Consider the following 57,671-nt stretch of genomic DNA (forward strand, 5'->3'; position numbering starts at 1 on the left):
ATCGCGAGATGTTCGCGACGCGCGGTGGAGCGCTGGGCCGCACGTCGCTGACCTTCGTGTCGCAACTCGCCGCCGATGCGAATGTGGCCGAACGCTATGGTTTGCACAAGCGCATCGTCGCCGTGAAGAACTGCCGCAACGTGACGAAGGCCGACATGATTCATAACGCGTGGCGCCCGAACATCAGCGTCGATCCGGAAACCTACCAGGTGATCGCCGACGGCCAGTTGCTGACCTGCGATCCGGCCACCGTGCTGCCGATGGCGCAACGCTATTTCCTGTTCTGATCATGCGTACACTGAACAAACTTCTCGCGCCGCATCTGAAGATCGCGCCGGTACTCGTCAAGCGCGCGCCGACCTTGACGCTCGCGTTCGATGAACGTCGCAAGAGCCGTCTTGCCGCGACGCTCGATGACGGCGAGGAAATCGCATTGCTGTTGCCGCGCGGCACCGTGCTGCGCGATGGCGACGTGCTCGTCGCCGATGATGGCGGGCTCGTGCGTGTCGTTGCGGCTGATGAAGCCGTGCTTGTCGTACGCGCATCGGACGCGTTGACGTTGACGCGCGCCGCCTATCACCTCGGTAATCGTCATACGCCGGTCGAAGTGGGCGCCGATTATCTGAAGCTCGAATACGATCCGGTGCTCGCCGACATGCTCAAGCGCATCGGCGCGACGGTCGAGCAGGTGTCGCTGCCGTTTCAGCCTGAGGCCGGGGCGTATGGCGGTGGACATAAGCATGGGCACGACGAGACGTTCGCCGAGGACTATGCGATCGCGCAACAGGTGTTTGGTGAGCATCATGGGCATGAGCATGCTCCTGCCCACGAGGGCTCTTCGCACTCGCACGATCACGACCATGACCACGTGCGCGACGAATCGTGCGGACATGGACACCACCCGCATCGTCATGCGCATCGCTGAATTCACCGCGCTGCTGCATCTCGCGTCGCCAGCACTGCCGATTGGCGCGTTCAGCTATTCGCAGGGTCTCGAAGCGGCGATTGAAGCGCAGCTCATCACCGATGCCGACTCCGCGCGCATATGGATCGAACGCGGCCTGACCGACGTGCTCGCGCGCGGCGAGTTGCCGTTCCTCGCGCAGCAGATTGAACGCTGGCGCACGCACGACGCCGTGGAACTCGCCGACGCCAACGCCGAATTCCTCGCGAGCCGCGAGTCCGCCGAACTGCGCCGCGAAACGGAGCAGATGGGCTGGTCGCTGCGACAGCTGTGTATGTCGCTCGAATGGGGCGACGTGGCGAGGCGCGAAACGCTCGCGTCGCTGACGCCACTCGCGCAGCCGAGCGCGTTCGCATTCGCCGCTCACGCGCACAATGCTCCGGTCGATGCCGCGCTCGCCGCCTATGCGTTCAGCTGGGTCGAGAACCAGACCGCCGCCGCGTTGAAGGCGGTGCCGCTCGGCCAACTCGCGGGGCAACGCATCATCGTCGCGCTGCGTGAGCCGATCGACGCGGCCGTCGCGCGCGCGCTGGCGACCTCGCGTGACGACCTCAACACGTTCGCGCCGCAGCTCGGCATTCTGTCGGCGTGCCACGAGTCGCAGTATTCGCGGCTCTTCCGCTCGTAACACGATCACACGATCCATCATGAACGCATCTCATCATTCCGCTTCCGCTACCCAGATCCGCACGAAGAAGCTGCCGCCGCTGCGCGTGGGCGTCGGCGGCCCGGTCGGCTCGGGCAAGACCACGCTGCTCGAAATGCTGTGCAAGGCGATGCGCGACCAGTACGACCTCGTCGCGATCACGAACGACATCTATACGAAAGAGGATCAGCGTCTGCTGACCGTCGCGGGCGCGCTGCCGGCCGAGCGCATCATGGGCGTCGAGACGGGCGGCTGCCCGCACACCGCGATCCGCGAGGACGCATCGATCAACCTCGAAGCGGTCGACCGCATGCTCACGCGTTTTCCGGATGCGGACATCGTGTTCATCGAATCGGGCGGCGACAACCTCGCGGCGACCTTCAGCCCGGAGCTGTCGGACCTGACGATCTACGTCATCGACGTCGCGGGCGGCGAGAAGATTCCGCGCAAGGGCGGACCGGGGATCACGAAGTCGGATCTGCTCGTGATCAACAAGACCGATCTCGCGCCGCTGGTGGGCGCGAACCTCGATGTGATGGCATCCGATGCGAAGAAGATGCGCGGCGAGCGGCCGTTTGTGATGTGCAATCTGAAGGCGCTCGAGGGTCTTGATGACGTGGTGAAGTTTATTGAAAAGAAGGGGTTGTTGAAGGTGTGAGGGTGGGTTTGGGAATGTCTGTTGTCGCGAAAATTGTGTGCGGCGGATCGTGGTCCTAGTCTTGACATTCGAAATTGATCCATATCCCCTTTAATCAAGTACGATTTTTCAATGCCTAGTGATTTTGGGGAGTTAAAAAAGAATGCCCTATTACTAACTACCGCCCTCTCATTTGGCGCCTGAATACTGCCATAGGCTTGAGCATCACAACCAATCACTCTCTTCATTGCCTGCAACAAGACCGGATCATCGGATATTTCTTTGTTCCCGCAAAGAGCCGAAGACCTCAATTCGTCCTCTGGCGTCAGAAATTTTCCCTGGCCAAGCAGCAGCATCGCCGCAGAATATGCATTTGATGGCTCTGACAACGCTGATGAATTAAACGCAGCAATCTGCCTCACAAAAAAATTAACCTCATCTCCTGAATTATTTTGGTTTGATCGTGCATCGATGCTTTCGATTTTTCCAAGATGGAGATTCGTTTGAACGGTGCCAATTGATGTCAGCACTCCATGATGCGACGAAAAACAAAGCGATGAGCAGCAAAGATTTTATTGCGAAATCAAATTGTCGATTTTTTAGCATCAACTGCCTCCACTGCTTCCGCAATCCGTTGCGAATGGGTACCCCGCAGGAAATTCATCGACAGCCCATTCGGATTGACGTGAACACATCGCATTCGGGGAATGCCTAGGACTTTAACCAACTGAGCTTTTTGCTTTTTGCTTTCTACTGCCATGTCGGTGCTCTGTAGGCGAATTCGATCAAACACCGCTCGCATCTGGCTCTCGCTTGCAGCACGCCACCCCACTTCGGTAGCGGACCATGGGCGGCACGCATCGCAACCCACCTCGAAACGCCTTTGCCAATCGTAACGCGTGCCGTGCACGCGCGCGGCGCGTGTTGTCCCACTGAAGCGCGAGGCAGCGCATGTGTATGGAGGAGTGATTTACCATCGGCCCTAATCGCAACAAAGCCAATGAAACTCAAGAGCAGCCAAGCGCGCTACTCTCATCGCACCTCAAATGCTTAAGGATTCTTGACATGTTATCAATCACTTGCGATTGGCATTTAATCTGCCGTTCATCGCCCCCATTCTTAGATACCGCCACACCATAGTTGGAAACTTGAGATTCGGTAGCGTCATAATTCCGGAATACCGAGTATTCGTACCCCGCCCTTATGAAATGAATCCGCGTGTAATCAACATTCTGTCGAAAATAGTGATTATAATAAAATTCCCCTTCATCTCCTTGTTTTGCAGAATAGGACATCTCTATTTCTCCAGGCTTCCCAAATCGATAAGTTATCGTTTGAGTGCGCTTATCCATGCACAACGCGATAGTTTTTGAAGCCATAGTCAAGCAGGAAAAACCCACAGATTCCGTTGACTTGCATAGCGAGGGCGCAGCTATAGCCAACTCGCAAAAAGCGCCGCCAAACAGCGTCATCGCGCAGATTACATACTTTATTGATTTCATCGCCCACCTAGCTCCCTATAATTTCTTGCGATAGTTTCATCGTAGCCCTCTTGCGCTGGACCGTTGTATCTCACTGCGAACCCATGCCAGTCTTTACTGGACAGAGCCTTTTTCAAGACCGGATCTGCCTTGATAAAAGAAACAAACGCCCGAAGTTGATTAAGCTCAGACTCACTCACCGACGCAACATAGTCTTGCACATTATGGAAGCCCGTCGCCTTGAAATTGCTTCCTAATATCTGAAATCGTCCCCAAGATGAAGAAAGCAGTGCCGCATTTGAGTCGAGCGCATATGCTTCCATTAATTTTTCGTATTGAACCGTTTTTCTCCCGTAACCGCCTTGCAGGGGATTGGAAATGTGGGGATGGCTTTGATCGCAATTACCGTGGGTTGCGCGATGAAACAGATGTCGTTCGAAGAGAATAGTTGGCACCAAATCATCCCCCGAAGCCAATTCTTGGTCGGGTTTAAAGTACGGGCCTAACGAACCTGTTTCCGTTTTTGCAACCGCCTTAATTGCTTACCTCACACCCCAACTCCGTAGCGGCATCGGCATAGGCTTTTTCGTTAAGCGGCTGGCCATTGGATTTCAGTAAAAACTGAAGTTCGATTCGTTGTCCATGGATGGTAATAAACGGATGCGCGGAACCTTGACCAAAATTCCCCACCAGCCCAATCGGATTGATGTGATACACATCGGAGCCGGGAAAGCCAGGGACTCTAGCCGCAACCTCGTCCCACCAAACGAGCTTCGCGATACACTTTTTTTCCTCTTCATGCTCAGGCTTTGGCCCGGTGCGCTGCTCGATTGCACTGATCAGCGCCTGCCACTTTGCCGGGTTGGCCCATTCGCTTTCGTGCTTCGGGATGAGACGTGATGCCCGAAACGCGACCCACGGAAATCCGGAATTCTGAGGGCTTCGTCCTACGCTGCAAAGATCGTCCGCCGCGTGTACGCCGTCTCCGGTTGGATAGAGCACACGGTAGAGTGAACTCATGAGCGGACTCAGCTTGCCAAGAGAACCCGCACCGGGCACATCACTTCCGAGCGCATAGTCCACATAGTCGCCAGTGGTCGCGAAAATGGTGCGTCGGATCGTGCTCCCCGTCATGACACCCGAAATCGATCCAGCTTTGCGAAAACTCACGGGTAACGCGACCGCCGGCAAAGCTCTGCTCACGCACCCACCCTGAGATCGGATTGCGTTGCACATCGGCGGCGTCCACTTTCCACCAGCGCCACTTGTCCCTGTCGGCGCCGGGATCTTTTTCGATGAACAGGTGATCCGCATCCTGCGGCAGCGTGGCAAACGCGCAAACCTGGATCACATCGGTCTGTTTCGGATCCCGACCGGGTTGCCCATGGTCACGGTACAGAGTCGTTCCACGCTCAACGCGCAGGATCGTCGGATCTGCGGGCAGACCGAGTTGACTCCACTGCTTCGGATTTGCACAGTTGGTCTTGATCCACGCGCGTCCGGCCTCGATGAACTGCCTGATCCCCTCGCCGCAGAACACCTCGATGTGCGCCATCCGGGTTCCGGACGTGCACTCGTTCAGCGAGTCATAGCGGCCGAGGTGGCCAATCAGGTCGCCCGCCTTGATCGGGACGCCGCCTCGTGTTCCCTGAGGATCGTCCCGGCTGCACGCCTGATCAGTGATTACAATCACACAGTCGAAATTCGAATCAGAGATGTTCTCTTCGGCAACCGGGCCGCCGTTCTGCGCACCTAGGTAAATCCAGCCGTTGATAGCCACGGCGGGCGCGACATAGTCACCCGCTACGGGCGCGTGCAGCGTCGCACCGTTCAGGCCGGTTACCTGGCCCCACGCTGCGCCGTGCACCGTTTGCGTTTTGCCTATGCTGACGCTCGCACCCTGCGCAAGGATGCCGAGAACGGAGCCGTTAGGCGTCTTGCGCACGTGCAAACCTACCTGCGACGGGTCGGCAATCTGGCCGCTGCGACCCGGCAGGGGCTTGTCCTGTGCGTACTGCGTTAGCTGCCACTGCCGCGATCAGTACGCCGGTTTCTGCCGCTTAGGGAAGTTGCTGTCATAGTCGGCGTTGGACATCAGGTGCATGTACAGGCTGTAGAACGTCAGCTTCGTGCCGCGCGGAAACTCCATCTCATGGCGCACGAGAGCAAAGCCCGTACTGTAGGGCGCCTGAAACGGCATGTTGCTGCCGCCCAGTGCCAGTTGGCTGACCGGATAGTCGCTGTCGGCGCGGTAGGCGACCAGCACGCCATCTGCGATGCAGCGTAGTCCCGCGTCAAGGTCCAGCGCCTGACCTGCGCCGCCCTCAGTGACATGTATCCCACCATGCCACAGACCCTTGCGGCTAACGAGATACGAGCCGGACGGCTCGCTTGCCGCGAGCAGCCGGAAAACGTCATGCTCATCAGTGAACTGTGCTGATGCCGTGATATTGCCTTGCGGCTTGCGGAGGAAGGGAAAGGCGAATGCCGGTTGCTTGAGACGCGCTACATGTGGCTGTGGTGTCGGTGGTGCATTCGGTGCGAGATTGCTCGTCATGGATTCGGTGCGCTCCTGGATGAATAGGGCCGCACCACGATGACACACAGACAAGCAGCGTCAATTAGCCGACATCTGAATTTAAGCGAACAACTGTCAAACGCTTTTGCCGCAAGCTGCGGCGCGTTCGGTCGCGCGCTACGGGAATTCAGTCGCGCGGATGTTCGCTCTCGAAATGTAGATGCGCAAGCAAGACCCGCAATTCGGGTATCACGCAGCCGTATCCTTGCGGCCACAGGAACAGCGGTTCGCCAAGGCCCCACCGGCTCACCTCGACCTGTTCCCGGCAGAAGCGCAACATGTCGAACGGCAGCCGGTCGAAGGCCTGCCCACCGTCAGCACGCTTTCGCCGCGCGTCAGACTCTACATCGGCGGCATCACAGCGCTGCTCGCACGTTTTTCCATGCGATGTATCTGATTGTTCGGACCATGGCGCGGCATCGATGTACCGAGCTTCGCATCGATCGTTACAGCGATCGTGTATCTCTGGAGATGCAACATGTCAGCATTGGCCGCAACGCTGTGGCTAAACAACACCGTGAGAAAAAGGACATAAAGATGCCGCAGCATCCTCAGGACTTTCCGGAGGTGGCCTAGCGCACCGGAGAGCCATTTCCTGCCGAGCTTTTCGACTGAACAGTCATGGCAAGGCGTTTGAGAGATTCGTGGCGTCGTTTGATCGCATCGCCAGAGAGAGCGTCCAGCGGAATCGTTGCGCATCGAGCAAAACGCAACACGCCGCATTGCACGACACCCGCCCACCCTTACTCCGGCAACAACGCCGCCAACACATCCACCGTCCTCGCCGTCGCCCCGCGATGCCTCGCCGCAAACGCGGCAGCCGCACCGCCCATCGCGAGCCGCCGCGACTTGTCGCCGAACAGCTCGCGCAGCGCGCGCGCCAGACCGGACGGGTCCTGCACCTGCACGGCGGCACCGGCCGCGACCGCATCGGCGGTGGCTTGCGTGAAGTTGAAAACGTGCGGCCCGATCAGCACCGGCACGCCGACCGCGCACGCTTCGATCAGGTTCTGCCCGCCAAGCGGCAACAGACTGCCGCCGATAAACGCGAGATCCGACGCCGCGTAGTAAGCGCCCAACTCGCCCATCGAATCGCCGAGCAGCACGTTCACGTCGCGAGGCAGCGGCGCCACGCCATCGTCGGCGGTGCGCGCCGCCGACGCGACCTTCGCATCGGGCGCCCAACTCGATCGGCGTTCGAGCCGCAACCCCGCTTTCTCGACGAGCGCCGCGACTTCATTGAAGCGCTGCGGATGACGCGGCACCAGAATCAGCAGCGCATCGTCGACGCCGAGCGCCGCGAACGCCTCGAGCACGAGCGCTTCTTCGCCCTCGCGCGTGCTCGAGGCGACCCACACGGGCCGCGTGCCGATCGCCGCGCGCCACGCGTGGCCGCGTGCCGCGAGTTCGGGCGGCGTGCTCATGTCGAACTTCAGATTGCCGAGCACCGCGACATTGCGCGCGCCGAGCGAGGTCAACCGCTCGGCATCGGACGGACTCTGCGCGAGCACGCGCGCGAAGCCGCCAAACACGTCCTTCGTCGCACCGCCGAATTTCGCCGCGCGCTTGAACGAACGCGCCGACATCCGCGCGTTGGTCAGCACGAGCGGCACGTCGGCGCGACGGCACTCGTCGATCAGGGTCGGCCACACCTCGGTTTCCATCACGAGACCGAGCGACGGCCGCCACACGCGCAAGAAGCGCCGTACCGCATGCGGCATGTCGTACGGTAGATAACTGCGCAACACGCGGTCGCCGAAAATCTCGATGCCGGTCGCGCGGCCGCTCGGCGTCATGTGCGTAAGCAGAATGCGCGCGTCGGGGCGCGCCTTGATCAGCGCATCGATCAGCGGCTGCGCGGCGCGCGTCTCGCCGACCGACACCGCATGCACCCAGATCAACGGCGCGCTGTCCTCCAACAAGCGCCCGCGCGAATAACCGAAGCGCTCGCCGATATGCTCGCGATAACCGCGCTCCTTACGCGAACGGATCAACAGACGCAGCACCGCAAGCGGCGCGATGAGCCACCACAGCGCGCGATAGATCGCCCTTAGCATCGGCGCCCCGCGTGATTCGGAAAGCGCAGCGCGCTCACGCGCGCGATGCGGGCCGGCATCTGCCCGGTCCTCGAATCGACCGCCGCGCTCAAACCAGCGCCCTGCCCTTCAGGCGCTCGAGAATGCCGAGCGGCGCGCATTCCGGCTGCGCCATCGCCTTCACTGGCAGGAAGAAAGTCTGCTCCAGCATGAACTGGCCGGACATCACCGCATGCGAGGTCTGGTCGGAGAAGCACACCCACACGCTGCCCGGTGGAAACGGCATGGTCTGTTGCGGGCTCGTCTTCTGATAGTCGAGGTCGGCCTTCATGCCGTCGTGCAGACTGAGCATCAGATGATCGTATTCGCTGCGCAGCGATTTGGTCACGTGCAGCAGGTTCAGCAGCCACGCGGAGCCGGGCATCTGCGGCTTGATACGCGGCAGGAAGCGCTGCGCCATATCCTCGAACGGCTCGCCGACGCGCCATACGCGCGGCACGCCATGGGGATTGACGTTGGTGAACACGCGCAGGATGCGCTCGCCGTAATTCGGCCGCGACGGAAACGCGTCGACGTGCAGACGGCTATCGTCCTTGCGCCACGAGGTTTCGCGTGTCTCGACCTGATGCAGCCGCAGGCTCGTCGGCGCGACACGCAGCTTGCCGCTGTACTCGGGAAAGAGCCCGTCGACGAGCGTGCGCGCATTCGCCTGATAACGCGCGATCAACGCGCGCACCGCCGATTGCGTGACCGCATCGCCGGCCACGCCATGCAGCGCGCCGCCGTTCGGTTCGAGACTGATGTTCTTGCGGTTCGGATCGGCGAGCGCCGGGTCGAGCAGCGCCTGTTCGCCACCGTCGATCGCGAAGCGCAGGTTCGGGAAGTACAGCACCTTGCCGCGCTCGACGCCGGCGAGCAGCGTCTCGCGCGGCACGGACAGATTGCAGCCGTGCCAGTCGGCGTTCGCTACTTCGATGATCTGGGATTCGTTCATGGTCGCCCTTTGGAACGGAGGGTGCGCAAGGCGAAGCGCACCGACAGGATGCAGCAGGTGCTGATGCCGGCCGGCCCGGGTTACAACAGCCCGAAGCCGGCGAGCACCGACTTCACCTGCTGCAGCGTAGGCGGCTGCCCCGCCGCGCCTAGATTGACGACGTTCGGCGACCAGTAGCCGCCGGTGCGCCACGCGGTCGAGAAATTGTACAACTCGACCGTGGGCCGCTTCAGCGCCGCCGCGATATGGACCAGACCTGTGTCAACCCCGACCGTCGCGGCCGCGCCATCGATCAGCCCCACCACCGCCGGCAGCGACAGCTTCGGCGGCACGATCGCGGCCGCGCCGAACTCCTTCGCGAGGCGCTCGCTGGTCGCGCGCTCGGCGTCGCTGCCCCACGGCAGCACGATCGATGCGCCGCGCCGCACCAGCGCTTGCCCGAGTTCGATCCACGCGGCATCGGGCCACTGCTTGTCGGCGCGCGAAGTCGCGTGCACGAACACCACGTACGGCACCGGCAGATTCAGATTCGCCTGCGACAGCGCGAGCGCGGCACGGCCCGTGTCGAGACCGAAGTCGATGTCGTCGGTAGGTTGCGGCGGCGGATCGTTCAGCGCCGCGGCCACCAGTTGACGCGTGCGTTCGACCACGTGCGTGCGCGGGGCGATCGGCACGCGCCGCCCGTAGAAAAAGCGCACCGGCCATTCGTAGCCGGCGCCTTCGGTACGGTTGCCGAGGCCGACGAGCGGTCCGCGCGCCATGTTCGCGAGCCACGCGGTCTTGATGAGGCCCTGGCAGTCGATTACCAGATCGTAGTGCTCGGCGGCGAGCGCGCGGCGAAACGCGCCGATCTCGCGCCAGTTGTCGACGGACAGGATGCGCTTGCGCCAGCGCCGCAGCGACACCGGAATCGCGCGCCGCACGCCGCTCACGAGTTCCACGAGCCCGACGAAGCTTTCCTCGACGAGCCAGTCGATCTGCGCGTCGGGATGACGGCGCCGGATGTCGGCGATCACGGGCATGTTGTGAACGACGTCGCCCAGCGACGACACCCTCACGATCAGTATCTTTTGCGCGCTCAAGAGTGAGAAAACCGGCTATCCGGCTCGAAGATGCGTTGAAAGGACCGCAATTCTAGCGCGCCGTCCATGAAAGACATGAAAAACGCGGCGCGGTAAGGCAACCCGCGCCGCGTTCGGTAGGGGCGACGCTTCGAGCCGTCTTAACGAACTTCGAAGCGCCGCGCCGCATCAGCCGTCAGAACGGCAGTTTCGCATCGGCCTTCTCCGCGAGAATCACGCGGCGGAAGTCGTCCTGGATGCGTTTGAGCGCCGCGTCGTTGTCGGCCTCGAAACGCATCACCACGACCGGCGTCGTGTTCGACGAACGCGCGAGGCCGAAGCCGTCCGGATACTCGACGCGCAGACCGTCGATCTTCACGACGTTGTCCGCGCCGGTGAACTTCGCGTTCTGCTGCATACGCGCGATCAGCTCGAAGTTCTCGCCTTCTTCGAGTTTCAGCTGCAGCTCAGGCGTGGAGTGCGAGTTCGGCAGCGAGTTCAGCAGCTTGCTCGGGTCGGCGACACGCGTGAGGATCTCGAGCAGACGCGCTCCCGTGTACAGGCCGTCGTCGAACCCATACCAGCGGTCCTTGAAGAACACGTGGCCGCTCATTTCGCCAGCCAGCGGCGCGCCGGTTTCGCGCAGCTTCGCCTTCACGAGCGAGTGGCCGGTCTTCCACATCAGCGGCTCGCCGCCCTTGTCCTTGACCCACTTCGCGAGATTGCGCGTGCACTTCACGTCGTAAATGATCTGCGCTCCCTTGTTGCGCGACAGCACTTCTTCGGCGAACAGCATCAGCTGACGGTCCGGGTAGATGATCTGGCCGTCTTTGGTGACGACGCCGAGGCGGTCGCCGTCGCCGTCGAACGCGAAGCCGATTTCCGCATCCGTTTCCTTCAGCGCGCGAATCACGTCTTCGAGGTTCTCCGGGTGCGCCGGGTCCGGGTGGTGATTCGGGAAGTTGCCGTCGACTTCGGTGAACAGTTCGACGAGTTCGCAGCCGAGCTTCCTGAACAGCTTCGGCGCGAGCCCACCGGCCACGCCGTTGCCGGTATCGACGACGATCTTGATCGGACGCGCGAGCTTCACGTCGCTCACGATGCGCTCCAGATACGCGTCGGCGATGTCGTACTCGGCGTAGCTGCCGCTGCCGTCGGCGAAGTTCTCGTCGACGATGCGCTGATGCAGCGCGAGAATCTGCTCGCCGTAAATGGCCGCGCCGCGCAGCACCATCTTGAAGCCGTTGTAGTCCGGCGGATTATGGCTACCCGTCACGACGATGCACGAGTCGACGCGGCGCTCGCCGCCCGCCAGCTTCAACGGTACGCTCGCCGCGAAGTAGCCGACCGGTGTGGGCACCATGCCCACGTTCACGACATCGACGCCGGCCGCACGCAGGCCGTCGGACAGCGCCCCAATCAGCTCGGGGCCCGACAGGCGTCCGTCGCGCGCGACCACGACCGCGTCGCCGCCCTGCGCGCGCACTTCGCTGCCGAATGCGCGACCGATGGAACGCGCGGCGTCGGCGTCGAGCGTCTTGCCAATGACGCCACGAATGTCATACGCCTTGAAAATGGATTTGGAGATCATATTGGCTCACTTGCGTGCAATGGAAAATTTTGACCTGCGCACCGATCTCGACCGGTAACAATCGCCGGTAAAAACGCGGTAAAAATTCGCGTTAAAAACCACGGTAATACTCACGTTAAAAACACGTGTTACCGCGCCTCGATGTCCCCTTGCCGGAAGCGGTCCGGTTCCAACTTATAATTGCGTTCTTCTGACCAGCCTGAATACCGCCATTCTAATGCTTAGACGCCCTCCTTTTGTAAAGTTGCCGTGGCTGCCGGCCGGGAGGGCGAATGCGCATAGCGCCGCATGCATGGCCGTGCGAGGCGGCTTGACCGACGCGCAGCGGCGAGCGGCCAACGGATGCTGACACTCAAGCGTTTCGCCAATCCCGACGTCACCCGAGCGTTTACGAACATCGTCTGGCTGGGTCTCGAGCGGCTTACGCAGATCGGCGTCGCAATCGTGATCAGCGGCATGCTCGCGCGTTACTTCGGGCCCGAAGCGTTCGGCAAATGGCAGTACGCGAATACGCTGCTGCTGGTGCTGTCGCCGATCACCTGGGTCTGCGGCGCGGAAATCCTCGTACCGACCATCGTCAACCGGCCGCCCGAACGACTCGGCACCGTCCTCGGCAGCGCGTTCGCGTTGCGCTTCTCCGTCTCGGCCGTTGCGCTGCTGCTCACGTGGCTCGGCATTGCGCTGCACTTCTTCGAACCGCTCGTCGGTGCGATGCTCGCCGGCCTCTCGGTGACGATGCTGTTTCGCGAGCCGTTCGTCGGCGTGATCAACGCGTGGCTGCAAAGCATGACCTACAGCAAGCCGCAATTGCTGACCAGCATGAGCACCGCGGTGATCAAGGCGGCTCTCGTCTATCTGCTGGTGCGCGCGACGGCCGCGCCCGCGCGTTTCGGCTGGCTGTGGGCGCTCGAAGCGGCGGCGATCGGCGCGGTGCTGTTGCTCTACTTCATGCGCCGGCATGGCGGCAAGCTGGGCTGGCATGTCGAACGTTCGCTCTTCAGGCACTTCGCGAGCGCGGGCACCGTGTTCTGGCTCGGGCTCATCTGTATGTATCTATTTCTGAAACTGGACCGGCTGATGCTCGAGCGCGCGATTTCGTTCGCCGACCTCGGTCGCTACTCGGCCGCCCAGCAGTTGAATGAAAACTGGATCACGCTCGCGCTGATGCTCGCGCAAACCATTGCGCCCGCATTCGTCTACCGCGTGCAAGGCATCGCGCAACTGCGCCGCAACATGTGGCGGCTCGCCGCGCTGACCGCCGTGCTGATGGTGTGCGGCGCGTTCGTGCTCGATCTGCTCGCGGGCTTCATCATCCGCCGTGTGTTCGGGCCGGACTTCGAAGGCGCGATCGAAATCTTCCGCTGGGCCGTATGGCTGTCGGTGCCCGCCGGCGTCGAGGCGATCGGCAATCTGGTCGTGCTCAAATATCAGGCCAGGTTCGTGTTGCTCGCCAAGTGGCTGCTCGCGCTCGCCGTCGCGTTCGCGGTCAATCTGCTGGCGATCCCGCGGCTCGGCGCGTATGGCGCGCTCGTCGGCCTCGCGGCCGGCTATCTGGCGGCCGTCTCGGTCAATCTTTATTACATCCGTTTCAAATTGCGCCCATGACGAACTCATCCGCCACCGCGCAAACCACGCTCGACGACGTCGCGGTGCTGATACCCGCCTATAACGGCCAGGCGGACGTCGATTCTACGCTCGCGTCGTTCGAAGAAAGTGCGCTGGTGCACGTACTGATCGTCGATGACGGCAGCACGCCGCCGATCGTCGCGCCCACGCTGCCGAACCTGAAGATCGAAGTGCTGCGCATGGCGCAGAACGGCGGCATCGAGCGTGCGCTGCGAACCGGCATCGACGCGCTCGCGCAGCGCGGCTTTCGCTATGCGGCGCGCATCGACGCGGGCGATCGCGCGGTGCCACAGCGGCTCGCGAAGCAGCGCGCGTTCATGGAAGCGCATCCGAACGTGGCGGGCCTCGGCATGTGGACCCAGGTCGTCACGCGCGCGGGCGAGCCGCTTTTCATGCTGACGCCGCCGGCCGAGCCGAACGTGATCCGGCGCCAGCGCTTTTTCCGCTCGTGCCTCGCGCATCCGTCGATGATGCTGCGTATCGATGCCGTCCGCACAGTCGGCAACTACCGCGCCGCGTATCGTTCGGCGGAGGACCTCGATCTGTTCGTGCGTCTGATGGAACGCTATGACTGCGCGAATCTGCCGGAACTCGGCCTTTTCTATGAGCTGAACGAAGGCGGCATCAGCGCGACGAAACGGCGCCGGCAGATCGGTTCGACGCTGCGTTTGCAGTTGCGCTACTTCAACGTGGCCAATCCGTACGACTGGTTGGGCCTCGCGAAGAATCTGTTGCATCTGATGCTGCCTTATCGCACGTTGCAGCGGGTCAAGCGCGCGCTGCTCACGCCGCGCGCGAACCGTTGAGTCGCGCCGCGTGTGAGCGCTGTCGTTGTCGTTGTCGTTGTCGTTGTCGTTGCCGCAGTCGCTTCATTCGCTGAGGTTCGCGCCGCATCGTAGGGCGCTGTCTTCGTATCAATGGTCCACACTTCATTCAACGCCCGGCATTTCTTCGCATGAAGCCCTCTTTCAAGTCGACGCCCGCGCTACGCATTACACTCGTTTGCAACACGGCCTGGGCAATCTATACGTATCGGCAAGGGCTGATCCGCACGCTGATCGGGCGCGGCGTCGACGTGACGGTGCTCGCGCCGCGCGACCGCACGTTCGAGTTGCTCGTCGCGATGGGCTGCCGTTGCATCGAGCTGCCGATGGCGTCGAAAGGCACGAGTCCGGGCGAAGATCTGCGCACGCTCGTCGCGCTGTATCGGCAGTACAGGACCATCCGTCCGCATGTCGTGTTTCATTACACGATCAAGCCGAACATCTACGGCTCGATCGCGGCGAAGCTGGCTGGCGTGCAGTCGGTGGCGGTCACCACCGGGCTCGGCTACGTGTTCATCCAGCACAGCCGCGCCGCACAGATCGCCAAAAGGCTGTATCGTTTTGCTTTCCGCTTTCCGCGTGAAGTGTGGTTCCTGAATCGCGACGATCAGGCCGCGTTCATCGACGGCAAGCTGCTCGTACATCCGGAGCGCGCGCGGCTGTTGCACGGCGAGGGCGTCGATCTCGAGCAGTTCGCGTTCACGCCGCTGCGCGAGCGCGCGGAGTTTCGCTTCGTGCTGATCGGGCGGCTGCTGTGGGACAAAGGCGTCGGCGAATACGTCGAGGCCGCGCGGCAATTGCGCGCGCGCTACCGCCACGCGCGCTTTCAGCTGCTCGGGCCGGTCGGCGTCGACAATCCGAGCGCGATCACGCGCGACGAAGTCGCCGAGTGGGAACAGGAAGGTGTGATCGAATATCTGGGCGAGGCGCACGACGTGCGGCCGTTCATCACCGATGCCGATTGCGTGGTGCTGCCGTCGTATCGCGAAGGCGTGCCGCGCACGCTGATGGAAGCGTCGGCGATGGGCCGGCCGATCGTCGCGACCGACGTGCCCGGCTGCCGCGAGGTGGTGGCCGACGGCGTCAACGGCTTGTTGTGCGAAGCGCGCAATGCGCAGAGCCTTGCCGCGAGTCTCGCACGCATGCTCGACATGAGCGGCGCGGAGCGGCGCGCGATGGCGGAACGCGGCCGGCAGAAAGTCGCGACCGAATTCGACGAACGCATGGTCGTCGAAACCTATAAAGACCTGGTGCAAAAAATCACGGGTGTTTTACTTTAATGGGAGCAACAGCATGACCACGAAGGGCACGATTCTGGTAACGGGCGGCGCGGGTTTCATCGGCTCGCACACTTGCGTCGAACTGCTGAACGGCGGCTACGACGTCGTGGTGATCGACAATCTCGTGAACAGCAAGCGCGAAGCGGTGCGGCGCGTCGAGAAAATCACCGGCCGTGCGGTGAGCTTCTACGACGACGACGCGCGCGACGCAGCCGCGCTGCAGCGGATTTTCGATGCGCATCCGATCACCGGCGCGATTCATTTCGCGGCGCTGAAAGCGGTCGGCGAGTCGGTCGCGAAGCCGATCGAGTACTACGCGAACAACGTCGGCAGCCTGCTGACGCTACTCGGCGTGATGCGCGATCGCAACGTCAAGCAGTTCGTGTTCAGTTCGTCGGCAACGGTGTACGGCGTGCCGAAGAGCTCGCCTATCGACGAATCGTTCCCGCTGTCGGCGACCAATCCGTATGGTCAATCGAAGCTGATCGCCGAGCAGATCCTGCGCGATCTCGAAGTGTCGGACCCATCGTGGCGCATCGCGACGCTGCGCTACTTCAATCCGGTCGGCGCGCATGAAAGTGGCCTGATCGGCGAAGATCCGGCCGGCATTCCGAACAACCTGATGCCGTACGTCGCACAGGTCGCGGTCGGCAAGCTCGACAAGCTGCGCGTGTTCGGCGGCGACTACGAGACGCCCGACGGCACCGGCGTGCGTGACTACATCCACGTGGTCGATCTCGCGCGCGGGCATCTCGCCGCGCTCGATGCGCTCGTCGAGCGCGATGCGAGCTTCGTCGTCAATCTCGGCACGGGCCAGGGCTATAGCGTGCTCGACGTGGTGCGCTCGTTCGAGAAGGCGTCGGGGCGACCGGTGCCGCACGAGATCGTCGCGCGCCGCCCGGGCGACGTCGCGCAGTGTTTCGCGGACCCGAGCGCGGCCGAGAAAATCATCGGCTGGCGCGCGCAGTTCGGCATCGAGCGCATGTGCGCGGACCACTGGCGCTGGCAGTCGATGAATCCGCAGGGGTTTGCGTAAAGAGATCGATGTGAGGCAGTTCGGGTCGCCGTCCCTGGGATGGCGACCGCTCATCGGATCTGTTTCCAGGATCTGTTTCCAGGATCTGTTTCCAGGATCTGTTTCCAGGATCTGTTTCCAGGATCTGTTCCTAGGGTCTGTTTGCATATGGAACGCACGTGCGTTCCATATGCAAACAGACCCTAGCCAGCGAAGTGCGGATTCATCGTGTCGTGAAACGGCGCAAGCCATGTCGGCTGCCCGAGCGTGACGCGCGAATTCCAGTGCGTTTGCTGTCCAGCATCGCGGGTCGACGCATCGGCACAGCCCCTGACGAACGCAACCTGCCCCACCAGCGGACGTCGTATCGCGATGAAGCGAACGCCCTCCGGCATCGGCAATGCCCGCACGCCATAGACGCTCTCCAGTTGCCCGTGGGTATCGGCAACCGTGAATCGGCCCATGTAGGTGTTGGCCCATCCGCCGCAGTCGAACTGCGTGTCGACCATCAACGCGGGACTATCGGCCGAAACTTCGCGAGGCTCCAGCCTGATGGACAACATGACGAGCGACGCAATCAGCGCTGCCAGAGGAATGGCGCGTCGACGCTGAAACAGGCGCTGGATAAATAAAAAGCCAAGCAGCGCATACGCAGGCATCACCCAGGTGAAGTAATGGATATTGCCGTATCGCCAGATGCCATTGGGCAACAGGTCGACGTAGGCGATATACAGGCAGGTGTAGGCCACCGTGGCCGCCGCCAGCATCCAGATCACGGCTTCACGCCGGGACGCGCGATGAATCTGGCGCGCAAACAGCAGCAGCAATGCGGGAACGGCTAACGCAATCCACGGCGCACGCTGCAGGATGCCGCGTCCTTCCGCAAACCATGGATACGGATCGAAAAAAACTACATACGTCTTCCACAGAAAATTCCAGAACACAAAACCGATTTTTGCCGATTGCTCGAAATAGTCCGTGGTATGAAAGTGATAAATCCGCAGATGAACGAGCATGAAGGGAATCACAACGCATAACCCTCCGTATATCGCCCAAACCATATGGCGGAACACGGCGCGCTTCTCGATCCAGTCGCATACCAGCATCGCTAGCAGGAAAATCCCCGGCACTAGCACGTCGACCGGGTGGATCGCCATGACGCTGGCCGCGAGCAGACCGATCGCAAAATATCGCCGCTTCGCGGGCACTGCTTCGGGCTGCAATACGTAACGGCCGCTCAGCCACAAACTGATCCAGATGAGCGCGGCAACCGGGATGGTCGTCCATGGAACAACCCAATGCTGAAACAATTCGGGATCGCAAATACTCGCGCCCAAAAACAGCAGCACTGCCCAGATCGGATGGATGCCCGCGCAGCGCGCGAAACCGATAAAAGCAAAATAACAGGCCAGCAGCGCAACCAGGTTCGGCACAAAAAACGGATGAACCGGCGCGACCCCAACGAATAACGCGCCAATTGCGCTATATCCGAGCGGGTAGACGTAAAGCCCCACCGAGAAATCCCGATGCAATAAAGCCGTCGCCGACTTCAGATAATTCGATTGGTCCCACCAGGTCCACCAGCCGTCGCTGGTCGTGGTCGGCAACGCGGCATGCGCGAAATAGGTTTTGACGTAGAGGGCGGCGATCAGCACCGCTCCTGCCACGGAGATCCATCGACTGATTGCCGTGCTACCGCGTCCCTGACTCAAACGGGACGTCGACGAATTGGTTTGCATGATCGCGCCTGTTTTGAAAATGCCAGCGGTACGCCCGCATTTCTGGCTGTTTTCTTCAACTCCTGAATCGCGCGATTATAAAGAACTTATGTGAAGCTGGCGCCGCGCATCGAAAACGCAAGGCACCTGACGGGTAAGATAGGTCATGAATGCGAGAGGTCGCGGGAAGGCTGTCAACGGGCTGTCAATGCGCCGAGCACCGACAGCCACGTATTGCTCGAGACTCAAGCTAGCGCAGCCGACTCCTCGAGACGAAACACCGAAATCGCCTCCTTCAGAATGATGGCCTGCTCCTCCAGCGACTTCGCCGCGGCCGCCGCCTGCTCGACGAGCGCCGCGTTGTGCTGCGTGACTTCGTCGATCTGCGACACCGCCTTGTTGACCTGCTCGATGCCGTCGCTCTGTTCGAGCGCCGACGCCTCGATCTCGCTCATCACGCCGGTCACGCGCTCGACAGCCTTCAGCGCTTCCTGAATCGTCTTCTGCGCATCCGACACCAGCGAGGCACCCTCCTCGACCTTCGCCGCCGACTCGCCGATCAGCTCCTTGATCTCCTTGGCCGCCGCGCCCGAGCGCTGCGCGAGGCTGCGCACTTCCGAGGCGACCACCGCGAAGCCGCGTCCCTGCTCGCCCGCGCGCGCCGCTTCGACGGCCGCGTTCAACGCGAGAATGTTGGTCTGGAACGCGATCCCCTCGATCATGCCGATGATCTCCGTGACCTTGCGCGACGACTCGCTGATGCCGTCCATCGTCTCCGTCACACGCGACACCACCTTGCCGCCGCGCGTGACCGTATCGAGCGCGCCGTGCGCGAGGCGGTTCGCCTGCTTGGCGTTGTCGGCGTTCTGTTTCACGGTCGCCGACAGCTGCTCCATGCTCGCCGCGGTCTGCTGCAGCGCGGCCGCCTGCTGCTCGGTGCGCGCCGACAGATCGGCATTGCCCGACGCGATCTCGTTCGCGCCCTGCGTGATCGCGCTCGTGCTGCCGCGCACCTTGCCGACCGTTTCGACGAGGCCGTCGCGCATCCGCGTCAGCGCGCCGAGCAGCTGGCCCATCTCGTTGCGCGACTTCACCTTGATCGACGCGCTCAGGTCGCCGGCCGCGATGCGCTCGAAGTGCTTGACCGTCGCGTTGACCGGCTTGATCAGCGCCGACGACAACGCGACGCGCGCGCCCACGGCAATCACGAGCGCGATCACAGCGATCGCGCCGAACAGCGCCGTCGCGAGCTGGAAGCGGCGCGCGCCGGTCGCGGCCTGCTGATGCTGATTGTCGATCTGCGCTTTTTCGAGCGCGTCGATCGCTTTCGAGTAGGACGCGTAGAAACTGTTCGCGGTGTCGCCCTGGATGTTGCGGAAGGTGTTGAAGTCGAAGTCGGCCAATGCCTTGAATTCCGGTTCGATCGCCTTGTCGACGAGCGCCGCGCGCGCGTCGCCGACGCTCTGCGCGAGCTTGCGCTCTGCGTCGCTCGCGAACGGGCCGGCCATGTAGTTGCGGAAGTCGTTGTTCGAGTCGAGCAGCACCTTGTGCGCGGCCGGCAGCAGATCGTCGGTCTGCTTGCCGACGCTGAACAACGTCTGATAGGTGCCCAATGCGAGCTGCACCTGCAGAAGCTTCTCGGAACTCGCCTTCAGATGCGACAGCGCGACCGCACTGCGCTGCGTGTCGTCGAGGCCGTCGTTGGCGAGCTTCAGCGCGCCGTAGCCGACAGCGATCACCGTCAGAAGGAAGGCGACGAATACGCTGATCACGAGCGTCAGTCCGCCACGAATTGTGATGTTATTTAGCATTGGGTCTCCGGAACGCCTTTGTTGCGCGCGACTTACACTTCGTCGCATCCAGGTTTACGGTTGCGGCGCGCGCGCGCCGCATAGGGGGAATCCATGAGGAGCGAGCGCTCACGGGCCTGTGCGGGCCGCTTCGGTCTCGCTATCTGGGATTTTTTGCCGGCCTGGATGAAAGCTTCGCGCCCGTGCCGCGCGCCGGCCGACGCACGTTTCGTTTGTATAATTCCGCGTCTTCGCTCAGGCCCACTTTCATGCTTAGTTTTGCGCTCGGCTTTCTCGTCTCTCTGCTGATCACGCTGTTGATCGTGCGCTATGCGCATCTGCATGAAAAGTTCTCGACCGACACCGATCTGGCCGGCGTCCAGAAATTCCACGTGCGTCCGGTGCCGCGCATCGGCGGGACTGGGATTCTGGTCGGGCTGATCGTCTCCGCGGTGCAGTTGCATCGCGCGTATCCAGCCGTATCGGGCAGCATTCTCGGGTTGATCGCGTGCGGCATGCCGGCGTTCGGCTCGGGGCTCGTCGAGGATCTGACCAAGCGCGTGTCGCCGCTCGCACGCCTGATCTGCACGATGGCGGCCGCCGCGCTCGCCTGGTTCTTTCTCGACATCGCGGTCACGCGCATCAGCGTGCCGCCGCTCGACTTTCTGCTGTCATATGCGGCGATCTCGTTCGTGGTCACGGTGCTCGCGGTCGCGGCGCTCGCCAACGCGATCAATATCATCGACGGCTTCAACGGTCTCGCGTCGATGGTCGCGTTCATGATGTTCGCGTCGCTCGCGTATGTGGCGTTCCAGGTGCACGACCCGGTCGTGCTGTCCGCGTCGTTCATGATGATGGGCGCGGTGCTCGGCTTCTTCATCTGGAACTTCCCGGCCGGGCTGATTTTTCTCGGCGACGGCGGTGCTTACTTCATCGGCTTCATGCTCGCCGAGCTGTCGATCCTGCTCGTGATGCGCAATCGCGACGTATCCGCGTGGTATCCGGTGCTGCTCTTCATGTACCCGATCTTCGAGACCTGCTTCTCGATCTACCGCAAGAGGTTCATTCGCGGCATGTCGCCGGGCATTCCGGATGGCGTGCATCTGCATATGCTGGTCTACAAGCGGCTGATGCGCTGGGCGGTCGGCGCGCGCACCGCGCGCGAGCTGACGCGCCGCAACTCGCTGACGTCGCCGTATCTGTGGCTGCTGTGCCTGATCGCGGTCGTGCCGGCGACGCTGTTCTGGCGGCACACGCTGCATCTGTTCTGCTTCGTTGTGGTGTTCGCGGCGACTTATGTGTGGCTTTATGTGAGCATCGTGCGGTTCAAGTCGCCGCGGTGGATGGTGGTGAGGAAGGGGAAGCGGTGAGCAGAAGCGATAAAGGCGCCCGAGGGCGCCTTTTTATTGGTCGAAATAGCCTTAGCCGCCTCGAAAGTGGCTCATATGTACCATGGGTATCGGCCGAAAATTCGAAATCCGTTCACTCGGCTCGAAATGTAGCAATGGAACCCTCTCGTCACCGGGATTCCTCGAAATTCATCAATGCACGGGATAAAAAAAGCCCCGTCGCCGGGGCTTTCGTCTACTTCGCGCGATACCACCGCCATAGCTTCATGATCGCCACATACGCCAGCACCGCCACGAGCAGTTCGATAGTCATCCACAGGCCGATATACAGGTTTTCGGGATCACCGATACCTAGCACCTCCGAAGCGTGTATCCATGCACGCATCTCGGGCTCGGTCCACCCATCGTCGTACGGTCGGACAAATCGGAATGACAGAAGGTACAGACCTATAAACAGCAGGACTTTAAGCACCCTTCGGACAGGTGTTGCCATATGTGATGACCTCAATTGTTCCGTAGGCGCGAAGCCCCGAATTGCCGGCAGGGATCGTCATGGTGTGCAGGAGTGAGTTGCGGATTCTCAGGAAATCCGTACGGCTCGGCAGGGTAATGCAGCCAAGCGAAACACCCCGACCACCTGCCGGATGCAACCTGAAGTTTCCACGCCGCACGCCGTTGATCCATGTGTAATCGTCGATTAGCCCATCATCACGATACAGTGCAAACCATTCACTGTGATCGGTCGCGTGCGACGAGTAGTAATTGAACTCATCTTTTAACCACGTTTCTACCGCAGAGCGCACGCCGCCAGTAGGGCGCGGGACGATCCAGTACTTGCCAGCGGGGATCGGCCCGTTATTGGGAACCATTGTGCAGCCGCCCCGATTGCGGTATTGGCCGTTGCCGGAATAGGCGTCGAATGTGCCGATGCCATTAATGGTGAGCGGTGACAGCGGCGCGTTGTTCACGAGAAATTTGCCGAAGTAAGCCATGTTTCACGCCTCCCGATTGCGCTGGCTGTAGGTCATTGCGTCCTGCATAGATTCCTCCCGTTGGTGAACCTTGACCGTAAGTGCGCGTGCCGCTGGAGCGCTACAGGTCGATTCCGGAATTGCCGCCTCTTTCGCCCGGACAAAAAAAACGCGCCTCAAGGGCGCGCACAACCTTTGCATCACAGAAAAAGAGCCAACAGAGCCGCCACCTCAGCAGGAATGACATACCGGGCGGCGACGGTTCAATGCTAGGTGTATGTGCCGGGCGCAGGCTTCGGACAACTCCGGAAAGCCGAGGCGTGCACGATGGTCGTCAACTCTCCTGGGCAAAAATAAAAAAGCCCCAGCAGATCTGTAGGGGCTCTTATCGACAAACATCCGACGGCCAATTTCAACGGGTCAAATGACCTGCCCTCGCGGGTACCGATTCAATGCTTCGACTACTCCGATGACTCGCGGCGGCGGAACGCCTACGACACCCGCGTCGCCGGCGCCACACTACGCAGCGTCGTCGCCGTCGCCGGCAGATACTCCGGCACCCAGCGCCGCAGATCGCGCCGCACTTCATCGTCGGCCGGCACGCGATGCTGCATCAGCCACGGCAGCAGATTGTCGATCAGGCTGTCCGGCACCTCGCGCGCCTGTGCGATGCGCAGCTTCGGATGCGGCGTGCGCGTGGTGGTTTCGTCGTCCGCGAGCAGTTCCTCGTAGAGCTTCTCGCCCGGACGCAAGCCCGTGAACACGACGCGAATCTGCTCTTCGGTGAAACCGTACAGGCGGATCAGATCGTGCGCGAGATCGGCGATTCGCACCGGCTTGCCCATGTCGAGAATGAAAATCTCGCCGCCGCGCCCCATGCTCGACGCCTGCAACACGAGTTGCGACGCCTCCGGAATCGTCATGAAGAAACGCGTGATTTCCGGATGCGTGACGGTCACCGGCCCGCCGCGCGCGATCTGCTCCTGGAACTTCGGAATCACGCTGCCCGCGCTGCCGAGCACGTTGCCGAAGCGCACCGTCTCGAACTGCGTGCGCCGCGCGCCCTGCTGCTGCAGCGCCGAGCACGCCATCTCCGCGAGCCGCTTGCTCGCGCCCATCACGTTGGTCGGGTTGACCGCCTTGTCGGTCGAGATCAGCACGAAATGCGCGACGTCGTGGCGAATCGCCGCGCGCGCGACGCGGTACGTGCCAAGCACGTTGTTGCGCACCGCCTGCCACGTGTTGACCTCTTCCATCAACGGCACATGCTTGTAGGCCGCCGCATGAAACACGATGTGCGGACAGTAGCGCGCCATCACCTGATCGAGCAGCAGCGAGTCCTTCACGTCGCCGACGATCGGCACCACCGACACTTCCGGATATTTGTCGCGCAGCTCTTCGTTCAGCCGATAGATCGAGAACTCGGAGATGTCGAACGCGACCAGTTGCACCGGACCGAAGCGCAGGATCTGCCGGCATAGCTCCGAGCCGATCGAGCCGCCCGCGCCCGTCACCATCACGACGCGGTTTTTCAGCAGCGCGGCGACGTGCTCGGTGTCGATCGTCACCGGGTCACGGCCGAGCAGGTCTTCGAGATCGATCTGCCGCACGCGCGACAGGAACGCCTGACCTTGCGTGAGCGGCGTGAGCGCGGGCAGCGTCATCGCGCGTACGCCGGCGCGCACGCACAGCGTGGCGATGCGCCGATGCGCCTCCACCGACGCCGACGGCACCGCGATGATCACATGCTCGACCTTCAGCTCCGTGCAGATTTTCTGCAGATCGCTGATCGCACCAACCACGCGATAGCCGTAGATTTCACGGCCCTGCTTGATCGGATCGTCGTCGAGCAGACCGACGAGGCGCCATTGGCCCGAGCGCTTCAGCTCGCGCACGAGGTTCGCGCCGGCATTGCCCGCGCCGAGCACGAGCACCGGCTTGCCCTGGCCGACCAGCCCGCCGTAGCGATAGAACTCCTTGGCCGCGCGATACAGCGCGCGTGAGCCGCCCATCGTCAGGAACAGCAGCATCGGCGACACGATCAGCACCGAGCGCGGCACGACCGGCGCCGGCTGCAACAGCGCCGAGCCGATCACGACGACGAGCGCGCCGACGCCGATCGCTTTCGCGATCCGCACGAGATCGGGCAGGCTCGCGAACACCCACATGCCGCGATAGAGGCCGTAGCCGCGAAACATCACCGCGTAGATCAGCAGCACCCACACGAGCGCATGCAGCCCGCTCGACCAGAACGGCGCGGGCACCGGTCCGTTGAACCGGATCACATAGGCCAGCAGCCAGGCCATTGCCACCGCGCACAGGTCGAACGCAAACGCACTGAACGAAAGCCATCTGGCTTTGAAGCTTTTCATTGCGCAGAACCTCAGATTGGCCCGGAACGGGACACATGGCGCCGCCAGCGGCGATCAATACACAGCCCCGCGACGACCAGCACGGCAGCCCATGCGACGACAACCAGCCATTGATACAGAAGAGCGAATTGTAGCGCCCAGATAGCAAGCATTATGCCCGCCGCCATGAACAAATACCAAATCCACGCGGTCGATGCGTGCCCCAAACCCGACTGCACCAGTCTTTGATAGTAGTGTTCACGATGCGCCTGCCAAAATTTTTCACCGCGCAGCAGGCGCTTGAGCAGCGTGACCGACGCATCGCCGATGAACGGCGCGAAGCACAGCGCCGGAAACCACACCGGCCATACACCCTCGCGCCACCCCCAATAGCCGAGCGCGCCGGCCAGAAAGCCGAGCGGGATCGAGCCGGCGTCACCGAGAAAGATGCGCGCTGGGTGAAAGTTGAACAGCAGAAAGCCCGCGGCCGCGCCTGTGACGATCAGGCTCGCCGTCGCGAGCGCCGGGTCCGCGTGCGACGACAGCGAGGCGGCCACCGCATAGCCGCCGAAGCCGAACAGCGCCATGCCGCCCGCGAGGCCGTCCGAGCCGTCCATGAAGTTGTAGAGATTGACGAGCCACACGAGTAGAACCGCCATGCACGCGAGCGCCCACCACGGCACGTCGGCCGGATAGACGGCGATCAGTGCCGCCACCGCCGCCGCATGACCGCCGAAGCGCACGCGTGCGGGCAGGCCACGTCGATCGTCGATCTGCGATAGCGCCGCGAGCAGCGCCGCGGCAAGCGCGGGCAGCCACAGCGACGGCGCCGCCAGCGCGATCAGCAGCACCGCGACCGGCACGATGCCCCAGCCGCCGACACGCGGCGTCGGGCGCGCGTGCAGCGAGCGGTCGTTGGGGACGTCGGTGGCGAGCCGCCACGCGAGGCCGGTGCGCAGCAGCGTCCACAGGATCGCCGCACAGGCGGCGAGCGCGGCGACGCCCCACGGCAGTAGAGAGACGACGGAAGAGGCGGAGTGTGCAGCGAGCGGCATCGATAGCGTTAGCGGGTCAGGTCGGAGTCATCAAGGCGGGTTCAACACGTGGTCAATGTGTCGAGCGATACCACGCCGCGGTTTCGAGCAGCCCATGCTCGACCGTATGCGGCGCAGACCAGTTCAGACATTCGCGGATATGCGAACTGTCGACGCGCAGTTCGCCGATCAATCGATCGATCTGCGCCGAGCGGCCGGTCAGGCGACCCGCGAGACGCAGCAGGCTGGCCGGCACCGGCACGAGCCGCGCGGGCACGTGAAGCTGCGTGGCCAGCAGACGCGCGAGTTCCGGCACGCTGAGGTCGCGGCCGTCGGTCACATGGAAGGTTTCGCCGGCCGCGCGCGGATCAGTCGCGCAATGCACGAGCGCGTCCGCGAGGTTATCGACGAACACGAGGCTGCGCAGCGCGCTGAGCGCGCCGAGCGGCAACGGAATGCCTCTCGCGACCGCGTTCATCAGCTGCAGGAAGTTCGCGCGCACGCCCGGCCCGTAGACCAGCGGCGGCCGCACCACGACGACTTCGAGACCCGTCGAGCGGCCGTAGTCGAACAGCGCGCGCTCGGCTTCCAGTTTCGAGATGCCATACGCATCGGACGGCGCGGGCTGATCCGTTTCGGCGATCGGCCGGCCGCTGCTCGCCTCGCCCATCGCCTTGATGCTGCTGACGAACACGAAGCGCCTCGCGCCCGCGCGCCGCGCCGCGGCCGCGACGCGCAAGCTGCCCTCGACATTGGTCGCGCGATAGGCGGCGAGCGGCTCGGTCAGGGTCTCCCGCATCACGTGCACGCGCGACGCCAGATGGATCACCGCATCGCAAGTGAGCGCGACCGGCCAGCGCTGGTCGATGCCCGCAAAGTCTTCGGTATCGAGCAGCCATTCGCGCACGCCCTCGGCGGCCGTCTGCGGCCGGCGCACCGCGCCAGTCACGCTATCGCCCCGCCGCAGCAACGCGCGGGACACCACCTGGCCGACGAAGCCGTTGGCGCCAGTGATGAGGATCTGCAGACTCATCTACGCCCCCTCCGAAACGCGATGTTGCCCGCGCCGAGTTGCTTCCACGCGCGCTGGCGGTCGCCATCGAAACTCAAGGCGACCGGCAACGGCGGAAAAGACGATTGAGACACGATACAATCTGGCATTCACGGTGCTTTCTCAGGAAATCTGACTGGGAACGTATTGTATGCGGGCGATCCCCGACGCGGCCCGCTAGTCGTAAGGTTTAAGAGCTAGTGCCGGCTGCCGCGACGCCGCCTGCAACACCCAACGCGTCGCCAACGCTTGAGGCCGTGATAATAAAACGGACGTGCGCCCGCTGGTGCGCCGTTCGTACACTTGGTAACAACTCAACCATATCCGCGCATGTGGAATTTGTGGTATCGATCCGACGTGCTCGGCGACTGCACAATCGCGCTTGCCCGTGGGCTGCCCCCGCCCTACCCAACAACGAGCCAGCGCTCGATTGGCACGGAACCGCGCAGCACATCCCTGCGAACATTCCCGATCATGCCGCCCAAGCCACATTTGCGCCTCGTGCCCGACGCTACAGCGGTGCAGTACGATGCCCCGGCATGGCGAAAAGAAAACGTTTGAGCAAAATTGAGTCCCTTTTATGAAAGTGCTGTTCGCCACCTACCCTATGGCTTTCCATACCCCCGGCGGCGGAGAAATCCAACTGCTTGCCTATTACAAGCATCTGCGCGCACAAGGTGTGGACGTCAGTTTGTTCGATCCTTGGAATCCACGATTCGTCGATCACGACGTCGTTCACTTTTTCTCGTGCGTCGGTGGCTCAGTTCACTTCTGTAACTTTGTTAAACAACTGGGGTTACCGCTAGTAGTTTCGTCTAGTCTTTGGGTAACGGAAGCAACCAAACACCTTTACCCGATTGCCGAGATTCATCACCAGTTCTCGTTGGCGGACCGAGTGGTGGCGAACTCCGACATTGAGTGCGAGACCCTAGCAAGAATTTTCAATTTGTCACGGGAGAAATTCGTGACGGTATTGAACGGTGTCGAGAACGCGTTCTACGAACATATCTCCTCAACGCTGTTCCGCTCCCGCTTCAATCTGCACGAGAAATTCGTTCTGAATGTCGGTAATATCGAGCCACGCAAAAATCAGCTGCAACTAGTTAGAGCAATGAAGTCGGTGCCGGATCTGAAACTTGTATTGATCGGCCACGAACGCGACCCAGCTTATGCACGCGCTTGCCGCGATGAAGGGGGCGACCAAGTCATCTATCTCGGCCCACTGCCACACGACTCCGAACTGCTACGCTCGGCCTACACCGCCTGCGAAGTATTCTGCTTGCCCAGCACGCTCGAGACGCCGGGACTCGCCGCTTTGGAAGCGTACGCAGCCGGATGCCGGACGGCGATTACAGAAGTGGGTTCGACAAAGGAGTATTTCGGCGACCAAGTCGAATACCTCGATCCCGCAAATCCTGGCAGCATTGTGGTCGCGATCCGTAATGCCGCTGCCGCGGACAAGAAGTCCCGAGCCAATCGCGATCCGCATCAATTAAATTGGCAGACCGTGGTTCAGCCCCTGCAGTCCATCTATAGCTCCCTGACGACAAAATGAAATTTGATTTAAAACCACTAAGCAATGTCGAGGCCTCCGCCGTCCCGCCCTTCAACTGGAACGCGACGAACGGTGACCCTCAGTTCTCGATCTCGAATTGGGAGATCTTGCGCGGGCGCGCCTTGCGAATTTCATTCCGTTTGTTGACGAGCAATTCGCGTCGATCCGTCTGCATTTTCTACATGGATACCGGTGCCGGTTTGTCGGAGCAAAATGCGTTACGACTGTCCGTCGATGCCGATGGCAATGTGGATCAGGAAATTGCATTCCCGGAAAGCTTGCGAGACCTGCGGTTCGACCCTCTTGCGCATCCCGGTCTCTTTGCCCTTATCGACTTCAACATCGAGATCCTTGCCCGTTCGAACGAACAGATCAAGCGCCTGCTGGATTCGTATCACATTGTGCCCACTCATACCGGCGCACTCGATCAGTTAGGCAATCCGGTCACCGAGCTAACTTATGGTAACTGGATCAAGATCAACGAGATCCCTGAGCAAAGATATAACCTCATCCGTGATCGCATCACATCGTGGGATCATAAGCCGCTCGTCAGCATCGTGATGCCAACCTATCAGACACCCGAGAAATGGCTGAGGAAGGCAATCGAGTCGGTGCTTCATCAAGTTTACGAAAATTGGGAATTTTGTATCGCGGACGATTGCTCCGCGACACCTCACGTGAAAGATATTCTTGAAGAGTACGCGGCTAAAGATCCGCGCTTCAAAGTAACCTATCGCGCCCAAAACGGTCACATCAGTGCTGCAACCAACACGGCGCTCGAGATGGCAACTGGTGAGTTCGTCGGGCTTCTCGATCACGACGATGAACTGCACCCATTGGCGCTCTTTTACGTAGCCGAGGCAATTCGTGCATTCCCGAGCGCTGCCCTGATTTATAGTGACGAAGACAAGATCTCCATCGAAGGCGCACGATCGGAACCGTACTTTAAATGCGATTTCAACTACGACCTATTCCTGAACCAGAATATGATTTGCCATTTTGGGGCCTACAAAACGTCGGTACTGAAGGAAATCGGCGGATTCAGAATTGGCTTCGAAGGCGCACAGGACTACGACCTCGCACTGCGAGTGCTTGACAAGGCAGGTGCACAGAACATTTACCACATTCCGCGGGTGCTGTATCACTGGCGCGTGATTCCAGAAAGTACTGCGTGCACTCACGAAGCCAAACCTTACGCGGTGTCTGCTGCTGCACGCGCACTTGCCGAGCACCTCGAACGCAACAATGTCGCCGGCGAGGTCGAACCTGCGCCCGACGCTCCCGCGTTCAACAAGGTCAGCTACAACATTCCCGCCCCGCACCCTCGCGTAGAGATTATTATTCCGACGCGAGATGCAGCGGGTCTCGTCCGTCAGTGCGTGAACTCGATCCGCGAAAAGACCGTCTACGACAATTACCTCATCACGATTATCGACAACGGGTCAACGGAACAGGAGACATTCGACCTGTTTGCAACCTTCAAGGATGACGAGCACATCCGCGTCGTTAGAGACGATTCGCCCTTCAACTACTCCGCACTGAACAATCGCATTGGACTGGCGAGCGAAGCCGACTTCGTTTGCCTGATGAATAACGACATTGAAGTTATCACGGCAACGTGGTTGTACGAAATGATGTCGATCGCCATTCAACCGGGCGTGGGCGCGGTTGGCGCAAAGCTTCTCTATCCGAACGACACGCTTCAGCATGGAGGCGTCATCATCGGCCTGGGCGGCGTTGCTGGACACTCCCACAAGCACTCCGAGCGCAAGGCACCAGGTTACTTCTTCCGTACGCTATTGCGTAGCCAGATGACCGCTGTCACCGCCGCGTGCCTGGTTGTCCGCACGTCCATCTTCAGGGAGGTCGGCGGACTCGACGAGAAGCTGCAAGTCGCGTTTAACGACGTCGATTTCTGTTTGCGCGTGCGGAAGGCGGGCCACCGGAACGTTTGGACGCCCTACGCGGAGCTCTATCATCACGAGTCGGCGTCGCGTGGCTACGAAGACACGCCCGAAAAGATTGCCCGCTTTGATGCAGAGGTTGCATTTGTCAAACAGCGCTGGGGCGAAGTATTGCTTAACGATCCGTGCTATTCGCCAAATCTTAGTCTGGACACCGAAGATTTTTCCATGGCTTGGCATTCACGCGTTCCGGACTTTCTATAACAGATGACTTCGCATACCGAATGGCTCAAGGATTGTCGCCACCCGTCATCGGGTGAACCGTTCTCTCTGCCCAACGCAATCTACTTTCTGATCAAATTCCGTGCAGATCTTGCACATTTCAAATACAAATCCATCAAGGACCGAATGGTGCTTTATTTCTGGTGGAATTCGGTTGGAAAGGGGAATTACCCGGACTTTCAATGGGTTCTGCGGCCGTTGGACGTCGCGTATATTCAAGATCTCGATACGAAGACGCTGCTCACCGAATACCAGGAATGCATCGCTCATTGGCTCCGCGGCGCGTCGCCTGACGTCTTAGAGGAGGAGCCACTCGTCCAGGCCCTCATGGAGACCGAGGGCTTTATGGGAACGAGTAACATCGAGTTCCCACGCTTTCTCAATCTGATCATTCGGAATCGTCCAGACCTGCACCGGTATCTAACGCTGGATCAGTTCCCTAGACAACTGGCGAGTCTCGACTGGTGGGAAAAACACGGCCAATTCGAGTACCCAAAGATCACGTGGTCGTCTGCACGCGCCTATGCATCGCTGAATCAACTCGAAAAGCACGAATCATACGGAGTCTTGTGCTTTCCGCGCTTCCTGCCGCTCATCCTCGAGAGCCGGTCCGACCTTAAAGCCAATATCGATCTGTCGACGTTGCCAGGTCAGCTCGCCGCGGTGACGTGGTGGGAAAGACATGGTCAGAAGGAATACCCGAACCTCACTTGGTCGACTGCACAAACCATCGATTATCTGAATGAACCCGACGAGGCCGTTCTATTCGGCAACATTCATTTCCCTCACTTCCTGCCGCTAGTCATCAAGCATCGCGCGGATTTGAAGGATATCGATCTGACAACGTTTGAGGGCCGGCTCGCGGCGGTGACGTGGTGGGAAAAACATGGTCGGCAGGAATACCCGAACTTCACGTGGTCGACTGCACAGACCATCGATTATCTGAATGAACCCGACGAGGCCGTTCTATTCGCCAACATTCATTTCCCTCACTTCCTGCCCCTAGTCATCAAGCATCGTGCGGATTTGAAGGATATCGATCTGACAACGTTCCCGGGCCAGCTTGCGGCGATCAACTGGTGGAACAACCATGGTCAGCAGGAATACCCGGATCTGGTCTGGTCTACGGCACAGATTTCGAACCTTCTCGACCAGATGGATGACATCGGAGGATTGCCGGATCAACGCTTTCCTCGCTTCCTTCCATTGATCATCAAGCATCGCCCCGATCTTCAGAGGAGCCTCGACCTTAGAACCGCTCAGGGACAACTGACAGCGATCGGCTGGTGGGAAACACACGGAAAAGTCGAGTTCCCCATGCTGCAATGGTCGACGTCCTCGATCATCGGATATTTTGAGGAATTCGACAAAGCGATCGATGGCAATCTGATGCAAGTTCCACGTTTTGTGACGCTTCTAATCGATGCCCGTCCGGACCTGCAACAGAATATTGACATCGCTACTTTCACGGGCCAGGTCAACTGTCTGCAATGGTGGCAAAACAGCGGAGTACGAGAATACCCTTATCTACGATGGGCGACCTCGGACGTACTCGATCAGTTGGTAAAACTGACTGAATCGTCTGTCAATGGTCTGATCGGATTACCACGATTTCTCCTATGGATTCGCGACGAACGTCCCGATCTGCAAACAGCCTTCGATGTGTCGACCAATGCCGGCAGGCGGCACCTCGTGCACTGGTGGCAAGGCAGCGGGCGGAATGAATATCGAGCACTTAGCGGCCTTTCAGTGAGCATACCGAATGAAGATTCGCGCGAGGAAGAGAACCAGTGCGCCGTATCGATATCACCCCTCAATCGAGCACGGCCGTTCGGGATCAATATCGTTGGATTCCCGCAAGGCGTTCTCGGCCTGGGTGAGGATGCAAGAACCGCGGCGCGCGCACTTACGACTGCCTCGATACCATCGGTGCTTGTCAACGCGCCCATGATTGGGCCGCCCAAGCTCGACATGTCGATCAGTCATCTGTTGAGCGAAGACCTCAAGCACAGCGTCAGTTTATTTTGCTTGCCACCCCCTGAGATGTTGCGACTTTCCCTCGAAGGCGGCCGAAAGATCATCGAGTCGGACACGTACAAGATCGGTAGCTGGCCGTGGGAACTGCCGCAATGGCCTAGCGCGTTTGGCAAGGTCCATACGTTTGTGGACGAGTTGTGGGCGCAAAGCAAGTTCGTTCAGACTACCTTTGCGCGCCAAAGGGAAACGCCTGTCTATCATATGCCGATGGCGGTCGAAGTCCCGCCTCCCGCAGCAGCCGTGCGTAGTCGTTTCAAGCTGCCAGAGAATACGTTCCTGTTTTATCTCATGTTCGATGGCAACTCCTGGCTCACACGGAAGAATCCAGTGGCCGGGGTGCGCGCGTTTCAGGAAGCCTTCGGCAGCGGCCAAAGCGGCGTTGGCCTCGTCGTCAAAGCGATGAACATTCGCGAAGACGATCCAATCTGGCGCGAAGTTGCTGATATTGCGGCGCAAGATAGCCGCGTTCATCTTATTTCTGAACGTTTGACCCGGCAGGACACCATCGACTTCATGGCCTGTTGCGACGCATACATCTCGCTGCATAGGAGCGAGGGATTCGGTCGCGTAATTGCCGAGGCAATGGCAATCGGGCAACCCGTCGTCGTGACGAACTTTTCGGGCAATGTCGACTTTTGCAACGCCGACACGTCGTACCTGGTGGACGGCGAGCTGGTCCCTTTGCGACAAGGCGATTATCTCTTCCATGAAGGGCAGTACTGGTGCGACCCTGATGTGTCTACGGCGGCGCGTCAGCTCGTACGCGTACTCGATGACGCGAACGAGAGGGAGCGCATCGCGGCAGCGGGGACACTCCTGATCCGGGACAATTACTCGATTGAGGCCGTCGGCAGAGCTTATGCGAAACGTCTGGCGGAAATTCGTTCGGAGGGATCGTCCCAATGAAACTCCGGATCTGTGCCCCAGATATCTTTGCAGGCGACGCGGTCGGCAATCATTGCATTGGCATTGCCAGAACAGCGATGCGCTTTGGCATGCAAGCGGAGCTCTATGCGCAGCGCTTCGACGCGACGGTACTGCATATTCAACCACTGTCGAACCTGTTCGATCAAATCGACGCGGACGACGTGTTGCTCGTCAGTTATTCGATATTCGATCCATTCCTCGAACAACTGCTCGCACTTCCCTGCCGCAAGCTTTGTTATTTTCACGGAGTAACCGACCCGGACTTGTTGCGTGAATTCGAACCCCGGACCGCGGATCTCTGCGAGGCATCGCTCGCACAATTTCCGCTGCTTTCGCGCTTCCAATCCTTCATAGCAAATTCGCATTCGACGGCACGCAGCGTGGCCGAATGGATTGCCCCAACCTCGATTACAATCGTTCCACCTGTTTTCGCCGACATGCCTGTATTTCTACGCACGCCGACGAGACGGGCGGAGCAACGGCTGCAGCCGGATCTGATGGTAGTCGGGCGCGTCGTCCCGCACAAATGCGTGGAAGACGCTATCAAGGTGCTTGCGCTCCTGCACGAGCGTAAGCTGAAGTTCACACTTTCGATCGTCGGCAGCATGCCGAACTATGATTATTCAAAGTTCCTCGTCAATCAGGCACGATCTCTTAGCGTACTTGATTACGTCAACTTCCTAGGAATGGTGGACGATGAAGATTTGCTCGATTGCTATGACAGATCGAGCGGTCTGTTGGTAATGAGTCGACACGAAGGCTTCTGCGTTCCCGTGCTCGAAGCCATGCATTTCGGCAAACCAGTATTCATTCGCGGTGGGACAGCCGTGCAGGAATTGTGTAGACCGGAAAGCGTGTTCGACCCCCATGCGCCGCTCGCGGGATGGGCGGATGCCATTGCCTCGCGACTGGCCGATCCGGTTCACGTCGACGCGTCCGCTCGTGAGGAAATAACGCGCTCGCAAGAAATATTGCTCCGTACCGACACTTCGGTGTGGCAACAGATACTGTTGGCAGGCAGCGAAAGAGGCGACACATGACCGGCTTAAAATTCCTCCTGACGACCTACAGCACCGCCTTTACTGTCAGTGGTGGCGGTGAATCGGAGTTGGTTCAGGTAGCTGAAATACTCAAATCCTGTGGAGTTCACACCGATATCTACGGGATCGGCAGCCGCCCGCTCAGCTTCTACGACGGCATCATCCACTTCTCCGTCCACGCCGACGGCGAAGCGATCTTGCGCGAAGCGCGGCACAGGGCCAAGCCCATTTTCCTGTGGCCCAACGTATGGTGGACCGAAGCGCCCAGCCTAAACGAAGTCGAACGCATCAGCGCATTGACGCGCGACGCACATCGACTTGTTTTCAAATCCCAGGCCGAGCTGGACAACTTCAGCCAGTACATCGATGTGCCCGCCGAGAAGGTACGGGTGGTCCCGACGTGCGTGTCGAACCGCTTTCTTGTCGCAGCCGATTCCGACCTGTCGTCGACCATCTGCAGTGCCACCGATTTCGCACTCTGCCTTGGCCTGATCGAGCCGGTCAAGAACCAGCTCGAACTGATCCGTGCATTGAACGAGCTACGGATGGAAGGTGTGTTCGTGGGCGGAGCACGAGACGGAGAATACTATCGCCGATGCGTCGAGGAGGCACATTCCGGCATCACCTTCCTGCCCTTCGTGCAGCCATGCAGCGCTTTGTTGCGATCGATTATCGCGAACTGCTCAGTCATGGTGGAAGTGAGCATCGATCCGCCCGGTAGGTCAAGTCTGGAGGGAGCGATCATGCGCAAGCCGCTCGTGATCGCCGACGGCCCCTGGCAGCGCGAGCACTTTGCCGACGGTGTCTGGTACGCCCCGACGGATTCGGCGCAGCAGCTAGCTAGCGTAATCCGGCAAGTGATCACCTCCCCGGATCGTGAAGAGAAACTCTTGCAAACGCATGCACGCGTGATGGAGCGGCATTCGGCCTCGATCATTGGCCCGCGGTTCGCCGAGATGCTGGCACGTGAAAGTATCTGATATGCCAAGAATTCCGCGCGTACTGGTAGTACAACGAATCTCGCTTTCGCACGATCGGCTTATGTCGAGGTCGATTGCCGCCCGTTTCGGCCCGCTGCTCGGTTATATGGCAAACGAGGGTTTGATCGAATGGGAGCAGATCGTCGAAGCCGACATCACCGTCGGACATCTGCGCAGATTTGACGCCGTTCTCTTCAACAAGCACACGTCTCGCCGGGCGCTGGACGTGATGCGCATGGCCAACGACCTCGGTTTGCGTACCATCTATGATCTAGATGACTGGATCATAGACTTGCCGATGTACAGCGTGACCGATCTGAACGATGACTTGCTGGCGAACATCACCTGGCTGCTGCGTAACGCGACCATCGCCACGGTGTCGAACGAGACGCTGCGACGCAAGCTTCATCGCATCCGTCCGACAGTCTCGATCATTCCAAACGGCTTCGACCATCGTGCGATTCCGACGAATCCTGAACACTGGCACGAGGCGCAGCCGCCGAAGATCCTGTTCTCGAACACAGATGGGATTAAACTCGTGCACTTCAGGAGGGACTTCTTCGAGGTACTGGTTGAATTCATGAACCGACACCCGGAGCTCTTGCTGGAATTCTGGGGAGACGGCTTTCCGGAAATGTCACGCATTCCGCGCTTGACCTCGAAAGGCTTCCTTGAGAATGCGACCTACAAGCGTGAGATCCGCGATGCAGGCTATCTCTTCTCAATCGTGCCGCTTGGCGGGCGAGAAGATCCCGAAGCGCTGTTCTTCAACAGTTGCAAGTCGTGCATCAAATACATCGACTACGGCAGCCTCGGTATACCGGCGATCTACTCGCGCTCGCCGGTATACGAAGATGCCATTACGCACGAGAAAACTGGATATCTCGTCAACAACACGGCCGACGAATGGGCCGAAGCGATGGAGCGCATGTACCAGGACGCCGCGTTGAGACAAAGGCTGAAACGTGAAGCATTCAACGATGTTCATCGACGGTTCACCCTGGCGCAACCCGCGCACACCCTGATTTCGCTGTTAACCAGCGACAACCCGAATCCGTAAACGCGCCCGCACCATGGACCTCTTACTCATCAGACACGGACAGTCGACCGCGAACGCAAACGGACTGCTGATCTCGAACGACCGGGATCCGCTGACGGATCTCGGGAGAACGCAATCCGAAAAGCTCGCGGCTACGCTCCAGCGTTTCGGTTATGCGCCCTCGCCGATCTATTCCAGCCCGTGGCGGCGCGCGCACCAGACAGCGCAGATCGTGTTCGGCGAACAGGCCAGGATGACGCTGGATTCGCGGCTTGCCGAAACACATCCTGGCACGTACGGCACCTGGAAAGAAGCGGATTTCAATGCCGCCTTTCCGGACTTCAACCACGACATCACCAATCGCTACGAAGGCGGCGAATCCCACCTCGAAATGACCGTGCGGGTGCGCGACTGGGTGGATAGCGAAGTGCTGCCGCGCGCCGCAGGAGCCGGCCTCATGGCGGCGGTGGCGCATGGCGGCCCGATCAGCGTAATTCTTCAGCACCTCCTCTGCATTCCGATCGAAGCGCGCTACCCCAGCTTTACCGTCCCCAACGCGTCAATAACGTACCTGAAGTGGCGCCCGGACTTGGGGCACTTTTGCGTTGAGCGTGTGGGCCAAGTATGAACGCGAAGATTGCAATCTACGAGCCGCTCTATGCACAAAATCAAGTGCTGGCGGACGCGGCTTTCATCCCGCTCAGACGGGACGGGAATGCGCGCCCAGAGTGGCGCGAGTTTGGCATCCTCGTCGACATGTACCGTCACGGCGTGCATTGCCAACATGACTTCACGGGACTGTTTTCGCCGAAATTCAGCCTGAAGGCGAAGATGTCCGGCGCGCAATTCATCGAGTTCGTGCAAACGAACTCCGATGCCGAAGTCTATTTCGTCAACCCGTTTCCCCAAATCGCGTACTGGTCGTTCAATGTCTGGATGCAGGGCGAGTACGCACATCCCGGCCTCGCGCACGCGGCTCAACTGCTCAGCGACGCGTGCAAACTGGGATGGCAAATCAAAGACACACCGAGACACGACCAGCGCTATGTGGCGTACAGCAATTTCTGGGTCGGCTCGCAGGTGTTCTGGGAGCGCTACGTGGGCGGCGTGCTTGTTCCGATCGCAGAGTTTCTCGAATCAGAACCAGAGAGTGGCGTCGCGCGCCACGTCATGGTGGACACGATCCACACGGACCCGGCGCCATTCCTGCCGTTCATCATCGAGCGCTTTTTCAGCACCTTCATTTCGACGCAGAAGGATTTGCGAGCCGCTGCTTACTCCTTCCCGCCTGAACAGGTGGCGAACTACTGCAACAGCGATTTCGAACGCCTTCTGTTGGAGCGCATGCGCAGTAAAGTCGATGCAGCCGATCGTGCGCAAGCGTTTTCGACAGATTTAGTCGAGCAGATGGATATGGTTTGTGCGTTGTGGCAGCAGCACTTTTTCGATTACTTTGAGCTGAGGCCACATCCACATACTATGATTACGGTCGCGCGGGGTTAAGAGCGAGCAGTGAGTCATGAGATCGCGCCCGAAAAACGAATCCCTTGCTCAGCGTTTTAACTCAAGCAAGGAGAGTTAAGAAGACGGTCAGGTCAAATCCTGAAAACCGGGTGTGTTATGTTTGCGCGAGCAAACAGAGCGCTTCGAACGCGGCCTTTGCCTGTGCGGTGCCCATGATGTAGTCAGCCCTGAAATATTGCGGAAGCCTTTCGCTGTGGGGCTTTTATGCCGCAATAGTGTTGTGGGAATTGCAGGGACCTGGCATATTGAAGCGTAAATCCTGTAATTCCTGACGAGGTGCGGATGGGTCCGAAGACACCTGTGAGCGAGGGAGAATTCTTCCGGCAACCACTGTGTGATCAGATCAACTTAGTGGATACGATGCTCCCAAGACCTTCAGCGCAACTCAAGATGGGATGGCTAGGCGCTTACCGGCTGCTTAGCAAACAGCGATGTCAACGGATCGATCGTCGGCATCAGGACCATGCATGCCCCTGTGATCGCGTTCTGTAACTTCTGTGCGGCCGTCGGTCCGGGTTGCGTGGCGAGCGCGTCGTTTGAGTAACGCAACCGGCGACGAGGAAAGCGGACGCTGCAAGGCCTGCCGCAAGCAGCATAAGCTTTCTCATTTCGGGGTTTCCTTCGGATTGGATGCCCCTCGGCGCGGTGGGAGAATTACGACTGTGGGGGTGCTGCGGGTTTCAACGCGGTCGCGCGAGCGGCCTACTGCTGCGCGGGACGGTGAGCGCCGACTACGACGTCGCCGGCGAGCGACACCTGAATTTCGCAGGGATCTTTGCCTTTGGAGCACTCGTGCACGCCGCCGGCCCGGCGGCCGAAATGAAGTCTTTCGGGTTTATACGATCACCAACAGAAGTTTTACTGTGTCCGCCAGCCATGGTGGGAAGTAACCATGCACCCCGTGATAGGCGATCACTACAGTGAACATCACCTGTCGTAGGATAAATCGTCAAACTTGGGCAAGTCTGCAACAGAACCTCACAGCGCGCGCCGTCATCTCACTTCGCAACATACGTCCAATAGCGGTCGCGATCGCTTCAATCCTGTTTTCTTGCTTTCACAGGTGCTACCTGGTTTCCCGATTGCTGCGATCGATCCGGGCTTCAAGCCGTGAGAAGCGGCGCACCCGGCTTTCAATCGTTCTTCAGTATTTGCCTTCAATGTCTGTGACGCCTTCGGGTCTGACATGCGATCCCCGGAAATGAAAAAACCGTCGGGATGGTGGCTGTCGATTGATGTTATGCGACACTTGACACTAGCCCCCAAAGAGGCCATTTCATAGCACGTGGAGCCGTGCCGCCCATCCAGTAACCTCCGAAAGGAAGATGACGAAATGCAATTTTCGGGCCTGTGTGGAAAATATTGGGACCTCTTATGCGCTACGCGCCGCCGTCAACCCAAAGTCTCGCCATGTTGAAAGAGACGCTTGGGTACAAAGGCTCGCAGATGGCCGATCTGTTCGGTGTATCCAGCGACAAGCAGTGGCGGAAATACACCGGAGGAACCCGACCCCGGGAAGTCAGCGCGCACATGCTGTTTTTCGCCATGGCACGACTCATTCTCAAGCAGAAGGACATCGAGGCTGTGCTCGAAAAGATGCGCGAAGGCGGAGCGGAGATCGACCTGAACGCGTCCCCCGCTTCCCCGGAGCAGGATGGAGAGCCGCAGCCGTAGCGATGTCGCTCGGGTGCGCCGCCATATCGGGGCACGCTGAATCTATCTTCCAGATCAAAGCCGGGCCTCGGGCGTCACATCAGCCGTCAAGCTCGGCGACGGCATGCCTTACTCGAAGGGCTTCTCGCACGACACGCCGAACGGCTCTTTTGGCGGGCGCATTGACATCGTCCTGAATGCCGTCGAGGCGCATCCGCGTTCATGGACACCAGGCGTTCGGTTCCATCTCGACTACTACAACTTTGGCAAGGTCCGCTGGTCGAGCAAAAACCAGCAGGATGCAGCTGACTTCACCAATTTCGGTCTTGTCGCCAGCTATAATTCGTCAACACAGTCCTGCAACGACAACAATTGCGGTTCGTTCCGCCGGTTCGATTCGTCGGTCGGCATTCAGGCGATCGCGCCGACCGTCGAGCCCTATAGTGATCTTGGTGGATGCCGGCAACTTGGCGTCAAGACCTGACCGGCGCTGTATCGAAGCACATAGACGACAGTTGCGACTGGTTTCTCTGACGGCCCGTTCGGACCTGTTGGCGCACAAGAAACTCTCACGGACCAGCCGCACGTTCAAATCGGGGGGTGCTGGACGGCGCATCGGTCAAAAAAGGGACCGTTCTGCACACGCCTAAACTATCTCAACGCGCCGGTGATTGCAGCACTGACAAGAACGTCCCCGTCGGCAGCAAGGGTGAATGGATGAACTACGATTTCTAATCATAAGGCACGTTTTCTACAAGTTACCTAATCTTACGTTAAATTCCACACCAAAATTTCAGATCGAGGTAGAGATATGGCAGGCACGGAAACGGCGCGGCGCATGAATCATTTGGTTACGCCAGAGCGGTTCAATGAGGCTGCATATTTGCAAGAAAATCGCGACATTGCGCATGCGGTAAAGATCGGCCAATTCAAATCTGGTCTCGACCACTACGAGCAGTTCGGTCATTCGGAGGTCCGATTCCAACGTGGAGCACCAGATGATCTCGCTTCTCTTAAAGTAAATAAGCTGGCTCGGATTGGACAGATCGTGCGTGAAGACATGCCGGTGGTGCGCACCGATCTATCTTTCGACTTTCTCACGCCAGAACTGCGATCTCAATTCAACATCATTGATACCGATGTGATTAGTAGCAACGAGTACGATGACGATGTTCTGGCCTTAATCGATAAGCATCAAGACGGACTCGTCCTCGACTGCGGAGCAGGCAGCCGTTCGACTTACTATCAGAATGTAGTCAATTTTGAAATTGCGGCCTACCCATCGACTGACGTTCGAGGTGTTGGCGAGAAACTACCATTCAAAGATCACTCCTTTGACGCGGTCGTTTCGGTAGCGGTACTAGAACACGTTAAGGATCCCTGGGCCTGTGCCAATGAAATACTTCGCGTGCTGAAGCCAGGCGGCGATCTAATGGTTTGCGTCCCGTTCTTGCAGCCTCTTCACGGGTATCCACATCATTATTACAACATGAGCGGCCAGGGACTGAGGAATCTCTTCGGTGATGCCATCGAGGTGCGACGCCACGAAGTTCCATACAGCGTCACCCCCATCTGGACCTTGACTTGGATTCTGCAAAGCTGGGCGGATGGCCTAAGAGGTTCAACGCTTGACGAATTCAAGAAAATGAGGGTTTCCGACTTCCTGGACGGAGCGCTGCCGCATATCGATAAGCACTTCGTGACCGAGCTATCCCAAGAGAAAAATATGGAGTTGGCCTCGGCCACTGTGATCCACGCGGTAAAAGTCTAGTTACCCGTCGTCTTGGGCCGCAGGGAAGCACGGAGACGTTTCATGGCGATCCACACTGGGAAATCGGCGCACTCGTCAGCGCGTCAGTTGCGCGCGGTCCGATTTCGATCCGCTACAACTACGTGTTCGCGAAGCAGCGCAACTTTAGCGGAACGGGGGAAGTTACGAGCCTGCCGACTGGCGCGGCGCGCACGTCGTGACGTTGAACTACACCTTTTAGTCTAGAAACCACGCCTCTGCAATACAGATACTTCGAGGGCACCTTGAAAGAAAGCGAACTGGATCACTACACTACCGAGCCCCCAAGCCATGAGCTTGCCTGCTCTATTTTCGAAGGCTCCTGGAGCTCCGATGTCCCCGGCATCGGTCTCGGAGACGTTCCGGCTTTCAACGACCACCGCATACACTGGCTGGAAACGCAATGCGGTGGATTCGGAGGCAAGAGCATCCTTGAACTGGGCCCGCTGGAAGGTGGTCATACCTACATGATGGCAAGGGCCGGCGCATCGAATATCCTTTCAATTGAGTCGAATTCAAAGGCCTTTCTGAAGTGCCTTATCGTCCAGAACGCCTTGAAATTCAATGCGCAATTCATGTATGGGGACTTCAGGCCGATGCTCGCCAAGCGAGAAAGGAGATTCGATCTGATCCTCGCGAGCGGCGTCCTGTATCACATGACCGACCCAGTCGCTCTCCTTTCAGATATGGCCCGCGCATCAGATTCGATCTGCATCTGGACGCATTATTACGATCCGAATCTCGCAGGCACGAATGCTAGGATGAAGCGCCACGTCAGCCCCGATCCGACGCATACGCGCTTCGGTGACCGCCTTGTAGAGACACACCGGCATGACTATCTGGAATTTCTCACAAATGAGAAATTCGCGGGCGGATCGGCGCCGTACAGTCAATGGATGACACGAGATAGTCTATTAGGCGTTCTCGAGGATCTCGGAATGACCGCCATCACCGGTACTGAAGAATTTGATCATGAGGCGGGAGCGCACATCCTGGTATTTGCAACCCGCCTGCCGGGATACAGCGAAAATTCATACCTCACTAACAATCCAGACGTTGCTGCGGCAGTCGATGCAGGCCAGTTTAAATCGGGGGCCGAACATTATATCAGATACGGAAAATCGGAAGGACGGCAAATCTGAATAATAGCGCGAGAACGGGCGACGGAGGCGACGACCTATGCGGAGGATCCAATTGAAGAACAAGAAATTTCTTTCGGCGATACTGACACTCGCGTTATTTTGCACCTGCCTAACGACGTTCGCCCAGCGTCCGGTTTATCACTTCACGCCGAAGTTCGGTTGGGTTAACGATCCGAACGGCTTGATCGAAAAAGACGGCATCTATCACCTCTTCTATCAATACTACGGCGGGGGGTGGGCTTTACAAGACGGTCGTTTCAAAGATCCCCTTCAATGGGGGCCGATGCATTGGGGGCACGCCACAAGCACTGACCTCATACATTGGCACCAGTTACCAATAGCGCTTTATCCCGATAAGAAAATCGGCTCGCGCGACGTCGAAGGAATGATTTTTTCTGGCAGCGTTGTCTTCGATCGGGCCAACACGAGCGGATTGGGTACGAGAGAAAATCCGCCGCTAGTTGCCATCTACACCCTAGCTGACACCTTCGGACCCGGCAGTGGGCAGCGTCAAGCGATTGCATACAGCACTGACAGTGGAACAACCTGGACAAAGTACGCCGGAAATCCGGTACTTCCCTACAACAATTCCGAAACGTTTAGGGACCCGCAAGCCCTGTGGTTCGGTGGGCGGCCTCAAATCTGAAGTGCAACACCTGTTTCGTATAAGGTGTTGCGATGCACGAAAGAACTCAGTATCAACAACTTCAGCCTGAAGAGCGCCTGATCATTGCAAGTCTGCATCTGCAGGGTTCGAGTATCCGGGCCATGGCCCGGATACTCGGTCGCTCGCCAGCCACCGTTAGCCGTGAACTGGCGCGAAACAGCTTGCCTGCTGGCTACGCGTCCGTGTCGGCTGAAGCGCTCAGTGCCGCACGCCGCAGCGCGGGTCGCCGCCCCCCAAAGCTTTGCCTGCAAAGCGTCTGCTGGCGCATCGTTCTCACTCTGCTCGAGTGGAAATGGTCACCCCAGCAGATATCGGGCACACTGAAGCGTATGTATCGACCGACCCGACCCAGCAGGTTTCGCACGAAACCATCTACACGGCCATCTACGCCCAGCCGCGCGGCGAACTGCGCCGTCAGCTCATTGCGTGCTTGCGCCATGGCCACAGCACGCGCATGCCGCGTACACGGGGCACAGACCGGCGCGGACAGATTCCCGACATGGTCAGTATTCATGTGCGGCCGCCCGAAATCGAAGACCGACTGCTGCCTGGGCACTGGGAAGGCGACTTCATCAAGGGTGCCGGCAACCAGTCCTCGGTAGGCGTGCTGGTCGAACGGACCAGCCGTCTGGTGCTGCTTGCCAGGATGGAAGATGCCACCGCCGCTTCAGCGCTGGCCGGCTTCTCCGCCAAACTCAATTCGATTGTCGCGCCATTACGGCAGAGCTTCACCTACGACCAGGGCAAAGAAATGTCGCGGCATCAAGAACTCACCGCCGCAACCGGCGTGAAGGTGTACTTCTGCGACCCGCACAGTCCCTGGCAACGCGGCACTTGCGAAAACACCAACGGGCTGCTGCGCCAGTATCTGCCCAATATAGATAGTCCGTCCCGCCTTCCGTGATACTGGTCACAGCTGGCAGGTAGCTGCCAGCGAAAGCGGGACATGCACCCGTGGCCTACGAATAATCTGCCCCAACGTCCTGACGTTTGTGCCTTTAGCTTCGAGTCCATGGGTGCGCTTGCGCTCGAACGAATACTCAGGGTTCGCCGTGACACCGGCTCACTATATTGCCTTCGCTGAACGCAAGTATGCATGTCCCTGCAAGGCAATTTACCACTTGCGGAGGTTCACATGGCACCTCTATCGAATCAGCAGTTCACCGCTTATGTTGGCATCGACTGGGCAGACACGAAGCATGACATCTGCCTGCAGGCCGACGGCAACGCCAAGCGCGAGTTCGACTGCATCCCTCATCAGGTCGCGCGCATTGACGAATGGGCAAAGTTGTTACGCCAGCGCTTCGGTGGCCCGATCGCGATTGCCCTTGAACTGGCCAGGGGGCCAATCGTCGCTGCACTGCAGAAGTACGACTTCTTCGTGTTCTTCCCGATTAACCCGTCGACACTCGCCAAATATCGCGAGACGTTCAGACCAAGCCGCGCCAAGGACGATCCCACTGATGCAGAGTTGGCACTCGAACTTCTGCTGCGCCATCCGGAGCGGTTTGCTCCGCTCAGGCCACAGAGCGTCGCCATGCGTTCGCTATTGAGCCTGGTCGAGCAACGCCGCGAACTGGTCGGCGACAAGACCCGATTCACCAACCGCTTATGTGACACCCTCAAGCAGTATTACCCGCAGGCTCTCGAGTGGTTCGAGCAGAGAGATACGGTGCTCTTCTGCGACTTCCTCACCTGCTGGCCGACGCTCCTGACGGTCAGGCGCGCCCGCAGGACGACCCTTGAAGCGTTCTTCCATGCCCACAAGTGCCGTACCAGGCTGATCGCGGCACGTCTGGAATCGATCCGCGCCGCTATGCCCCTCACCGAAGACCCTGGCATCATCACGGCCTGCCGGTTGCACGTGCTGGCGCTGGTGGCGCAGCTGCGCACCGTGCTCTCGGCGATCGATGTGTTCGACAGGGAGATTGCGGCGGTCGCGCGGGCGCAACCTGACTTCGCCCTGTTTGACTGCCTGCCGGGCGCCGGCCCCCAAATGGCGCCGCGCCTGCTCGCGGCCTTTGGCGAGCAGCGCGACCGCTTCCACGGGGCTGATGAACTGCAGAAGTACACCGGCATTGCCCCCGTGACCGAACGTAGCGGCAAGAAGAGCTGGGTGCACTGGCGCTGGCAATGCCCGAAGTTCCTGCGCCAGACGTTCGTCGAATGGGCAGCCCAGACCATCAACAAATCGTTCTGGGCCGGCGCTTACTATCGGCAACAACGAGCGAAGGGCAGTACGCATCAGGCTGCCGTCAGGGCATTGGCGTTCAAGTGGATCCGGATCCTGTACCGGTGCTGGCAAACCAGAACGCCGTACGACGAGACCACCTACCTCAACGCCTTGAGGAAACGCGGTTCGCCACTGCTCAGGAACCTCGAACTTCCGGGGTAACCAGTTTCGGTGGCGGTTACGCAGTTGGATTCCGGATCGGTGGATTGCCTCCGTTGGACGCGATGTTGCCAGTTGTCCACGGCCGGCCGGCGGGTCGCCTCACGACCATGACGCTGGCCGGCGGTGGGCAACTCGCCAAGCGGCCGCATGGCGTTCTGCTTAACATACGCCGTCTCATAAATGAGCGACGAGCGATACTCTGCCCTCGAAAACAGCGGAGATCAGTCGGCTTATGTGCTCGTGCGTCTCGAATCGCACGCAGAAACGCAACTTCCCGCTGAAAAACCTTGACGGACCACCTCAGGGCGTGAAGGCACGGACCTTTCGGTCTACAGTCAGGACGAACTTGACGCTATCGCCGACAGTCTGAACAGCCGACCTCGTGCCACTCATGCCTTCCATTCGCCGTTCGAGGTCTTCGCCGCGACCCTTGCTTCAGCAAGTCAACCTCAAGGCTCTAAACATTAAACCCGCTGTTGCGCTTCACTCTTGAAACCGCCGGCGCTGTAATCATCACACACCAGCTTGCCACGCCATTCGCCAAGGAACGTGCGGGCATGTTCGCCGGCACGGCTATCTGCGAAGTCATACACCACCGCCTTCAGATCGGAGAACCGCGTGGTGCAGTACGCCCACAGGTAAGCCCGATGTGTTTTCCCCTTGCCGGGCGCCAACATCTGCACCGGCGTTTCGTCGGCGTGCAGCACCTCTTGCTGCAGGAGTTCTTCGCGAAGCGCGTCAGCCAGCGGCTGCAACCGTACACCGCATACGCCCACCCAGGCGCCCAGCGTCGATTGCGGGACGGCCAGACCTGCGCGAGCAAAGATGCGTTCCTGCCGGTACAGCGGCAGATGGTCGCCGTATTTGGCCACTAGCACCTGCGCTAGCAGCCCGGTGGTCGGGATACCTTTGTCGATCACGTGCGGCGGCACCGGTGCCTGCATCAAGGTTTCGCAGTTCCTGCAGGCCCACTGGCCCCGGATGTGCCGCTCGACCGTGAACACGCCCGGCATATAGTCCAGCTTCTCGCTGATGTCCTCGCCCACACGCACGCGCTGACAACCGCAAGGGCACGTCGTGTCTTCGGGTTCGTGATGAATGTCTGTGCGCGGCAGCTGCGGCGGTAGTGATGTGCGCTTCGGCTTCTGGCGCTGCTTGCCGGCGGGCGTGTCCGGCTGGAGCTGCTCAAGCTCGATTTCCAGCGCAGCCAGATCCGCATCGATCGCCTCGTCGAGCAGGCTCATCTGTTCAGTATCAAGTTGTTCGCTGCGCTTGCCGAACTGCAGGCGCTTGAGCACCGACAGTTCGTGCGTGAGCTGGTCAATACGCGTTTGCCGATACTGCAGCTCGCGCTCCTTCTCGCCAGCCTCACGGTCCTGCTCGGTGACCTGCACGATCAGTTGCGCGGCCAACGCGCGCAGCTGTTCCGGGCTCAGTGCATCGAGATCTGTGGGCAGGTCCATGCAGGTCAGTCTGCCAGAACCCGCGCCCCCACGGAATCACAACCGTTTACGTCCCGGCTCGTCTCATATCACCGTGATCGCATGATCGGGCGTCAGTGTTCGCCACGGCAAACCAGTGACCAGCGCGCGAAGCTGCTCCGCGTTGAGCGAAACCGCGACCGCATGCTCGCCATTCGTCCAGATGAATCGCCCCTTGTTCAGGCGCCGCATGGCCAGCCAGATTCCCAATCCGTCGTAGACCAGCACCTTCATGCGGGTCGAATGCCGATTGGCAAACAGATATGCGTGGTGCGGTCGCGCCGCACCGAACACCTTCACCACCCGAGCCAGGAGAGTCTCGGCGCCGGCGCGCATATCGACTGGCTCGGTCGCCAGCCAGATCGCATCGATGCGGATCAACGCAGCCACCCCTGCAGCCACGCCGCACAGTCACTTGCCGCTGACAACGGCCAGCGTACCGTCACCGTTGCTGCGCCCCGGCGCACCTCAATCTGAATTTCGCCTGCGCCGGCAGGGACCCCGGACGCTTCCAGTTGCAACGGCACAAACTCTGTGGACGGCGCACTCATCGATTTGCGGGCCGCTTCGGCTGCATCCCGCTCTTCCTGAGCTGCCACCCAGCTTCGCAACATGTTCGCATTCAGGCGGTAGTGCAGCGCGACCGCCGCAATCGATACGTTCGGCTGCATCGCCGCCCGGATCGCCTGTTCCTTGAACTCTTTGCTATGCCGTCGCCGGCGCGTCGGTTGCACAACCTCCGGAATCACCTCACTATCGTCCATCGTGTACATCTGTCCATTTCAAATTTAGATGGACACGATCCTCGCCTGCGTACCGGACGCCATCAAGATGCCTTCCCCGGTTGCTTACGAAACGAGCGCGTGCTGGTCACACGTAGAGACGTGAGGGCGCCGTACGTAGAGACGTGTGGGCGCCGTCTGCGGCGGCATTCGTTCCGGTCCCGCTGGAGACAAGGAACACGCGCCCGGCTGAGATCCGCGTCGAAGTGCGTCGCGCACGGCAGTCGATAACGGTTAGCTGGCCAACATCAGAAGCAGCACAGTTCGCCGCGTGGCTGCGTGAGTGGCTAGCATGATCGTAAGCCCTAGTTTAAGCACACAGGTCGATTGCCGAGCAGCGCGTGAACACAGAGGAATGCGCTACTTTTTACCCACCCGTTCCTCCCCATGCGGAGGAGCGCTGCGTTAGCTGCCCTGCGATCAAACAGTTCGGGGTCGAAGTCTTCGCCCGCCCAGGTTCTGTAGTCGTGTGCTTCGTCGCTGTCCGGTTCCTGGCTCAGGACACGCAGCATCTCGTCATATCCGTAGGTGCCACCGACATCTTCCGGCGGACACGCGCGTTGTCCCGCGAGGACCCACGCTTCGCTGTAGGGCTCCTGGTCAATGCGCGCAGCCTCTTCCACGTGGATGTCGTGATGCCGACCGTCACCGAAGTCATATCGATACAGGAATCGCGCTCCCTGGAAGATGAGTCTGTGCAGGCGTGCATTGCGATCGTCCGTCATTTCCGGGTCTTCAGCGAACAGATCGAGCATGTTGTCGTTGTGTAGAGCGTCAACTGCGCGCGACACTGTGAAGTCCGGCCGGACAAGATAATTGTCGGCGCCCATCGTTGTCCCCCATCGCGTATGTCCGCCCTTCAACCTCGAAATCATGCAGATGCGCATCGGTCCATGCGAAGGCCGCCTGGAGAATGTGGTGCAGCTTGCGCAGCGTGATATTCCGTCGACCCGGCTTCGCCGCCAGACGGGCGGATCTGCGCGTAAAGCGTGTAGAGGGTGTAGGACTTGGGCATTGAACTGATCAGAGAACTGAATGACAGGCAAACAGTCTCTCATTATTGCCGGCATGCCGGAGCGCATCGAACGGTAACGCAAGGCCATCGCGGCGCGGGCGATCCGGTGATGGCGCAGGACTGAACCGCAGCGCATATTGGATCAGCCGGCGTCGCCTGTCGCCGTCCGACGCTTCGCGAAGTTGAACGGCAGGAGATCGGTGATTTCGGCGTCGGGCGGACGCTGTGACAGTTCGATGAGCACATGCACGAGGTAGGCGTAAGGCTCGACGTCGCAGGCCCGACAGGTGAGCATCAAGCTATAGACCATTGCCCTTGCCTTTGCGCCGGCGACCGTGTCCGCGAACAACCATGAGGAGCGCCCCGTGCAGAATGGCTGACGTCGCGCTCAATGACGTTATGCCGACTTCCGGATTATGCCGCGTCAAGGGTACGGATGGCCTTCCTCATGCCCTTTTGTGATTGCCGAGTCTGCATAATGCGTATGACTTCTCAAGCTGGCTACGAGGCTGGCCGGGAGAGATCAAATGAAGGCGACACGCGCAGTCAGCGAATCCGGCGGGCTGCCGGCCCGTCACATTGATGCATTTCTGGATCGTCTACGGACGGCGCACTATTCCGAAGTAACGCTTCGCAAGAAACGAAGAGTCTTGTCTGCCTTCTCTCGGTGGATGAAGAGCAGAAACGTCCGCCTGATTGACCTTGATGAGTCGGTGACGGCTAGTTTCATCGAGCGCCTGACCGACGGTCCGAGAGCCCGAGTACAGTTCGAGCTCGCCGTGTTACGGTTGTTTCTTGCCTTTCTGCGTGACGCAGCGATCCTGCGCTCGCCGACATTGGCCAAGCAATCTGCGATCGGCCGTATCTACCGCCGGTACCTGGACTATCTGAGCAGGATCGCGGACTTGCGAACAACTCGGTGCTCGTCTGCCGGCCCTTCATTCGAGACTTCCTCAACAGTTAGGACACCGGCGACGGCCGTATATTGCCCGTACAGCGATTCAACTCGGCACCGATGCCGCGCACCCGACTTCCTCAACGGCAAACCGTGCATAATTCGGTGGGCGCCCATAATAGGTCCATTCCACCACGACGCCTGCCAGTTCGTCCTTCCACCCAGCGAGAAATGCCACGATTCTGGCCAGCTCGTTTGGCAGGCGTCTTTCCGCGACCACATGGTCGGCTTCGTCAATTACACTCACGACGCTGTTGTTCGAGTGCAGGTCGATGCCGCAATATTTCATTTTGGCCTCCTTTCCGGTAAGGTAGCCGGCGGACTTACTCTACCTCTGTCGTCCGTTCAGACGGCTAAGGGAGGCCTGCTAGATGATTTTCACCTCAGCCGCGAAACCTCCTAACCTGGTGCACGTTATAGTCATTGCGCGAGCAAGGTCGGTTTTGGCACGACGTCTCCCCGGCCCACTTCGATACTGGCCGAATCTACTACTAAGTTCGTGATCTGATGTTCGACCAGACAGCGGTGCAGACAGACGCCGTCACGCTTGGCTTCGCGCCGGACACCGGACGCCAGATGACAGTGCGCTTTGGCCTTTGCAATCGCCGTGAAAACTCCGGACTTATTGCCCGCGGCCACAGTGCAGCCGCTCGGTGCGCACACCCCATCACCCACCGAGAGCTTCCAGCTCCAGTTCGAAGACGACATAGCGATCCGGTAATGGTTGTATCCTGCCCGTGAAGAGCTGGGCGAGGCGCATTCGTTTGCGCACTCCTCTCAAAAGAAAGCGAGTGTCGGAATCCTCGTTTTTCTCCGGGAGACTTACTTCCGCGGCCCTTCCATAGAGACACGACCTGCCCGATCGACACGGACCGGGCAGATTGCGCCGCAGGTAACTCACCCCACCACTTCATTTCGCCGTGAACTGACCGGTACGGCCGCACGCCTCGGCCAACGTCGCAGTATTCGGCGCCTTCGAACGCTCCAGCAGTCGATAACCCTGAAAATTGAAATTCGGCGTCGGCGCATAGGCTCCCGACTTCTCAAGACAATCCGCCGTCGTCTCGAAAACCCAAAGCGGATCGTGCACGAGGATATAGTCAGGGAAGTAACGGGTCAGCCACGAATGCACGTCTTTATTCGCAATATAGTCGGCATTATAGGGATTCGTCAGGCCGAGAATGTCAATGATGTGACGGTTCGCATACCAGCCAACTGTTCCAATCTCCACCGCCGCAACGACTGACTGCTCGGGCGTATTCTGCGTGATCCATTCACCGATGTTTTTGTACCAATCTAAAGGACCGCGCGAAATATTCGACAGCTTCAGATTCTCTGCGCCAAACGCCACCGTCGCCACAAGCGTCGGAATTGCCACGAGCGTATAAAGGGCATTGCGCCTGACTCGGCGAATGGCAAAACTCAGAACCTGAAATGCGCCGATCGCCGAGAAAATCATCAGAAAATAAAAGAACGGTGCGTCGTACCAATGGTAATTCGGAATCAGCATGAACACGTAAAAGCAAGCGAGCAGCGCGAGACTGCAGACAAACAGTCGGGTATTAATCTCGCGACGCTTTGCCCATAGGCCGATTACCGTACCGACGATCATGAACGCGAGCAGTTTCAGGTTATCGTCGAAAAACCAGCCCTTCATATACCCCACGTTCAGGAACGGCAAACCCGTACCCCATAAGCCAGATCGTCCCTGACCGATCTTCGCGTTGCCGGTCGCCGGCAATGGCGCGCCGTAGTAAATGTAATTGAAAAGCAGATTTGCTGCGACGAATGCGACCGGCAAGATTGCGTACTTGAGCGGCGGCAGCTTCCGGTGCACATAAACATAGTGCGCGATGGTGATCGCCGCGAGAAAGACCCCTTCAGTACGCGTCAGCACAAGCAGCCCGATCGCCGCGCCAAAGAGATAATAGCGCTCATTTTTGTAGAACCAGATCGTCACTGCGTAAAGGAACAGAAACAGCATCGTCTCCATTCCGAACGTGGTGTAGAAGTAGTTGAACGACACGACGAAGAAAGCACAGAGCACACGCTCCCACGGATTGTCCGAGAACGTAATCGCACCGTAGATCGCCGCCGCACAAAGGAACACGAACGACAGGAAGATCGTGGTGTACTGCAGATTATGCGTGACAGCATTTGCCACGATAAGCAAGTACGAATACAGCGGTGACGTCAGCCCGTTAAAGCGATCGCCGGCGTTGTAAGTCAGCCCGTATCCGTTGAACAGATTGCGCAGATAACGCAGATAGATCAATGAATCGTCGAGCTGGTAATGGCGATTCTTCCACGAAAACCATGCCGCAATGGGAATGGTCGCGAGCAACAATATTGCATTCTGGAATGAAAATGTCTTGGTCTGAGCCATGGTGCGTTACACGGTCCAGTAATTGCAATGCCAAATTGGCGATCTGGTCGCAGTCTTAAGCGAATGTGAACTGCTTGTCAAGCTGATATTTGACGGCATATCCCAGCACGAGGCCGATGGCGCCCCCGGTAAGCCGTGCCGCCTCCGTGCCAAACAGCAGGCCCGCGCCAAATTCTGTGCTCCAGAAGACCACCGTCGTGCCGATACCCATCACGGAATAGAGGATGAAACTCCTGAGTCCATGTGCGAGATCGCGATGTTCGTATTTGAAGATCCAAATCTTGTCAAGGATGAACTTGACCGCAAGCCCAATCGCCGTTCCTACGAATACCGACAATGGCACGATGTAAAATGGCGGCGCCCCCAACAGGTAGAGCTTTTGCGCGCCAAGATTCGCACCAATTGATATGGCGGCGAACAGCGTATACAGAACGATCATCTTCGAACGGGCCATGGACGGGAAACTAGGGTCTGTTTACATTTGACGAAATGTGTTTACATCTTGTTTTTTGCAATTGCAAGACGGGATGATTCGCACGTTACTAAGCGACAAGGTATGGGAAAAGATCGAACCCATCCTGCCGGGCAAGGAAGGCGATCGGGGTCGCACGGCGGCCGACAATCGCTGGTTTGTCGAAGCGGTGCTGTGGATTGCCCGCACTGGCAGTCCATGGCGCGATCTTCCCTCGGAATTCGGCCGATGGCATACGGTGTACATGCGCTTCTCACGCTGGCGGCGAACAGGTGTCTGGCAACGGGTGGTGAATGCACTGGCAGGCGAGACGGAAATCGACCGCGTCCTGATCGATTCGACCGTCGTGCGAGCGCACCAGCATTCGGCCGGAGCCTCAAAAAAAGTGGGCCGCAAGCGCTCGGGCGTTCCCGGGGCGGATTGAGTACCAAACTGCATCTGGCCGTGGACTCGGCAGGTCGTCCGTTGCGACTGATCATCACTGAAGGACAGGTTGCCGACATCTCGTGCGCCGCAGAACTGGTCGAGCATCTGCGCACCGAAGCAGTCATCGCGGACAAGGGCTACGATTCCGATGCCTTCGTGAATCAGATTCGGGCCGCTCGTGCAAAGGCTGTCATTCCTCCGCGCTCGAATCGCAAGACAAAGCGCCGCTACAGTCGAGCGCTGTACCGCACACGCAACCTGGTCGAGCGTTTCTTCAACCGTATCAAGCATTTTCGCCGTGTCTCCACTCGGTATGACAAGCTCGCTGACAGCTATCTCGTGTTCGCGTCCCTTGCCTGCTCGTTCGGGCCGCTTTCAAATGTGAACACGGCCTAACACACTAACGAAATGGGAACGATCCGCGCAAAGTGCCGCCGGCGTCAAAGGGACAGCTTTTTGAAGAACCGTTCGGGAATCGATCGGATGATGAGCATAATGGCCCACCAGAACCACGGGGTGTAGATCACGTCCTTTCGACGCTCGACCGCGCGCACGATATCGTGCGCGACCCGATCCGGCGTAGCGACTAGGCGTCCAGGCAGAGGCATCCCCGCCGTCATTGGCGTCGCGACAAAGCCAGGCTTGATCGTCAGCACATGCGCGCCCGCCTTGAACAGGCGCGCCCTCAGGCCCTCGCAAAACGCGGAGAGCGCTGCTTTTGCACTGCCGTACAGATAGTTCGACTGGCGACCGCGATCGCCGGCCACCGACGAAATGACCGCGATCGTGCCGCGCCGCTGCTGCTCGATCACAGTGGCAAAACGCGTCAGCAACGCGATAATCGATACGGCATTGGTATTGAACTCGCGGACCGCGACGTCGGCATCGTTCTGACAGTCCTGCTGGTCAGGCAGCGTACCCGGCGCCACCAGCACGATGTCGAGCGCGCCGAACTCGGCCGAACAACGCTGCATCATGGCGGCATGTTCACCGAGCTGATCGATGTCCAACTGCTGACACAGCACGTCTTGCGCACCACGTGCCTTGAGGTCGTCGGCAACCTGCTGGAGGCGCTCCATGTTGCGCGCGACGAGAAAGAACCGCGCGCCCTGTTTAGCCCATTGCCGTGCACAGGCAATGGCGATCGCCGAAGTGGCGCCTACGATAACGATGTTTTTCATACTCGAGTGGTTCGTTCCCAAAAGCGTGACAGCAAAGCCGGATCACGCAGCGCTTCGACCTGTTCCCACTGCGGATAGGCAGCGCGAAAATCTTCGCCCGACATATGCGCGTCCTTGGCGGGATACAAACGGCCGCCGCTCTCGCGCACGATCGCATCCAGCCGGTCGAAAAGCTTGCGATTCGATTCCTCGCGCTGCGGGAAGTCGAGCGCGAGCGAGGTGCCTTCGAGCGGAAAAGACAGCAAGCCCGGCGATTTGATGGCGCCGCAGCGCTTCAGCACGGCAAGTATCGACCCCGTGCCGCTGCGGGCAATCGCGTCGAGAATGGCCCGCGTTGCCTCGCGCGCAACGGGTGCCGGCATCACGCATTGATACTGCTGGAAGCCCGAGCGGCCATAGATGCGATTCCATTCAAGCAGGCTGTCGAGCGGATAGAAGTACGAGTCGTAACTCACCGTCGAGCGAACCGCGTCCGCGCGTTGCCGCCTGTAGTACAACTCGTTGAAGGCGCGCAGGGTCAGCCGGTTGAAAACGGGGATCGGCGACGTGAACGGCACCGTACGCGTCTTGCGGCGTTCGACGTCGAGCCCCCCCTCGGAGGCGTGATCGCCGACCATGAAAATGCCTCTGCCCAACGCGGCATCACGGCTCTGACAATCCACCCACGCCACGCTGTACTCATGCAGTTCGTCGAGCCGTTCGGACAGCGCGAAGAACTCGTCGAGGTTGGCAAAGCGGATACTGGTCACGTCGAGCATGCTCGACCTGATCGGCATCAGCTGGATTTCAGCCCACGCGATCAGCCCCGTCATACCAAGGCCGCCGATCGTTGCGGTGAAGTACTCGGGGCGGAGGTCCGGCGTACATTCGAACTGCGTGCCGTCGCTTCGCAGCAAGGAGAAACGCCGCACATGCCGGCCAAACGTGCCGCGTACATGGTGATTCTTGCCGTGCACGTCGTTGGCGATCGCGCCGCCCAACGTCGCGTACTTCGTCCCCGGCGTCACGGGCAACATCCATCCACGCGGAATCGCCACGTCGAGAATCTGCTCGAGCGTCATGCCCGGTTCGGCGCGCAATACGCCGTTTTGCCAGTCGGCCAGAATCATCCGGTCCAGCGGCAGCGTCTGGACCACGTGCCCCGACGACGCGAGGCAACTGTCGCCGTAACTGCGCCCATTGCCGAAGGCAAGGGTCGTGCGCTGCGTGCCGCCGACACTTCGCCATACCGCCGCGGCCGTATCACGCCAGGCGATCGGATGGGCCTCTTGCAGCGCGTACGGATAGCGCCCCCAGGACTGGACTTTGGACATGGCTAGATCGCCATCCAGAACACGGCACCGCATAGGGCCATGATCAGCCAGCTGCTCCGGTCTTTTGCCGCGAATATGATCGGGTCGTCATGCATGGAGCCGCGATGCGCGATGATCCACGTGCGGCTCACCCAGTAAAGCAGCAGAGGACAGGCCACCCAGATGTACTGTGGATGCCGATAGAGGCTCGCCGTATTGCCGTCCTGAATATAAAGCGCGAGAACCAGCACGGACAGATAGCCCGAGGCCGCGCCTAGTGACGAAATCAACGGCAGATCGCTCGCGACATAGCCGCGGCCGCGTGACTTCACGAGGCCGCGCTCCTTCAACGCGTGCAGTTCCGCATACCGCTTGACGAGCGCGAGGCTGAGAAAAATGAACATCGAAAACGCGAGCAGCCAGAACGTGAGCCGCGCATCGATCGCGGCGCTTCCGGCGATGATCCGTGTCGTATAGAGCAAGGCCAGCACCACCACGTCCATCATGACTCGCCGCTTCAGATAGAACGAATAGGCCAGCGTGAGTACGTAATATCCAAGCAAAACCAGCGCGAACTTATGAGGCAGGCAGAACCACGCGATCGCGCCGCCCACGACCAGCAGAACGGGACAGAGCGCCGCGCCCCACACCAGCGGCAACGCGCCCGAAGCAAGCGGGCGTTTGCGCTTGGTCGGATGATGCCGGTCGTCCTCGAGATCGAGCAGATCGTTCAGCAGGTAGACGCTCGACGCACAGACACCGAAGGCAAAAAAAGCGAGGAGCGCGGCAATGACCAGCGCGGCGTCCGACAGTTGATGCGCCGCGAGCAGCGGAACGAAAATCAGCAGATTCTTCAGCCACTGATGCAGTCGCAACGACTTCGCCCACGTTCTCGGCCACGCGGAGCGTTGGTCGATGACGCGCTCGACGTTGCCCTGCTTGCGGGCCGCGCGCTCTACGCCGCTCGACGGATTGATCACATAAGCATGCTCGGCCGCGGCCCAGACTGCGACATCGTCGTGCGAATTGCCCGCGTAGTCGAAGCCTTTCTCGCCGAACTCGGCCACGAGCCTGTCGCGCTTGCGATGCGCGGACAGATTGATGTCGCTATGCGTGGCGAAGGTTTTGTCGAATAGCCCAAGATGATCGGCAATCGCCTTCGCGTAGCGTTCATGGCTAGCGGTCGCCAGCACGAGCGACCGCCCGGCGGCCCGTTCTTCCTTCAGCCACTCGATGACCGTGGCGTCGTAGGGCAGGACGGTGACGTCGATATCGGTCGCTTCGGCCAAGCGGGCTTTGAGGCCGGCTTTGCCCCCGCGCAGGAGCCACAGAAGCGGCTCGTAGAACCGATGGGGAGCGGATCGGGTGAAAGCAAATCCGCATTCAATCAGGACGTCCGAGCGAATGAGAGTTCCATCAAGATCGACGACGAGTGGTTTGCTGCTCATTCAGTGAACCGCCGCAGGGCAGAAAAGAGTGTGGAAGGCACATGCGATGCCGTAGAAATTCGTTCTGGCGCGGTAGCGGTTCAAGTCGAACCACGAGGATCAGAATCCGGACCGCGTAAAGCGGCATCACGCTACCATCTCGCGCCCTCCCCTACAATCGCTTCCAATTTATTTGTCAACTTATTGCCGACTGATTTAACAACCATGAGCCCGCAATATTCGTAACGAAGCAGAATAATCAGTGTACCGGGCTCGACCGCGCAGATAAGACCCACATCTCGCATATAGGCCGAATTTGCGCA

The 57,671-nt window shown here is 59.7% G+C and carries 51 protein-coding genes and 5 pseudogenes (1 of these 56 cut by a window edge); 27 read left to right on the plus strand and 29 right to left on the minus strand.

What is annotated here, in order from left to right; translation table 11 throughout:
• The 4 genes in view from ureC to ureG are tightly spaced (at most 19 nt apart) and all read left to right on the plus strand, a layout consistent with a single transcriptional unit that may run on beyond the window.
• Window positions 1–287: the final stretch of an urease subunit alpha gene (ureC, locus tag OKW28_RS37075; RefSeq protein WP_429452809.1), read on the plus strand. The gene continues 1,420 nt to the left of window position 1, outside the view; only the last 287 of its 1,707 coding nucleotides appear in the window; its start codon lies off the left edge, out of view; the stop codon is at window positions 285–287.
• 2 nt (window positions 288–289) lie between these two features.
• Window positions 290–925 carry an urease accessory protein UreE gene (gene ureE, locus OKW28_RS37080; protein WP_429452811.1) on the plus strand — a complete coding sequence of 212 codons (636 nt, stop codon included), beginning with the start codon at window positions 290–292 and terminating at the stop codon, window positions 923–925.
• The gene (locus tag OKW28_RS37085) at window positions 912–1,592 is read left to right on the plus strand and encodes an urease accessory protein UreF (protein WP_429454580.1); all 681 of its coding nucleotides are present in this window, start codon (window positions 912–914) and stop codon (window positions 1,590–1,592) included. The genes ureE and OKW28_RS37085 overlap by 14 nt, the downstream gene beginning before the upstream one ends.
• 19 nt (window positions 1,593–1,611) lie before the next feature.
• The gene (gene ureG, locus OKW28_RS37090) at window positions 1,612–2,268 is read left to right on the plus strand and encodes an urease accessory protein UreG (protein WP_429452813.1); all 657 of its coding nucleotides are present in this window, start codon (window positions 1,612–1,614) and stop codon (window positions 2,266–2,268) included.
• Window positions 2,269–2,830: 562 nt separating this feature from the next.
• Here the strand turns inward: ureG and OKW28_RS37095 are convergent.
• The 5 genes from OKW28_RS37095 to OKW28_RS37115 form a co-directional block, all read right to left on the minus strand.
• On the minus strand, window positions 2,831–3,007 hold the full coding sequence (locus tag OKW28_RS37095; protein WP_429452815.1) for a hypothetical protein: 177 nt from the start codon (window positions 3,005–3,007) through the stop codon (window positions 2,831–2,833).
• A gap of 738 nt (window positions 3,008–3,745) precedes the next feature.
• Window positions 3,746–4,267 carry an N-acetylmuramidase family protein gene (locus tag OKW28_RS37100; protein WP_429454582.1) on the minus strand — a complete coding sequence of 174 codons (522 nt, stop codon included), beginning with the start codon at window positions 4,265–4,267 and terminating at the stop codon, window positions 3,746–3,748.
• Window positions 4,263–4,748 carry a hypothetical protein gene (locus OKW28_RS37105; protein ID WP_429452817.1) on the minus strand — a complete coding sequence of 162 codons (486 nt, stop codon included), beginning with the start codon at window positions 4,746–4,748 and terminating at the stop codon, window positions 4,263–4,265. The genes OKW28_RS37100 and OKW28_RS37105 overlap by 5 nt, the downstream gene beginning before the upstream one ends.
• Window positions 4,749–4,788: 40 nt before the next feature.
• A complete protein-coding gene (locus OKW28_RS37110; RefSeq protein ID WP_429452819.1) occupies window positions 4,789–5,673 on the minus strand; it encodes a hypothetical protein in 885 nt (294 codons plus the stop codon).
• Between the two features lie 93 nt (window positions 5,674–5,766).
• A complete protein-coding gene (locus tag OKW28_RS37115; RefSeq protein ID WP_429452821.1) occupies window positions 5,767–6,285 on the minus strand; it encodes a hypothetical protein in 519 nt (172 codons plus the stop codon).
• A gap of 181 nt (window positions 6,286–6,466) precedes the next feature.
• Between OKW28_RS37115 and OKW28_RS37120 the strand changes: the two genes are divergently transcribed.
• The gene (locus OKW28_RS37120; protein WP_429452823.1) at window positions 6,467–6,703 is read left to right on the plus strand and encodes a hypothetical protein; all 237 of its coding nucleotides are present in this window, start codon (window positions 6,467–6,469) and stop codon (window positions 6,701–6,703) included.
• Window positions 6,704–7,049: 346 nt separating this feature from the next.
• On the opposite strand, the gene waaA is transcribed toward OKW28_RS37120, so the two are convergent.
• The 4 genes from waaA to OKW28_RS37140 form a co-directional block, all read right to left on the minus strand.
• On the minus strand, window positions 7,050–8,363 hold the full coding sequence (waaA, locus tag OKW28_RS37125; RefSeq protein ID WP_429452825.1) for a lipid IV(A) 3-deoxy-D-manno-octulosonic acid transferase: 1,314 nt from the start codon (window positions 8,361–8,363) through the stop codon (window positions 7,050–7,052).
• A gap of 88 nt (window positions 8,364–8,451) precedes the next feature.
• A complete protein-coding gene (locus OKW28_RS37130) occupies window positions 8,452–9,336 on the minus strand; it encodes a Kdo hydroxylase family protein (RefSeq protein ID WP_429452826.1) in 885 nt (294 codons plus the stop codon).
• Between the two features lie 80 nt (window positions 9,337–9,416).
• Window positions 9,417–10,418 (minus strand): lipopolysaccharide heptosyltransferase I, encoded by a 1,002-nt coding sequence (gene waaC / locus OKW28_RS37135; protein ID WP_184059725.1) that lies wholly within the window; start codon window positions 10,416–10,418, stop codon window positions 9,417–9,419.
• A gap of 175 nt (window positions 10,419–10,593) precedes the next feature.
• On the minus strand, window positions 10,594–11,988 hold the full coding sequence (locus OKW28_RS37140) for a phosphomannomutase/phosphoglucomutase (RefSeq protein WP_429452828.1): 1,395 nt from the start codon (window positions 11,986–11,988) through the stop codon (window positions 10,594–10,596).
• A gap of 342 nt (window positions 11,989–12,330) precedes the next feature.
• On the opposite strand from OKW28_RS37140, the gene OKW28_RS37145 reads away from it, so the two are divergent.
• From OKW28_RS37145 to galE, 4 genes are all read left to right on the plus strand, one after another.
• On the plus strand, window positions 12,331–13,593 hold the full coding sequence (locus OKW28_RS37145; protein WP_429452830.1) for an oligosaccharide flippase family protein: 1,263 nt from the start codon (window positions 12,331–12,333) through the stop codon (window positions 13,591–13,593).
• The gene (locus tag OKW28_RS37150) at window positions 13,590–14,420 is read left to right on the plus strand and encodes a glycosyltransferase (protein WP_429452832.1); all 831 of its coding nucleotides are present in this window, start codon (window positions 13,590–13,592) and stop codon (window positions 14,418–14,420) included. The genes OKW28_RS37145 and OKW28_RS37150 overlap by 4 nt, the downstream gene beginning before the upstream one ends.
• 149 nt (window positions 14,421–14,569) lie before the next feature.
• Window positions 14,570–15,718, plus strand: a complete 1,149-nt coding sequence (locus OKW28_RS37155; protein ID WP_429452834.1) for a glycosyltransferase family 4 protein — start codon at window positions 14,570–14,572, stop codon at window positions 15,716–15,718.
• A gap of 13 nt (window positions 15,719–15,731) precedes the next feature.
• Window positions 15,732–16,754, plus strand: a complete 1,023-nt coding sequence (galE, locus tag OKW28_RS37160) for a UDP-glucose 4-epimerase GalE (protein ID WP_429452836.1) — start codon at window positions 15,732–15,734, stop codon at window positions 16,752–16,754.
• 182 nt (window positions 16,755–16,936) lie between these two features.
• Here galE and OKW28_RS37165 read toward each other — a convergent pair whose 3' ends face one another.
• On the minus strand, window positions 16,937–18,472 hold the full coding sequence (locus OKW28_RS37165; RefSeq protein WP_429452838.1) for a hypothetical protein: 1,536 nt from the start codon (window positions 18,470–18,472) through the stop codon (window positions 16,937–16,939).
• Between the two features lie 224 nt (window positions 18,473–18,696).
• Window positions 18,697–20,262 carry a methyl-accepting chemotaxis protein gene (locus OKW28_RS37170; RefSeq protein WP_429452840.1) on the minus strand — a complete coding sequence of 522 codons (1,566 nt, stop codon included), beginning with the start codon at window positions 20,260–20,262 and terminating at the stop codon, window positions 18,697–18,699.
• Window positions 20,263–20,510: 248 nt separating this feature from the next.
• Between OKW28_RS37170 and OKW28_RS37175 the strand changes: the two genes are divergently transcribed.
• Window positions 20,511–21,611, plus strand: coding sequence for an MraY family glycosyltransferase (locus OKW28_RS37175; RefSeq protein ID WP_429452842.1), 1,101 nt, complete (start codon window positions 20,511–20,513; stop codon window positions 21,609–21,611).
• Between the two features lie 214 nt (window positions 21,612–21,825).
• Here the strand turns inward: OKW28_RS37175 and OKW28_RS37180 are convergent, their stop codons facing one another.
• The 5 genes from OKW28_RS37180 to OKW28_RS37200 all read right to left on the minus strand — a co-directional run bounded on the left by OKW28_RS37180 (window position 21,826) and on the right by OKW28_RS37200 (window position 26,979).
• On the minus strand, window positions 21,826–21,975 hold the full coding sequence (locus OKW28_RS37180; protein ID WP_429452843.1) for a hypothetical protein: 150 nt from the start codon (window positions 21,973–21,975) through the stop codon (window positions 21,826–21,828).
• 79 nt (window positions 21,976–22,054) lie between these two features.
• Window positions 22,055–22,582, minus strand: coding sequence for a DUF2778 domain-containing protein (locus tag OKW28_RS37185; RefSeq protein WP_429452844.1), 528 nt, complete (start codon window positions 22,580–22,582; stop codon window positions 22,055–22,057).
• A gap of 470 nt (window positions 22,583–23,052) precedes the next feature.
• A complete protein-coding gene (locus OKW28_RS37190; protein WP_090803332.1) occupies window positions 23,053–24,933 on the minus strand; it encodes a polysaccharide biosynthesis protein in 1,881 nt (626 codons plus the stop codon).
• An 11-nt stretch (window positions 24,934–24,944) separates the two neighbouring features.
• Window positions 24,945–25,967, minus strand: a complete 1,023-nt coding sequence (locus OKW28_RS37195) for an MraY family glycosyltransferase (RefSeq protein WP_429452846.1) — start codon at window positions 25,965–25,967, stop codon at window positions 24,945–24,947.
• A gap of 52 nt (window positions 25,968–26,019) precedes the next feature.
• Entirely contained in the window at window positions 26,020–26,979 is a 960-nt protein-coding gene (locus tag OKW28_RS37200; protein WP_429452848.1) for an NAD-dependent epimerase/dehydratase family protein, read from the minus strand.
• 598 nt (window positions 26,980–27,577) lie between these two features.
• On the opposite strand from OKW28_RS37200, the gene OKW28_RS37205 reads away from it, so the two are divergent.
• The 16 genes and pseudogenes from OKW28_RS37205 to OKW28_RS37280 all read left to right on the plus strand — a co-directional run.
• Window positions 27,578–28,552: a glycosyltransferase family 4 protein gene (locus OKW28_RS37205; RefSeq protein ID WP_429452850.1), complete on the plus strand. Its 975-nt coding sequence runs from the start codon at window positions 27,578–27,580 to the stop codon at window positions 28,550–28,552.
• Window positions 28,549–30,720 (plus strand): glycosyltransferase family 2 protein, encoded by a 2,172-nt coding sequence (locus OKW28_RS37210; RefSeq protein WP_429452852.1) that lies wholly within the window; start codon window positions 28,549–28,551, stop codon window positions 30,718–30,720. Before OKW28_RS37205 ends, OKW28_RS37210 begins: the two co-directional genes overlap by 4 nt.
• 3 nt (window positions 30,721–30,723) lie before the next feature.
• Window positions 30,724–33,681 (plus strand): glycosyltransferase family 4 protein, encoded by a 2,958-nt coding sequence (locus tag OKW28_RS37215; protein ID WP_429452854.1) that lies wholly within the window; start codon window positions 30,724–30,726, stop codon window positions 33,679–33,681.
• Window positions 33,678–34,742, plus strand: a complete 1,065-nt coding sequence (locus tag OKW28_RS37220) for a glycosyltransferase (RefSeq protein WP_429452856.1) — start codon at window positions 33,678–33,680, stop codon at window positions 34,740–34,742. Before OKW28_RS37215 ends, OKW28_RS37220 begins: the two co-directional genes overlap by 4 nt.
• The gene (locus tag OKW28_RS37225) at window positions 34,739–35,722 is read left to right on the plus strand and encodes a glycosyltransferase family 4 protein (protein ID WP_429452858.1); all 984 of its coding nucleotides are present in this window, start codon (window positions 34,739–34,741) and stop codon (window positions 35,720–35,722) included. Before OKW28_RS37220 ends, OKW28_RS37225 begins: the two co-directional genes overlap by 4 nt.
• Before the next feature lies 1 nt (window position 35,723).
• Window positions 35,724–36,782 carry a glycosyltransferase gene (locus tag OKW28_RS37230; RefSeq protein WP_429454584.1) on the plus strand — a complete coding sequence of 353 codons (1,059 nt, stop codon included), beginning with the start codon at window positions 35,724–35,726 and terminating at the stop codon, window positions 36,780–36,782.
• Between the two features lie 13 nt (window positions 36,783–36,795).
• A complete protein-coding gene (locus tag OKW28_RS37235; protein WP_429452860.1) occupies window positions 36,796–37,389 on the plus strand; it encodes a histidine phosphatase family protein in 594 nt (197 codons plus the stop codon).
• Window positions 37,386–38,264 carry a hypothetical protein gene (locus OKW28_RS37240; protein ID WP_429452862.1) on the plus strand — a complete coding sequence of 293 codons (879 nt, stop codon included), beginning with the start codon at window positions 37,386–37,388 and terminating at the stop codon, window positions 38,262–38,264. The genes OKW28_RS37235 and OKW28_RS37240 overlap by 4 nt, the downstream gene beginning before the upstream one ends.
• 1,395 nt (window positions 38,265–39,659) lie before the next feature.
• On the plus strand, window positions 39,660–39,959 hold the full coding sequence (locus OKW28_RS37245; protein ID WP_429452864.1) for an XRE family transcriptional regulator: 300 nt from the start codon (window positions 39,660–39,662) through the stop codon (window positions 39,957–39,959).
• A 103-nt stretch (window positions 39,960–40,062) separates the two neighbouring features.
• The gene (locus OKW28_RS37250) at window positions 40,063–40,422 is read left to right on the plus strand and encodes a hypothetical protein (RefSeq protein WP_429452866.1); all 360 of its coding nucleotides are present in this window, start codon (window positions 40,063–40,065) and stop codon (window positions 40,420–40,422) included.
• Window positions 40,423–40,749: 327 nt separating this feature from the next.
• Window positions 40,750–41,709, plus strand: a complete 960-nt coding sequence (locus OKW28_RS37255) for a class I SAM-dependent methyltransferase (protein WP_429452867.1) — start codon at window positions 40,750–40,752, stop codon at window positions 41,707–41,709.
• 263 nt (window positions 41,710–41,972) lie between these two features.
• Window positions 41,973–42,869, plus strand: a complete 897-nt coding sequence (locus OKW28_RS37260; RefSeq protein ID WP_429452869.1) for a class I SAM-dependent methyltransferase — start codon at window positions 41,973–41,975, stop codon at window positions 42,867–42,869.
• 52 nt (window positions 42,870–42,921) lie between these two features.
• Window positions 42,922–43,515 carry a hypothetical protein gene (locus OKW28_RS37265; RefSeq protein WP_429452871.1) on the plus strand — a complete coding sequence of 198 codons (594 nt, stop codon included), beginning with the start codon at window positions 42,922–42,924 and terminating at the stop codon, window positions 43,513–43,515.
• A 32-nt stretch (window positions 43,516–43,547) separates the two neighbouring features.
• A pseudogene (locus OKW28_RS37270) lies at window positions 43,548–44,410 on the plus strand (IS30 family transposase); the annotation flags it as partial.
• Between the two features lie 261 nt (window positions 44,411–44,671).
• Window positions 44,672–45,931 (plus strand): IS110 family transposase, encoded by a 1,260-nt coding sequence (locus OKW28_RS37275; protein ID WP_429454586.1) that lies wholly within the window; start codon window positions 44,672–44,674, stop codon window positions 45,929–45,931.
• Window positions 45,932–46,240: 309 nt separating this feature from the next.
• A pseudogene (locus OKW28_RS37280) lies at window positions 46,241–46,399 on the plus strand (IS30 family transposase); the annotation flags it as partial.
• On the opposite strand, the pseudogene tnpC reads toward OKW28_RS37280, so the two are convergent.
• From tnpC to OKW28_RS37330, 10 genes and pseudogenes are all read right to left on the minus strand, one after another.
• Window positions 46,399–47,394: pseudogene (gene tnpC / locus OKW28_RS37285) on the minus strand (IS66 family transposase); the annotation flags it as partial. The pseudogenes OKW28_RS37280 and tnpC sit on opposite strands and share 1 nt — an antisense overlap.
• A gap of 63 nt (window positions 47,395–47,457) precedes the next feature.
• The gene (gene tnpB / locus OKW28_RS37290; protein ID WP_429452873.1) at window positions 47,458–47,793 is read right to left on the minus strand and encodes an IS66 family insertion sequence element accessory protein TnpB; all 336 of its coding nucleotides are present in this window, start codon (window positions 47,791–47,793) and stop codon (window positions 47,458–47,460) included.
• Entirely contained in the window at window positions 47,790–48,185 is a 396-nt protein-coding gene (locus OKW28_RS37295; protein WP_429452875.1) for a transposase, read from the minus strand. The genes tnpB and OKW28_RS37295 overlap by 4 nt, the downstream gene beginning before the upstream one ends.
• A gap of 314 nt (window positions 48,186–48,499) precedes the next feature.
• A complete protein-coding gene (locus tag OKW28_RS37300; RefSeq protein WP_429452877.1) occupies window positions 48,500–49,024 on the minus strand; it encodes a plasmid pRiA4b ORF-3 family protein in 525 nt (174 codons plus the stop codon).
• A complete protein-coding gene (locus tag OKW28_RS37305) occupies window positions 48,969–49,160 on the minus strand; it encodes an IS1096 element passenger TnpR family protein (RefSeq protein ID WP_429454587.1) in 192 nt (63 codons plus the stop codon). Before OKW28_RS37305 ends, OKW28_RS37300 begins: the two co-directional genes overlap by 56 nt.
• Window positions 49,161–49,351: 191 nt before the next feature.
• Window positions 49,352–49,611, minus strand: a pseudogene (locus OKW28_RS37310) (transposase domain-containing protein); the annotation flags it as partial.
• 671 nt (window positions 49,612–50,282) lie between these two features.
• A pseudogene (locus OKW28_RS37315) lies at window positions 50,283–50,453 on the minus strand (IS110 family transposase); the annotation flags it as partial.
• 131 nt (window positions 50,454–50,584) lie between these two features.
• Window positions 50,585–50,872 carry a hypothetical protein gene (locus tag OKW28_RS37320; protein ID WP_429452878.1) on the minus strand — a complete coding sequence of 96 codons (288 nt, stop codon included), beginning with the start codon at window positions 50,870–50,872 and terminating at the stop codon, window positions 50,585–50,587.
• A gap of 202 nt (window positions 50,873–51,074) precedes the next feature.
• Complete coding sequence (locus OKW28_RS37325; protein ID WP_429452880.1) at window positions 51,075–52,550, minus strand: hypothetical protein; 1,476 nt, start codon at window positions 52,548–52,550, stop codon at window positions 51,075–51,077.
• 55 nt (window positions 52,551–52,605) lie between these two features.
• Window positions 52,606–52,989 (minus strand): GtrA family protein, encoded by a 384-nt coding sequence (locus tag OKW28_RS37330; protein WP_429452882.1) that lies wholly within the window; start codon window positions 52,987–52,989, stop codon window positions 52,606–52,608.
• 88 nt (window positions 52,990–53,077) lie between these two features.
• Here OKW28_RS37330 and OKW28_RS37335 point away from each other — a divergent pair.
• A protein-coding gene (locus OKW28_RS37335) for an IS5 family transposase (protein ID WP_429448108.1) occupies window positions 53,078–53,844 on the plus strand; the annotation gives its coding sequence in 2 pieces (ribosomal slippage) (window positions 53,078–53,396 and window positions 53,396–53,844; 768 coding nt in all).
• 44 nt (window positions 53,845–53,888) lie between these two features.
• On the opposite strand, the gene OKW28_RS37340 is transcribed toward OKW28_RS37335, so the two are convergent.
• From OKW28_RS37340 to OKW28_RS37350, 3 genes are read right to left on the minus strand one after another with little or no spacing between them, the layout of a single operon-like run.
• Window positions 53,889–54,629, minus strand: coding sequence for an SDR family oxidoreductase (locus tag OKW28_RS37340; protein WP_429452884.1), 741 nt, complete (start codon window positions 54,627–54,629; stop codon window positions 53,889–53,891).
• Window positions 54,626–55,942, minus strand: coding sequence for an FAD-binding oxidoreductase (locus OKW28_RS37345; protein WP_429452886.1), 1,317 nt, complete (start codon window positions 55,940–55,942; stop codon window positions 54,626–54,628). The genes OKW28_RS37340 and OKW28_RS37345 overlap by 4 nt, the downstream gene beginning before the upstream one ends.
• A gap of 2 nt (window positions 55,943–55,944) precedes the next feature.
• Window positions 55,945–57,369 carry a UbiA family prenyltransferase gene (locus OKW28_RS37350; RefSeq protein ID WP_429452888.1) on the minus strand — a complete coding sequence of 475 codons (1,425 nt, stop codon included), beginning with the start codon at window positions 57,367–57,369 and terminating at the stop codon, window positions 55,945–55,947.
• Window positions 57,370–57,671: the final 302 nt, after the last annotated feature.

This window comes from Paraburkholderia sp. 40, from assembly GCF_050434105.1.
Taxonomy (GTDB): domain Bacteria; phylum Pseudomonadota; class Gammaproteobacteria; order Burkholderiales; family Burkholderiaceae; genus Paraburkholderia; species Paraburkholderia tuberum.

Bases quoted from the DNA above. Each gene is read 5' to 3' on its own strand.
- OKW28_RS37205 (WP_429452850.1), top strand. From the start codon at position 27,578: ATGAAAGTGCTGTTCGCCACCTACCCTATGGCTTTCCATACCCCCGGC.
- galE (WP_429452836.1), top strand. From the start codon at position 15,732: ATGACCACGAAGGGCACGATTCTGGTAACGGGCGGCGCGGGTTTCATC.
- OKW28_RS37095 (WP_429452815.1), bottom strand. From the start codon at position 3,007: ATGGCAGTAGAAAGCAAAAAGCAAAAAGCTCAGTTGGTTAAAGTCCTA.
- OKW28_RS37300 (WP_429452877.1), bottom strand. From the start codon at position 49,024: ATGGGCGCCGACAATTATCTTGTCCGGCCGGACTTCACAGTGTCGCGC.
- ureE (WP_429452811.1), top strand. From the start codon at position 290: ATGCGTACACTGAACAAACTTCTCGCGCCGCATCTGAAGATCGCGCCG.
- OKW28_RS37195 (WP_429452846.1), bottom strand. From the start codon at position 25,967: ATGCCGCTCGCTGCACACTCCGCCTCTTCCGTCGTCTCTCTACTGCCG.
- OKW28_RS37145 (WP_429452830.1), top strand. From the start codon at position 12,331: ATGCTGACACTCAAGCGTTTCGCCAATCCCGACGTCACCCGAGCGTTT.
- OKW28_RS37340 (WP_429452884.1), bottom strand. From the start codon at position 54,629: ATGAAAAACATCGTTATCGTAGGCGCCACTTCGGCGATCGCCATTGCC.
- waaA (WP_429452825.1), bottom strand. From the start codon at position 8,363: ATGCTAAGGGCGATCTATCGCGCGCTGTGGTGGCTCATCGCGCCGCTT.
- OKW28_RS37085 (WP_429454580.1), top strand. From the start codon at position 912: ATGCGCATCGCTGAATTCACCGCGCTGCTGCATCTCGCGTCGCCAGCA.
- OKW28_RS37155 (WP_429452834.1), top strand. From the start codon at position 14,570: ATGAAGCCCTCTTTCAAGTCGACGCCCGCGCTACGCATTACACTCGTT.
- OKW28_RS37150 (WP_429452832.1), top strand. From the start codon at position 13,590: ATGACGAACTCATCCGCCACCGCGCAAACCACGCTCGACGACGTCGCG.
- OKW28_RS37210 (WP_429452852.1), top strand. From the start codon at position 28,549: ATGAAATTTGATTTAAAACCACTAAGCAATGTCGAGGCCTCCGCCGTC.
- OKW28_RS37220 (WP_429452856.1), top strand. From the start codon at position 33,678: ATGAAACTCCGGATCTGTGCCCCAGATATCTTTGCAGGCGACGCGGTC.
- OKW28_RS37245 (WP_429452864.1), top strand. From the start codon at position 39,660: ATGCGCTACGCGCCGCCGTCAACCCAAAGTCTCGCCATGTTGAAAGAG.
- OKW28_RS37230 (WP_429454584.1), top strand. From the start codon at position 35,724: ATGCCAAGAATTCCGCGCGTACTGGTAGTACAACGAATCTCGCTTTCG.
- OKW28_RS37240 (WP_429452862.1), top strand. From the start codon at position 37,386: ATGAACGCGAAGATTGCAATCTACGAGCCGCTCTATGCACAAAATCAA.
- OKW28_RS37200 (WP_429452848.1), bottom strand. From the start codon at position 26,979: ATGAGTCTGCAGATCCTCATCACTGGCGCCAACGGCTTCGTCGGCCAG.
- OKW28_RS37255 (WP_429452867.1), top strand. From the start codon at position 40,750: ATGGCAGGCACGGAAACGGCGCGGCGCATGAATCATTTGGTTACGCCA.
- OKW28_RS37170 (WP_429452840.1), bottom strand. From the start codon at position 20,262: ATGCTAAATAACATCACAATTCGTGGCGGACTGACGCTCGTGATCAGC.
- OKW28_RS37140 (WP_429452828.1), bottom strand. From the start codon at position 11,988: ATGATCTCCAAATCCATTTTCAAGGCGTATGACATTCGTGGCGTCATT.
- OKW28_RS37175 (WP_429452842.1), top strand. From the start codon at position 20,511: ATGCTTAGTTTTGCGCTCGGCTTTCTCGTCTCTCTGCTGATCACGCTG.
- OKW28_RS37165 (WP_429452838.1), bottom strand. From the start codon at position 18,472: ATGCAAACCAATTCGTCGACGTCCCGTTTGAGTCAGGGACGCGGTAGC.
- OKW28_RS37115 (WP_429452821.1), bottom strand. From the start codon at position 6,285: ATGACGAGCAATCTCGCACCGAATGCACCACCGACACCACAGCCACAT.
- OKW28_RS37185 (WP_429452844.1), bottom strand. From the start codon at position 22,582: ATGGCTTACTTCGGCAAATTTCTCGTGAACAACGCGCCGCTGTCACCG.
- OKW28_RS37225 (WP_429452858.1), top strand. From the start codon at position 34,739: ATGACCGGCTTAAAATTCCTCCTGACGACCTACAGCACCGCCTTTACT.
- OKW28_RS37325 (WP_429452880.1), bottom strand. From the start codon at position 52,550: ATGGCTCAGACCAAGACATTTTCATTCCAGAATGCAATATTGTTGCTC.
- ureG (WP_429452813.1), top strand. From the start codon at position 1,612: ATGAACGCATCTCATCATTCCGCTTCCGCTACCCAGATCCGCACGAAG.
- OKW28_RS37235 (WP_429452860.1), top strand. From the start codon at position 36,796: ATGGACCTCTTACTCATCAGACACGGACAGTCGACCGCGAACGCAAAC.
- OKW28_RS37275 (WP_429454586.1), top strand. From the start codon at position 44,672: ATGGCACCTCTATCGAATCAGCAGTTCACCGCTTATGTTGGCATCGAC.
- OKW28_RS37320 (WP_429452878.1), bottom strand. From the start codon at position 50,872: ATGTCGTCTTCGAACTGGAGCTGGAAGCTCTCGGTGGGTGATGGGGTG.
- OKW28_RS37190 (WP_090803332.1), bottom strand. From the start codon at position 24,933: ATGAAAAGCTTCAAAGCCAGATGGCTTTCGTTCAGTGCGTTTGCGTTC.
- OKW28_RS37105 (WP_429452817.1), bottom strand. From the start codon at position 4,748: ATGAGTTCACTCTACCGTGTGCTCTATCCAACCGGAGACGGCGTACAC.
- OKW28_RS37330 (WP_429452882.1), bottom strand. From the start codon at position 52,989: ATGATCGTTCTGTATACGCTGTTCGCCGCCATATCAATTGGTGCGAAT.
- OKW28_RS37350 (WP_429452888.1), bottom strand. From the start codon at position 57,369: ATGAGCAGCAAACCACTCGTCGTCGATCTTGATGGAACTCTCATTCGC.
- OKW28_RS37120 (WP_429452823.1), top strand. From the start codon at position 6,467: ATGCGCAAGCAAGACCCGCAATTCGGGTATCACGCAGCCGTATCCTTG.
- OKW28_RS37215 (WP_429452854.1), top strand. From the start codon at position 30,724: ATGACTTCGCATACCGAATGGCTCAAGGATTGTCGCCACCCGTCATCG.
- OKW28_RS37180 (WP_429452843.1), bottom strand. From the start codon at position 21,975: ATGCGTGCATGGATACACGCTTCGGAGGTGCTAGGTATCGGTGATCCC.
- OKW28_RS37295 (WP_429452875.1), bottom strand. From the start codon at position 48,185: ATGTACACGATGGACGATAGTGAGGTGATTCCGGAGGTTGTGCAACCG.
- OKW28_RS37345 (WP_429452886.1), bottom strand. From the start codon at position 55,942: ATGTCCAAAGTCCAGTCCTGGGGGCGCTATCCGTACGCGCTGCAAGAG.
- OKW28_RS37250 (WP_429452866.1), top strand. From the start codon at position 40,063: ATGCCTTACTCGAAGGGCTTCTCGCACGACACGCCGAACGGCTCTTTT.
- OKW28_RS37130 (WP_429452826.1), bottom strand. From the start codon at position 9,336: ATGAACGAATCCCAGATCATCGAAGTAGCGAACGCCGACTGGCACGGC.